This is a genomic window from Exiguobacterium sibiricum 7-3 (genome assembly GCF_000620865.1).
Taxonomy (GTDB): Bacteria; Bacillota; Bacilli; order Exiguobacteriales; family Exiguobacteriaceae; genus Exiguobacterium_A; species Exiguobacterium_A sibiricum_A.
Map to the genome: position 1 here is coordinate 1011697 of NZ_KK211190.1, position 57310 is coordinate 1069006.

Here is a 57310-nt window from a genome sequence, read left to right on the forward strand (position 1 = left end):
ATTGCAGAAGGTTTGAAACGTCACCAAGGATTGACAGGCGACGCAGCGAAAAAACGGACGTTAGAATTACTGACACTTGTTGGAATTCCGAACCCGGAAGCGCGTCTGAAGCAGTATCCGCACCAACTTTCAGGTGGGATGCGTCAACGGATTGTTATCGCGATTGCACTGGCTTGTAATCCTAAAGTCTTGATCGCCGATGAGCCGACGACAGCACTTGATGTTACGATTCAAGCGCAGATTCTTGAGTTGTTAAAAGACATTCAACAAAAAACAGGTACAGCCATCATCTTCATCACGCACGATCTTGGTGTCGTAGCGAACATGGCAGACCGTGTAGCGGTTATGTATGCTGGGAAGTTGATTGAAAAAGGAACGGTTGATGAAATTTTCTATGAGCCACGTCATCCTTACACATGGGGACTGCTTGGATCAATGCCACGACCGTCTGATGATCGCTCGCAAGACTTACCGGCGATTCCTGGTACGCCACCGAACTTATTACATCCACCAGTTGGTGATGCATTCGCACCACGTAATCAGTACGCAATGAAAATTGATTTCGAGAAAGAACCTCCGTTCTTCCCGATCACAGATACTCATGAAGCGGCAACTTGGTTATTACATCCACAAGCACCATATGTAGAACCACCAGTAGCCATCCGCGATCTTGCGCTGAAATATCGTCCAGATAGCACATTCGCGAAATCGCTTCTGAAAGGCGGTCTAAAGTAATGGAGAATCGTAGTAAATTACTTGAAGTAAAAAACTTGAAACAGCACTTTAATATTGGTCGTGGCCGTGTCGTTAAAGCGGTTGACGGTTTGTCATTCGATATCTACGAAGGGGAAGTTCTTGGTCTCGTTGGAGAGTCAGGTTGTGGAAAATCGACAACGGGGCGTTCCATCATCGGTTTATACGATGCGACGGACGGAGAAGTCCTTTTCAAAGGTGAAAATGTTCATGCTAAAAAATCGCGTAAAGAGAAATTGAAATTCAACCGTTCGATGCAAATGATTTTCCAAGATCCATATGCATCATTAAATCCACGGATGACAGTCGGAGATATCATCGCGGAAGGAATTGATATTCATGGTCTTGCCAAGTCGAAAGACGAGCGAAACGACCGTGTGTATGATCTTCTTGAAACGGTCGGTTTGACGAAAGAACACGCAAGCCGTTATCCGCATGAATTCTCAGGTGGACAACGTCAACGGATCGGGATTGCCCGTGCGTTAGCCGTTGAACCAGACTTCATCATTGCCGATGAGCCAATCTCTGCACTAGATGTATCGATTCAAGCACAGGTTGTCAACTTGATGAAGAAGTTGCAACGTGATCGCAGTCTGACATATCTGTTCATTGCCCACGATCTATCAATGGTCAAATATATCTCAGATCGTATCGGAGTCATGTATCAAGGTCACCTCGTAGAATTATGTGACGCGGATCGTCTTTATGAAAATCCGGTCCATGCTTATACGAAATCCTTGTTATCAGCGATTCCACTTCCGGACCCGGAGCATGAGCGGACACGTAAGCGGATCATTTATGATCGGCCGACAGGCGGAGCGGTTGGGAAATCGAATGAAGATTCGAGTATCCCGCCATTACGCGAAATCGAGCCGGGTCATTACGTCTCAATGACAGATGCAGAACTCGAAGCATATCAAGCACAACTTGTCTAATCAAACCAAACTAAAAGGCATTCCTGAATCAATTCGGGAATGCCTTTTTTTAATTTTCGGAAGCAATACGAGGAAGGTTGTTGAAGCGGTGGACAACCGAATCAAGAGCATGCAGACGCTTGATGGCTTCTTCGAATGGAATCTTCTCATAATGATGAAGACCACCCGGTTGTTCTTCGAGCGTATCTGCATCGTGCACCAATTGTTGCAACGGAGTACGGTTGATCGTACCAGGCGGTAAATAAGAATCTGTATGCAGAAGAACCGCTAAGGCGATTTCTTTTGCACGCTCTGGCTCTTCGCCAAGACGAATCAACAGTTTATGTGCCCGTTCTGCCCCTTTAATCGCATGGATATCATTCTGACGGTAGAGATCATAATTCCAGGTGCCGTCCGTATACCATTCGTAATGACCTATATCATGAAGCAAGGCAGCTTTCGTCGCCGTATCTGCATCAAGGCCACGTTGCGTGGCGAGTGTCAAAGCCTGTTCCGCTACAGAAATGGCATGATTCAAGCCGGATCGTTCTAGATATTTTTGAGCAATCGGATGCTCAATGATTGTAACGAGAGTAACTGCCATAAGAAAATAACTCCTTTCACGAGTAAGTATTTCTATACACTTTACGTGAAGTTGAAGACAATTGCAACTATTTCCTGAAGTCGAATCGACAATCTCACATAATTAATTGTCTGAAGTAGGAATAGAAATCTGGTAAACGTGGTATACTAAGTAATATAGAAGATGATAATTTAGCTTTCGTTGGTTAACTGTTCTTTTTTCGGACCGAGTGAGGTGTCGGAGTATGAAAGAACGTGATAAGAAGAAAAAGTTGAAAAAACGCCTTTTGCGGGACATTTTCGAAAAAAAATTAAAAGAGATTAAACTCCCGAAAGCAAAAGAGACGATTTCTCAACCCTTTGATCACACACCAGCTTGCTGAAGCCACCTGGTGGCTCTGGCAAGTTTTTTTACGAAAAGTTCTTTCATCTCAAAACATATTGGGTTTTATTTCAGTTGAAATCAATGTAAACTATCAAGTAATAGAATCATCAGCTGCTGTGTAATACATTTACGCAGGAGAAATGATGTGAAATCAGGGGGAGGATGTTTTTCAATGGTAACACTCTATACTTCACCAAGCTGTACTTCTTGTCGTAAAGCGCGCGCATGGCTTGAAGAACATGAAATCCCATTTGTGGAACGCAATATTTTCTCAGAACCATTATCGCTTGATGAAATTAAACAGATCCTTCGTATGACAGAAGACGGAACGGATGAAATCATTTCGACCCGTTCAAAAGTCTTTTCAAAATTAGATGTATCGGTTGAAAATCTATCATTACAACACTTGTATGATTTAATTCAAGAATATCCAGGATTGTTGCGCCGTCCGATTTTGATTGATGAAAAGCGTCTACAAGTTGGATACAATGAAGATGAAATCCGCCGATTTTTACCACGTAAAGTTCGTACTTTCCAATTATTAGAAGCACAGCGCCTTGTCAACGAATAATATACACCGAGCACGCTGCTTTCTGAGCAGTGTGCTTTTTGTTACCGCCTAAAAAGGTTAAAATAGAGATAACAAAGGAATATACCTTATATGTTTAATGATTCTTTTGAATCTATGTGAAGTGCTCGTTCGTATACTAGATAAGAGCGAGAGGAAAGGAGTGGACATATTGAAAATCGAACGCGTCAATGACAACACCGTCAAGTTCTTCATTACGTACACGGACATCGAACGCCGCGGCTTCGCCCGAGACGAGATTTGGTACAACCGTGAGCGTGGAGAACAGCTATTCTGGCAGATGATGGATGAAGCGAATGAAAAAGAGTCCATCTCCTTCGAAGGTCCACTATGGATACAAGTACAGGCATTTGAAAAAGGTTTAGAAGTCACCGTTACAATCGCTAAAACAACGATTGACGGAGAGCAAGTTGACGAAGATGAGTTGGATTCGTTACTTCGTTCCGCGATGTCTGATGCGGAAGAAAAAGAAACGGAACTCAGTCAAGATGTCTTATTTGAAACAATAGATTTCGAGCATATCATTGCCCTTAGCCAATATGCAGAAGCACCGATCTTCGAAGAAGTAAAGACCGCGCTTTATCAAAAAGATGGACTCTACCTGTTGCATCTTCATTTCAAAGATGAGACTGAAGTGGAAGAGCAGGAAAATGTGATGAGCCTGATTGCAGAGTACTTGAACTTTAGTGAACAGACGATTCATCCTGTAGCTGAGTACGGAAAAATAATCGTGCCTGACAACGTCTTTACGTTTATCCGGAAACAGTTTCCGAATTAACTGATGTATCGAACGATATAACCGAAAAGGACTGCTCCAATTTGTTTGGAAGCAGTCCTTTGTTGTGTAGAAGAATCAAGTGAGGGTGTACCCGCCATCGACGACCAATGTTTGTCCGTTGATGTAGCTCGCTTTATCGGATAATAAAAAGCAGACGACTTCTGCAATTTCAGACGGTTGAGCTGCTTCACCACGTAAATGATGTTTCATCGCTAAATCAAACTTATCTTTTCCGCCATATAAAGAATGACTCAACTTCGTATCGACAGGACCGGGACAAATAGCATTAAAACGATATTTTCCGTGAAACCGAGCGGCATATGTTTTCGTAAGCGTAAGAAGAGCACTTTTGGAAGATGCATACGGCAAGAGCATGGCAGGGAATTTGATATGACCGACGATCGCACTATTATTGACGATGGAAGCACCCCGGCTCAGCCGTTTGACAGCATGTTGAATGATCTGTTCCGGTGCATGATAATTGACTTGAAAGACTTCGGCTTGTTGTTCAGTCACACGCTCTGGTGCAACCGGCTTTCCAAAGGTTCCGGCATTGTTAAAGATGCCATCAAGTGTTGGGAATCGTTCTTTTGTGTCTTCGAAAAACCGATCAATATCTGAAGGCGCAGACAAGTCGACCGCAAAGAAGTGGATTCGTCCTTCACCGCGACTTTCCAAGTCTTTACCACGCTCCTCATTTCGTCCAAGCGCGAGGACGGTATGTCCTTCTTTTGCTAATTGTAAGGCGGTAGCTTCACCAATTCCACTTGTTGCACCAGTCACTAGATACGTTTTCATTTTGAATCGTCCCTTCTACATAAAAGTGTGTCATTCATAACAAATTACAGGAGGGGATACCATGTTGCGGCGTGTCCAATTACTTATGACGCTACTATTGACAGTCAGTCTGATCGGGTTTCTTTCTTATTACTGGAGTGTGTACATGGTAGGATGGCTCTCCCTCGTCATCATTCTCGTCGTACTGAGTGTATTCGTCATCATCTTGCTTGAGAACCGGAACCCTGAGCGAACGCTTGTCTGGGCGCTCGTCATGATGGCACTCCCGGTCGTCGGTGTTTTCGTGTATTTCACCTTTGGTCAAAATTATAGACGAAAAAGAATGTTTCGTCTGAAAGCAATGCTCGATGAAGAGTCTTACATTAAATATCGTACCCAGTTTGATCATGGGATACACAATCGGGTGTTCCAACATGAACGTTACACGAAAGTTGTTAAACTTATCGATTCTATCAGCCGCTTGCCGATTTCGTATAATAGCCATACGAAAGTATTGACGAATGGACAGCAGAAATTTCCTTTGTTGTTAGCTGAGATCCGTCAAGCAGAACACCATATTCATTTGGAGTACTATATCGTCCGGGATGACGGACTTGCGCTTGAATTGCAGGAAGCTTTGATTGAGCGTGCAGAAGCCGGGGTAGAGGTTCGTTTTTTGTATGATGCCGTCGGCTGTTTCTCAACGGACAAAGCCTACTTCAAAAAAATGGAGGCGGTCGGAATCGAAGTGCGTCCATTTTTCCCTGTCGTTCTGCCTTTCATCTCGAGTAAATCCAATTACCGCAATCATCGGAAAATCGTTGTCATTGACGGTACAGTTGCTTTCACGGGTGGAATCAATATTGGAGACGAGTATATGGGAAAAGATAAGATGTTTGGATTTTGGCGAGATACCCATCTGCTGGTCAGAGGAGAAGCAGTTTCGGAGTTGCAACTGATTTTCCTTCAGGACTGGTACTATATGACGGGAGAAAGGTTGTTTACACCGTATTACATGAAACCGCTTGAAGTCATGGAGGAGGCGACAGGGGGCGTCCAAATCATTGCGAGCGGACCGGATGAACCCCATGAAACAATGAAGTCTTTATACTTTGGTTTAATCACGGAAGCCCGCAGTTCGGTTTATATCGCTTCTCCTTATTTAATTCCGGACGAAGACTTGATGACAGCTTTGAAGACCGCAGCCATGTCTGGTATTGATGTCCGAATCCTCTTGCCGAGTTTCCCGGACCATAAAGTTGTTTTTTATGCCAGTCGCTCTTATTTTGACGACTTATTATTAGCAGGTGTAAAGATTTACGAATACAACAAAGGATTCATGCACTCAAAAGTCATTGTAGTCGATGATGCGATTGCGACAATCGGGACAGCGAATATGGACTTAAGAAGTTTCCATTTGAACTTTGAAGTAAATGCCTTTTTATACGGTACAAATTCCGTCCATGAATTGACACGTGATTTTTATGAAGATTTTTCAAATTCTTCACAGGTTGAACGCAGTGTATTTATTCAAAGGAGTTTTAGTCAACGTTTGATTGAATCAATTTCGCGGTTATTTTCACCGTTGCTCTAGTGAGGAGGGGGTAAGATGTTTGAGGCGATGGATGAGCAAGGAAATCGAATCAACAGTCAGCTTGAGACCTTACAATCGTTAGCAGGCAAAATACTGTACTGTCCGTATTGCCAAACACGCCTTCGGATCCGACAAGGAAAAAAACGGCTTCATTTTGTTCACATGACGGCATGTACCGGTGAATCGTCAGAACATCAATTTTGGAAAAAGCGACTTGCTACCTATTTTGAAAATCTGCGATTCAAGGTTGAAATTGAGGCTGTACGGGGACGAAGACGATTTGATCTTTTAATATGGCCCGGAGAAATCGGGATTGAGATTCAGCGCTCGAAAATGAGCGCTGAAGAATGGCGACGGAGATGGTCGATCGATCAACAAGGTGGATACCAAGTGCGGTGGATTGGGTTTCATGAGTCGAACGGTCGGTTTCTTAAGCTCGATGGCTGGATGAAGCCGGCATTTATGAAGAATGGTTATATTGATTTAGTCGAGCAGGAACAAATCATCCGCTACATGCATCCACTTCCGTTCGCACAACGTTTTGTAATCTGTCAACGCGTGTCCTTGTCAGTGGAACAATTTCTTTTCCCACGTCCGGTACCGCGACAATTCCTCGAACGACCATGGACGAAACTGATAAAACACTATCGGCTTCGTCCTTTCTTTTCTTCGTTGCCGCATCGTTATGTACGCTTTCCTCTTTATCAGTCCAATCTTTGCGTCTCTACACTTCCATCCTGGTGTTTTTTGCCCTTATCCCCGTTACTGTCCGTACCTGTCCATCCTTTTGAAATTCAAATAGCAGTTTACCTTCGTTTAAAAGGAAATTACTCCGTTCCTGATCTCCTTTCAATCCTCATAGAATGTTTGACACAGTCGAAGATTCCATATGAGCTATCTGATTTATATGTTCTGATTGAAGAATGGATGGCGATGATCAATTTTCTTCACTACCACCTGTCTGAACTTTTTCAAAACCGTCCTGTTGATTTACCGACTCGCTTGGAAGAAGATCAAAAGTTAGCAGGAGCGCTTCGTTTGTTTGTCGAAAGGGAAACAGGTATAAATGAAGTAAAGGAGTGATTCAAATGGCAGAAGTATTAACACGAAAAGACGTTAAGAACGAAGAGACGTGGAATTTAGAATCTATTTATGAAACGAACGAAAAATGGGAAGAAGAATTTGAGTCAGTGAAAGCAATGCTTCCACTACTTGTCGAGTATAAAGGGCGTCTTGCACAGTCGGATGCAACTTTATTTGAAGGACTTCAACTTCGTGACGAAATCTCAAGACGGCTGCATAAGCTCTATACATATGCACATATGCGTTACGATGAGAATACAGCGGATAGTTTTTATCAGGCGATGAATGACCGTGCCCGGACGCTGGCTTCGCAAATTGGTGCGACATTAGCATTCATGACACCTGAGCTGTTAGAAGTTCCAGAAGAGACGATCGCTTCTTACTTGGATCAGAATCCAGATTTAGCGCTTTACCGTCACGCGTTTGACGAGTTGAACCGTGAACGGGAACACGTCTTGTCAGAAGCGGAAGAAGCGATTCTCGCAAAAGCGGGAGAAGTCCTCGGACAATCGGGAACGACGTTTGGCATGCTGAATAATGCGGATATGAAATTCCCTAAAATCAAAGGGGAGGACGGAGAAGAGGCAGAACTGACGCACGGACGTTTTATCACGTTCATGGAGTCAAAAGACCGTTCTGTTCGAGAGGCAGCGTTTAAAGCGATGTACGGGACGTATAGCCAGTATACGAACACATTAGCCTCCACTTTAGCCGGTTCGGTCAAAAAAGATAACTTCTATGCCGAGGTCCGGAAGTTCAAAACTGCCCGCGAATCAGCGTTACACGGAAACACGATTCCGGAACAAGTATATGACGGATTGATTGAAGCGGTTCACGAACACCTTCCGTTGTTACACCGTTATGTTGCTTTACGTAAACGGATTTTAGGCGTCGATGAACTGCATATGTATGATATGTATACACCGCTCGTCAGTGAAGTCGAAATGAAGGTAACATACGAAGAAGCCAAACAATTGATGGTAGATGGATTAGCTCCACTAGGATCTGAATATAAACATATTCTCGAAGAAGGTCTTGCGGAACGCTGGGTTGATGTCCGTGAAACACGTGGTAAGCGGAGTGGTGCCTATTCGTCAGGCGCATACGATACACAGCCGTTCATCTTGATGAACTGGCAGGATAACGTCAACAATCTGTTTACGTTAGCGCACGAGTTTGGTCACTCAGTACACAGCTACTATACACGTCAGAATCAACCATATGCCTATGGTGATTATTCGATCTTCGTTGCTGAGGTAGCGTCGACGACAAACGAAGCACTCCTAAATGATTATTTATTGAAACGTGTGACAGATAAAAACGAGAAACTGTATCTACTGAACAACCAATTGGAAACATTCCGTGGAACGTTATTCCGCCAGACGATGTTTGCAGAGTTCGAACACCAAATTCATGAAGCGGCACGTCTTGGACAAGCTCTGACACCTGAATTCTTAACTAAGACGTATTATGCCCTAAATGAAACGTATTTTGGTGAGGGTATCGTGTTAGATGAAGAAATCGGTTTAGAATGGGCACGAATTCCACACTTTTATTACAACTACTATGTCTATCAGTATGCGACAGGTATTTCTGCAGCAGCAGCACTGACTTCGCAAATCTTAGAAGAAGGGGAGCCGGCGGTCGAGCGATATATCAATAACTTCCTCAAAGCAGGATCAAGTGATTATCCAATCGAAGTCCTCAAGGCGGCCGGCGTCGATATGACGACGAAAGCTCCAGTTGAAGCAGCCCTTCGTCAATTCGAACGGGTACTCGATGAATTTGAAGCACTACTCGGAGAATGACAATTTTGTGAAAACATGAACAAAGAACTTTCGGGGAGAAGGATATTCGTTTATACTAAACATGTGAAGCGAATCACATTCCCCTGATGATTCTCTTTTCCCCCATCCAATTTTAAAAGAACGACAAAGAAGCAGCTTCCGCGATTGACGTGGAAGCTGCTTCTTTGAGTTAAGCATGGGCAGAGTCTTTTAAGTGACGCCATACTTTACCGTCACAATACGTGAGTGAAACGCATTTTTGTTGAAGCATTAACTTTTTCAATTCATGCTCAATCTGTGCTTCCGATGCATCATAGATAAATGCGATTTCAGAAGTGGTTGCTGTGTCATACCGTCTCAAGAACTGTTCGAGGGGAGGCTTTGCCTGCTTCTCGAAAGGTTGTTCTAACAACTCGTTTAGAATCGATACATAAACCAAGTATTCGTAATGGCCTTCCGCCTTGATTGCTTCCTCATCTCCAACAAAAGCAAGCGTTGGCAGAATACGTACGTCCCAATCGGTCACCAGTTCAGTCTCTTTTTCGAGCATCAATTGAATGGTATCTGATTCGATATCACGATGGAATTCTGCTAAATCAAGACCAAATTCCGTTAGTGCTTCTGCTAGGCGCATTAAAGAGGAACGCGAATAAGCGCTTTTTCCTTCGACATTATGCAACATCCGTAAACGACGCATGAATCGCATACCAAACGTTTTACCTTGCAATTCAATGGCTTTTAGAATCAGCAATGGTGACATATCACACGCAGATCGCGAAGGTGCGCAAGGAATGGTTGCAATCGTCCGGAGACGGAATAGATGACCGTATTCTAATTCTAACTTCTTGAGAACGGGAATCAACCGTAAACCATCCGTTTGTGTGACGTCTAGAAAATGATAGATTTCCAGAGGTTTCGTCGGTTGCTGAATTGATGGTTCGTCCAATGAACAATATGAGCCGTTGCATTGTTCGTGTTCCATCCGTTCACCCCTTTTCTTTTATTATCGTTACCCTATTTTAGCAACGAAAAAAAAGAAAGAGCAAAGGTTTTGCTTGTACATTTCTACACGATTAACGTGTAAGCGCTTTACGGTCCATAAAACGGACGATTTTATTTTTTGTTTCGCGAACAGGAATGTCGTTTGTTTGCAACAATTCTTCAAACGAAAGTTTACCGGTCGCATAGTCTGTCACTTCAAATTCAAGTTCATAATCCGTTGTCCCTAAATAAGTGCTTTGATCTAACACCAACAATCCACTTTCCAATTGTTTTTCGAAGCGCTCTGTTTCAAGACGACCTAAATGTTCTAGTGAAGTTGTTAGATGAAATTTTTCCAATTGTTGATTCATTTCAGCTGAGTGAATCAGACCGTATTGAAATAAATCTTCCGCCTCTTGTTCAGACAAAGATACATGTGTTTCAAGTAACCCGTCGTCTTGCGGTTCTTTCAACGTCAAAACCAAACCAGTCTTCTTTTCACGAATACGCAGGGCAGCACCGTGGCTACGCAGTTCAAACGTGGGGGTATCGAAATAGTCATTTGCTTGCCAAACAGAAGACCCGGATGTATTGTACCGTTTCATCAATTTCGTGTATTCAGATTCGTTTAACAGGTTTTTAAATTCAATTTCCATTTCTTGTCTCATTCCCGACCACACCTTTCTAGTTGAATGCTTGAAAATATGATACCATGAATGGTGTAGTGGAACGAATCGAACTAACAATTTAGACTAAAAGTGGTGACAATAACGATGACAAAAGAAAATTGGGACTTATTTCTCGCACCGTATCAAATCGCAGTGGATGAATTAAAAGTAAAATTAAAAGCCATTCGAAAACAATTTCAACAACGTGGGGAACATTCACCGATTGAATTTGTCACAGGACGTGTCAAACCTGTAAAAAGTATCTTACAGAAGGCTGAACGAAAATCGATTGATATCGAGTTATTGGAGCAGGACATGCAGGACATAGCAGGTCTTCGAATCATGTGCCAATTCGTGGATGACATCATCCATGTATTAGAACTGTTACGTTCACGGGGAGACTTTAAGATTGTAGAGGAACGCAACTATATTACACAAAAGAAGGAGAGTGGATATCGTTCGTACCATATCATCATTGCGTATCCTGTCCAAACGATTGAAGGCGAAATTCCGACACTCGTCGAGATTCAAATTCGGACACTCGCAATGAACTTTTGGGCGACGATTGAACACTCTTTGAATTATAAATACCAGGGGAATATTCCGGAAGAGACGCGGGAACGCTTGCGACGTGCGGCTGAAGCAGCGTTTCTGCTGGATGCGGAGATGAGTCAACTGAAAGTCGAGATACAAGATGCTCAAGTCGTTTTACATGAACGAGAGGCGACCGAAGCAAAGAATCGAACAAAAGAGTAGGAGGATGACGATGCGTTTTGCGGTTACGGCGCGGGGCGATGAACGTTCCCATATGCTGAAGGAACAAGTAGAACAGGCGTTGATCGAACGAGGAAGTCATCGAGACGTCGTTACTCCTGAAATCGTGATTTCAATCGGCGGGGACGGTACGATGTTGCAAGCCTTCCATTCTTATTTGGATCAGGTCGAGGAAATCACGCTGGTCGGGATTCACACCGGACACCTGGGCTTTTATGCCGACTGGAGACCGGAAGAAATGGAAGAATTGATTCAACATATCGCGGACGACAACATAGCGACCGTTGAATATCCGCTGCTTGAATTATCAATTGATTATGCAGACGGATCGACGAATAAACTATTGGCATTAAACGAATGTACGATTAAAAGCTTTAATCAGACGCTCGTCTGTGACCTGTCGATCCGCGGAGAGTATTTTGAAACGTTTCGGGGAGATGGTCTGTGTATTTCAACTCCATCCGGCTCAACAGCGTATAACAAAGCCTTGGGTGGGGCAATCGTTCATCCGGCGCTCGAAGCGATTCAGATTACGGAAATGGCTTCAATCAATAATCGCGTGTATCGGACGATTGGTTCCCCAATGTTATTGCCGAAGCACCACGATGTCGAGATTCGACCGGTCAATCCGATTGATTTTCAATTAACATACGATCATTATGCATCGATTGTGCATCAAAATGTTAAATCGATTCGCTGTCGTGTGTCTGATAAAAAAGTCAAATTCGCTCGATTCCGCTCTTTCCCGTTTTGGCAACGAGTCCGAGAATCGTTTTTAGCAGAAGAAAGAAGTTAATTAAAAGAGGTAACGTGATGGCATTTCAAATTGAACAACAAGTAACTTCCATTGAAGAAGGTTGGAGTGTCGGTCATTTTTGTACGACGCGCCTGCATATTTCCCGAAAAATGTTGGTTTCGATCAAACATCATGGGGATATTTTACGGAATGGACAACATGTCAACGTGAACGAGCCCGTTCATACAGGAGACCGGATTCACGTCCGGTTTCCTGACGAACAGCCTGCACACGATATGCATGCGACGTGCGGGGAACTCGATATCCTTTTTGAAGACGAGTGGCTGTTGATTGTCAACAAACCGCCGGGAACGGCTTCCATTCCGTCCCGACTTCATCCGGAGCGGTCATTATCCAATTTTGTCCTCGGTTATTATAAGCAACATCAAATTCCATATGCGATTCATATCGTCAATCGGTTGGACCGGGATACGAGCGGTCTGGTCGTGTTTGCGAAACATGCCCTTGCGCATCATCAGTTGAGCAAGATGCAACAGAATGGCTTGCTCGATCGCCGGTATGTGGCGTTGATTGAAGGATCAATCAAACCTCAGACGATTGATCTTCCAATCGGTCAAACCGATCATTCCTTCATGGAAAGAATGGTCCGGGAGGATGGTCAACAGGCGATCACGCATATCTTAACGAGTGAGCGGATTACTGCTTTTTCGCGTGAATTGTCTCGATTGACGATTAAACTGGAAACGGGCAGGACGCATCAAATCCGGGTCCACCTTGCAGCACTTGGTCATCCGTTAGTCGGAGATACGATGTATAAAGGGACACCATTGATTGCGAGACAAGCATTACACAGTGCGTCTGCTACGTTTCCACATCCGGGGACAGGTGAGGTGATGACGTTCGTCGCACCGTTGCCGGACGACTTAAGTCTTTCGTGAATACAAAAAGAGTGGCACCCGACTGGATGCCACTCTTTTTTGACGTTAATCTTCATCAAACATGGAGATGCGGGACTGTGAAGCGATGGCCATGATTAAGCCGAGTCCAACCAAGTTAACAATCATCGTCGACCCTCCGTAACTAATAAAGGGAAGCGGGAGACCGGTGATCGGTAAGACCCCCATCGTCATACCGATGTTTTGGAAGATCTGGAATGTGAACATGGCGACATAACCCGTCACGATATACGTTCCAAACGGATCTGCTGTTTCCAGCGCGATTTGAATCAACCGGTAGATGAATAGGAACAGGATAATTAGAACGACAGCCGCACCGATAAAGCCGTAGTGAGCTGAAATCGCAGTGAAGATAAAATCGGTGTGCAGTTCGGGAACCGATACTTGCAGTTTTCCGTACCCGACACCAAACATCTGCCCTGAACCGATAGCGTTAATCGACTGGACCAACTGATAGGAAAGATCATCCGCATATTCAAACGGCTGTAACCAGGCCATAATCCGGTTCATCGCATGCCCTGGGAAGAAGGTGGCGAGTAAATCATTCTGGAAATAAAACAGATAAAAGAATCCGACGATCGCGGCGGTCAACAAGCCGAACATAGTGAGCAACCATTTCCAGTTCAAACCGGACAGTAGCATGGCACAAGCTAAGATGACACAGAGAATCAAGCCGATTCCTAAGTCCGGTTGGATGATGATCAAAGCGAGTGGAAGCAATGTGAGAGCGACCATCTTGATTAACAGCAGAAAGTCCCGTTCATGTTGGACATACCGGGCGTTGTGTTCCGAAATGACGGCAGCCAGTGAGACAATCAAGAAAAATTTCATGAATTCAGCCGGTTGAACGGTTCCGATGACGGGGAGCTGATACCAACCGTATGCTCCTTTGATGTTTGCGACCAACGGCGTATTACGTAAAACAACGAGACCGATCAGTGAGACAATCCCTGCCCCATATAAGTACCAATGAAAACGTTTCAGTTGCTCATAATCGATGAGAATGACGACAGACAGTGCGATAAATCCGATGATATACCACTGAATCTGTTTGGCCATGAAATTGATTTCACTGATTGCCCCTTGTAAGAAAGGTTGCGCGGTATAGATTGCGATGACACTGATGACCATCAAACAACCGAGCAAAAAAAGCAACGTGTTATCATAACGTTGTGTAAATGATTTAAAACGGTTCATTCCATCCCTACTTTCTGTCTCTTTCTATATTACCGTAATTTATCAAAATCGCAATATCAAGAGCGACGGTTGACAGAAGCGTTACGTTTTTGTAACCTAGATATAGGTGTTATTACCAGGTACTAATTTAAGGGGGAACTCATAATGAATATTTATCCTTCGCTTGAGGGAAAGACGTATGTTGTAATGGGTGTCATCAATCAACGATCAATCGCATGGGGAATCGCACGTGCTCTTGATGCAGCAGGGGCAAGCCTTGCATTTACGTACGTCGGAGAGCGCTTCAAGGCACCACTCGAAAAGTTAGGTCAAGAACTTTCACGACCGGCTACTTACTATACATGTGATGTCACGAGTGATGATGAAATCACACAAGTATTTGAAACAATTCATGCCGACCATGGACAAATTTCAGGAATCGCTCACTCGATTGCCTTTGCCGATAAAGAAGCATTACGTGGTGAATTCTCAGGTGTGACACGTGAACAATTTGCACAAGCACTTGATATCTCGGCATACAGTTTGACAGCTGTCGTTAAAGCAGCAAAAGATTTCTTCACGGAAGATGCATCTGTCATTACATTGACGTATCTTGGTGGCGAAAAGATGGTCCCGAACTATAACGTGATGGGCGTCGCGAAAGCCGCACTCGATGCAAGTGTCCGCTACTTAGCAGCAGAATACGGAAAACAGGGCGTTCGCGTCAATGCGATTTCAGCTGGTCCGGTTCGGACAGTATCTGCAAAAGGTGTCGGTGATTTCAATTCGATTCTCGAAAGTATCGAAGAGCGTGCTCCACTTCACCGTAATGTCACAACAGAACAAATCGGTCAAAGTGGATTATTCCTCTTGTCTCAGATGTCGAGTGGTGTAACGGGTGAGATTCTGCACGTCGACAGCGGTTTCCATATCTTATAATAAGATTTTCTGTTCGTTCCGAACTAAATTGTACAGTCAAAACCAGGGGGAACCTTGGTTTTTTTGTTTTTCTTAAAGAGATTTTGGGAATAACAGAATAACGAGCTGAAGTTTAGGGAGGGATATTCTATGTACCAGGTAGATTTCACGGTAGTCCAATATGTGAATCGGCAAGTAAGAGTCGACTTGGAACGAAAAACAGAACCGGTCGCGCGCATTAATCCGATTAAACGTGTAGAGCCACATCATGCCGAGTTAGAAGAACAAGCAAATGCTTATGGGATTTTGCCAGAACTAAAACTTCCCGGTCGCAAGTTCGACCGGGAAGTTTGATGTTATTGACCTGTAAATCGGAACGTTTCGTACACACTCCATGAACCGTTTTCCAGTTCATAAAGCAGAGCCATCTTGGTGACATCTTCTTGGAAACGGATATCTTCCATTTTCAATCGTTCGAGAACGTCGAATAATTCGACATCGGATAAATCCTGACCGATTGTGATGTGAGGTAAGAAATCATACTTGGGTGTGTGACTAAGATCACCCGTGTGCAGGGCTTGATGTAATTGTTCCAATTCATCCGTCGGCATGACTTTTAAAAATAAGACATTATTCGTCGGATGGAAAGAACGAGCCCCTTGGACATGAAGTGAAACTGGTTTTGTTTGTTCTGCTACTTTATTGAGAGCAGCTACGATGGAATCAAGTTCAGCATCATCGACACTGATCCGTTCTCGCATCGTAATGTGTGGTGTGATTAACGCATACTTGGAATCGTACCGTTTTCGGTATGAATTCGCAAAATCCTGAATCCGTTTCGATGGAAACAAAACTACCCCGATGTTCATCGAAAATCCCCTACTTTCCCCTGAAATGATAACGCTTTACAGGATAATCATGACGGATTATCGGTGTGATGTCAAAGAAGTTTGAGGGGAGAGTAGTAATCCGTGTATACTTGTGAAGAACTTTGTCAGAGAGGTGGATTTTGTCATGAAAGAAAAAGCACATTCTAAAGAAGTAAAACAAGCAGCAATCGATAAGCTGCATGAACGGGGCGTCACGATTCACGCAATTGCTGAAATCGTGTATCAAATGCAAGCACCATACACGATCGAACTTACGCTTGAAACATGTGTCAGCTCCGTGGAACGTGTTCTCGAAAAACGGGAGTTGCAACACGCGATTCTCGTTGGGGCCGAACTCGATATTTTAGCCGAAAAAGGGCTGTTGTCTGAACCGCTTTTATCCATCATTCGTAGTGATGAAGGATTGTTCGGCGTCGACGAAACGATTGCGATTGGAGCCGTCAATACGTATGGTTCGATTGCCGTAACGACATTTGGTTATTTGGATAAAGCCAAGATAGGGATTATCAAAGAACTGGATACAAAGGTCGATGACGGACGAGTCAACACCTTTATGGATGATATCGTAGCGGCAATTGCTGCCAATGCGTCCGGGCGTCTTGCACACCGATTACGTGATAAGGAAGATTACTCGGCAGAAGAACTTGAGCAACGGAAAGGGACGTATTGATGACATTAAATCGAAAAGCTTTAGCCGTTTCAGGAATCGCGTTCATCATTTTTTTGGGAATCGCCATATCCATCCGATTAACGGGCTATTTTTTATTTGACGCTCAATTGTCCAATCGCATGTCGAAACAAGTACCGGCTGATTATGTCAGTTGGTTCACACAATTAGGATCGGGAGTAGGGGCTGTGACGGTGACGGTTCTGTTAACCGCAATCAGTTATTACCTTTGGCGAGATCGAGTGGGGAGCATATGGTATCTGTCGTGTTTTTTGGCAGTGGCTGCTCTCAACCAAGTCGCTAAAGTGATTTTTGTCCGGGACCGTCCTTCACTTAATGAATTGGTTGGCGGAGTCGGCTACAGTTTTCCGAGCGGTCATTCTTCAATGGCTTTTGCAGTGTACGGTGGATTTTTGATTCTGAGCTGGCGATTTTTAAACCGGGCCGGAAAAATTATTTTGGGTATTTTTCTTAGTCTGTTGATTGTAGCAATGGGTTCGTCACGTATTATCTTGAACGTGCATTACTTCTCGGATGTTGTCGGTGGTTTTTGTTTCGCTGCCTTCATCTTGTGTCTGTCTTATGCCTTCATTTCACCGCGACGTAAGCAAAAGGAGACCGGTCATGTTATTAATTGATATTGATCACAGTTTACTTTTTGATGAAACGACGATGGAGATGATTGCGGTTCCTACCTTGTTAGTAGAGCGGGTAGGAGAAGAAAAGCGGTTCATGACGATGCGGACGCATTTGCGATTAAAACGTCTCGTTGAAAAGAATGGTTTGATTCCATTCACGAGTCGTACGATTGAGGAATTCCGACATTTGGAGCTGTTTCAAATCGATGCGAAGCCGAAATGGTCTATTCTTGAGAACGGCAAGATTTTGCTGAAGGACGGAAAACCAGATAAACGTTATGCAAACTGGTTACGACAATATGAAGAAGAACCTTCCCTGGAAACGGTGCTCCGTTATTTAGAGGAAGTGGAGCAGTTTAATTGGACGGTTTACCCGGCGGAAGCATGGGAAAAACGAATCAACTGTCCGCATCAGGCGATTTTGCGCCAAGAAGATGAAGCGACGATGCTTGACGATGTCTTTAAACAAATGAATGATTCACAGCATGGATAACACCTACCCGAATGGGGACACTTGATAAAAGGTCCCGTTCGGTTTTTTTGTTCTGTCCGATTGTTGTATTCACTTCTAAAAAAAGATGATTCCGATACGAGATCGGAATCATCTTAAGGCCGCCTGAAAAGCGGAAGTGTTTTAATGGAGCTGCCTCCAGTCGAGAGTCATCGATTGATCGTCAAATCATCGAACCAGTACACACCAACCGTTTCCGAACCGGCATGCGTCAGAATGGATGGTCCGAATTGTGTAATCTCGATTGAAATCTGCGGCAACTTGATTTGCAACAAATCGCGTAATTGTTCGGCAGAAGATTGCGTAAGTGTATGACCAATGTAAAGCGTCCGATTGTATAAACCAAATTGTTCGATTTTAGAAGCAATCTCGGATGACATTTCGTGAAAAGCTTTTTTAATGGAACGTACTTTTTTAAACGGAACAAGTTTACCGACCTCGTTAAACTTAACGATTGGTTTGATGTTCAGCATGTTGGCCAGTAAAAATTGACTGCTAGAAACACGTCCACTTCGGCGCATCGTCTCCATGTTGCCGATAATCAGATAGAAATGAGAATGATGCTTGAACTGTTCCAAGGTCTGCATGACTTCTTCCGGCTGCTTACCGGCTTGCGCCATTTCGATTGAAAGACGCAACATGTTTTGTTGATTCGCGGCGCCGGTATAAGAGTCGATTGCATATAATTTAAAGCCGACAGCATCTGCCGCGGCGACAGAGCTGGCATAAGTCCCACTCAAACCGCTTGTGATGTGAACGGCATAGGCATAATCATAGCCCTCTGCCTGTAAACGTTCGTAAAGTTCAACTAGTTCACCAAAAGAAGGTTGTGAGGTCGTCGGGATGACAGAAGAATTTTCACGCATTTTTTTATCCAGTTGTTCAATCGACAAATCAGCATATTCCCGGTAAGGCTCCCCGTTGATGATGATGACTGTTGGTACGACATGGACTCCGAGTTTTTCAGCTTCCCCGGGCGGGAAAAAAGCCATACTATCGGTAATCCAAGCAATCTTATCCATTAAAGCGACGCCTCCAGTAGAATTTCATTTTTTTTATCATACCATAGCGATGAAAGCGGAATCACCAGCCAATCTGTTTTTCAGCAATAGAATCAAAAGAATCGTGTCTAATTGATGAACTGACGAAAAACAGTGGGAAATGACGACGGATGATTCTAATTGCTCTAAAAAAGTATGGCAATCCATCTGGTTCATACGGCAGCTTTTTAATAACTATACAGATTTTAAACTATGCGTATCCATTGTTTGAAAATAAAAAGCCCACGTACCGGTTAGAAGAACTCTAACGGTTACGTGAGCAGAACATTGCAGCATTGATAAAGTAAAGGAGTGAGTGGTTTTAGCTAGACGCCATGAAACGGCTCTTTTTTTGTCGTCTTAATTTATGGAGGAGCCAAGCGTGAACGACTTCGCACGATTGACGAGGGAGGGTCAGTTCCACGAGCGGTTCTTGTTGCTGACCACGGATGATAAATAATCCTGTTTCTTCATCAATAGGTGAGATAGTCATTGAGCTCGCTTCATTCAGAGATACTTTCAGTTCGCCTGTCGTCGCATCCTTCAATTTCAGGATGTTTCCATTCGTTGCAAACTTGGTGAATGAACCGATACCGTTCACTTTTAACTGATCCATGCTAAATTCCTCCTTCGGTTGATACAAACTTAATTAAATCATCAAGAAAAGTAGTTCCAACTTCTAACTTCCAAAAGGTTAACCTCATTATAACGAAGTCTGGACCAGATACCAGTCTTAATTTATGTGAAAATTCAAATGATTCAGTAATGATATTGTCATATAGAGGATTAAGCAAAAAATGAGCAAAAATTGCCGATTGAAAAATATGAAAAAACTATCCTGTCATCAAGTACTAAATGTGCTTGGGATCACCGTAACTCCAAACTCCAATTTTTTTTGCGGTGAACCAGTTCGCCGCGCAAGACGATCGATTCCTTTTTGGTCTCGAGGTCTTCTTTTAATACATGCATGTCTTCATATCGACCGGCGATATAAACTGGAATGGTCGTCTGACGTGTGAACATCGATTGCCGTGTATGCGTGAAATCAATCAAGATTCCTTCTTGCAGCAATTGCCGAAGATTAATGATGATTTCAGCTGTAAGTGGTGAGGCAGTCGGGATGCGGAGTTCTCGACGGATTTTTTGTTGCATCAATGTGGACAGGACTTGTTCGATACTTGACCAATCTTTTAAATAAGCCGTTGCTTGTGTCCCGTTGTGCTCACTGAAATAGGCCCATTCATTGTCGACGGCAGTCATGAACGGACTGGGCATTCCACGTTTCATATGCATTAAAAATAACAGCTCTGCGATTTCAACATCTGTCAGGATATCGAGAGAATGAGAAGAACGGATGTCGATGGCATTTAGCGGAAAACGCTCTACATCACTCGATTGAACGAATTGTTCTACTTCATGGGACTCGACATAATGAAAGGCGGTCCGAGAAGAATGTTTGACAGATTTAAAAGCGGCTCCAGAAACGAGTAGAGGACTCTTTGAATCAATGGATGTGATAAAGTCTCCAAAAGTGACGCCGGACATCGTCAAACGATTGTTTTCGGCATCTTCATATAGATAGAGCAGGGAATTGGACATAAACAAGCGACTTCCTTTCGTGGTCAGGACATGAATAATTTCAATAGTAGCAAAACTTCTAATAAGCGAAAAGGGTATTTCCCTCTGAAAACGGGCATAATATAAAAAAGAGGTGATTGGGCATGTGGGGGTTAAGAAAACCATTCCCGGAACTAAAAACAGAACGGTTCATCTTGAGAGAATTGGAAAACAAAGATGCACGAGATCTATTTAAGATCCTATCGGATGATGAGGTCATGTATTATTACGGCTCTGATCCGCTGGTCACGGTGTATGAAGCAAAAAATGTCATCAGTTACTTTAAAGAACAATTCACCCAAGGAAAAGCGATTCGATGGGCGATTGCCGATCAACAAACGAATCAACTGATTGGAACGATCGGATTTCATAATTGGTTGACCCAGTATCACCGGGCGGAAATCGGATTTGAAGTCAGCCAAGACTATTGGCAACAGGGAGTGGCCTCGGAAGCGGCACGTGCAGTCTTGACACACGGATTTGAAGACTTTGCTTTACACCGGATCAGTGCTCTTGTTGCACCTGAAAACATCGCGTCCAATGCACTGGTTCAGAAACTTGGTTTTCAAGCAGAAGGATTACTTGAAGATTATGCTTACAGTCATGGACGATTTATGGATTTAACGATCTACCGAATGCTTGCATCGGAATGGAAAGGATGACTAGTCAAATGTCGAAACAACCACTTGTGTTACTACATGGATTTGCCGGAGGAACGGATTATTTTAATCGAGTCGAAGCGAAACTACGTTTATCTTTTGATGTGCTTGTGCTCGCCCTTCCTGGTCACGAAGGACAGTCAGTCGGTCCTGAGACGATCGAGGACTTTGCCTCCTGGGTGATGGAAGATTTGGAACGAAGAGGAATCGAACGGCCCATTCTGATTGGCCACTCGTTTGGCGGTTATATCGTCTCGTCGATTGTCGAGACGCATTCGGAAAAAATCAGTGGATTTGGTCTTGTTTACTCAACGGCTAAAGCAGATACGGACGAAGCCAAACAAAAAAGAAATCAAAATATCAGCCGGGTCCAGGAAATCGGTGTTCGGGAATTTGTTGACGGATTAGTTCCCGGATTATTCGCTGAAGGCACCGATGCGATGATTGTCTCTGAAGCGAAGGAAATTGGTTACATGATGACTGTCGAAGGGGCGATACGGGCGCTGACTGCGATGCGTGACCGTAGAGATTTGACAGCGGTCTTAAGTCAAACAGATGTTCCGGGAGTGATTATCCACGGAACGAAGGATCCATTAATTTCAGAAGCAAGTGCTTTTGCGCCTCAAAACGAACGGATTATGAAACGTTCAACGGACAGCAGTCATATGGGAATGCTTGAGACACCGGATGCATTTTGTGAGATTTTAGAAGAAGTGTTCTCAGAGGAAAAATCTTGAGAGCAGTCTGTCTGATCAGCGTTCACCACATGGTGGGCGCTTTCTTGCTTCTTTTGCATCGATAGTCGAAAAATGCACAAAAGCGTATGCGTTGCATTTTTCATGGAATTTCTGAATGATAAAATGGGAGGGATAAAGATGAAGATTATAGCAATTGAACCAACACCAAGTCCAAATAATATGAAAGTCATCGTTGATGAAACGTTTTCGGAGAAAGGACAAACGTTTGAACATGCATTCGGTGCACCGGATCATGTTGCAAAATTACTAGAGATTCCAGGCATTAAGTCGGTTTATCAAGTCAGTGATTTTTTAGCCGTTGAACGGTTTCCGAAATATGATTGGCGTACGTTAGTCATCGAGATTCGCCGGTCATTTGGCGAAGTGCTCAGCGATGTCGAACAACATGAGACGGATGAGGCATTTGAGCCTGTTCATCTGTTCATTCAATTCATTTTAGGTGTACCAATGCAACTAAAAGGAGTCAAAGGATTAGAAGAAAAACGTCACGGATTACCTGACCGGTTCCGGGAAGCCGCGTTATTCGTCCAACCCTATGTTAAAAATGTCATCAGTGATCGCCGATGGGTCGAGCAAGCACCACGTTATGGGGATTTAGATGAAAGTTTGGCAGAAGTGGCTCAAGAAATCGAAGTCGCGTATCCAACAGAGCGGATTGATCGCTTAAAAACCATCGCTTCTGGGGAAGAAGTCACATTTGACGGACAAGCGTTAACTTCGTCAGATTGGAAACAGCGTTTCGCAGCTCTTGATGAATTACCGATTGAATTGAAATGGATTCCGGCATACGCGAAAATGCTTCAAGATGAAAAGATGCAAATCAGAAGACAGGCCGTAGTCAAACTCGGAATGTTCGAAGAAAACCGATTGGAACTGTTGGATTATATAACAAATGCGTTACACGATCCGTCAAGCAGTGTCCGGCGAACGGCTGGAGATACGATTTCCGACTGGGCCTTGCCAGAGGCGGAAGTAATGATGATTGAAGCGTTAACGGATAAAAATAAACTGGTCCGTTGGCGGGCTGCCCGCTTTTTATTTGATGTCGGAACGGAACAATCGATTCCACGTTTAAAGGAAGCAGTGCAGGATAAGGAATATGAAGTCGCACTTCAAGCGGAACTTGCATTGGCGCGGATCGAAAGTGGGGAAGAAGCACTAGGTACGGTTTGGCAACAAATGAATCGAATGTCAGGTGAAAGTTCATAAGAACCTCAAAATAACAGTGTGTAAAGAACCATTCGACAAAATAACAACTAAGTTGTCTAGGTATATTTTCCCTTCTAACTAAGGTATATGGGAAAATATGAATATTATCTTGTAATGATTTTGAAATGATTTTGAAATGTGTTGATAAAACGCCATTTTAAAGGTGTATGAACCAACTATTTTGACATTCCAATAAATGGTTGTATTTTTTGGTATAAAGTTTTGACACGAAATGTCGAACGAGAATTTTCCGATGTTTTTCCTGTTTTGATAAAGTGAAATCACAATAACTGATTCGATTTCAAACAGCTATTCTGGTTTGACTGACATCTGACATAACAAAGGAGATTCGGGGATATGATACTTTTTGCTGAAACAGATCTGGCGGTAGGATACAAAGAACGTACGGCTTCAGGTGTGTTCGTAACGATTGAAACAATGGATAGCCGCACAATTACGCTTGTGGCACCTGCAACGGCAACGGATGCCATTTGTGATGAATTGTTCGTGACGGGGATTGAACAATTGTTTTCTACATCAAAAATGACAGTGACCATTCCGGTTGCTTAATCGATGAATCAAAGAGGCAGGATGAGGGAGAACCTTATCCTGTCTCTTTTTTGTGCTAAAATTGACAGGAGAGAAGAGAGGGGGCGTTGTTTTGAAATGGATCATCCGGTTATCCTGTTTATGTGTACTGACCTTGATGTTGGCTGGATGTAACCAGCAGGAACAAAAGAAATCGACGACACAAGGCGATGACACGGAACAACCGATTGAAATCAAGGTGTCCGGAAAACAATTAGAACCAAACGTCGTCTTAGCTGTCGTAAAATTAAAAAATCCAAATGAACAAGCGTTGACCCTGACATTCCCGACATCCCAGCGATTCGAATTAAAAATCAAGGATGCGGATCAAAAAGTACTCTATACTTTTTCGCAAGAGCAGGTATTTACGCAAGCAATCGAACAAGAGCGGTTCAAAGGATTGGAGACAAAACGTTACGAAGTAAAAATCGAGCTTCCAGCTTCCAGTCAACCGGCTCAAGTTGAGGCGATGACCATCCGTCAGGTAAAGGGAGCCTCGGCTTCCAACAGGAAAGCTCAAAGTGAAATCTCGAATTAAACAATGATAAAAAGCTGAAGGAGTGTGACGGTTTTATGCAACAGGAGATCATTCAAGTGACTGGGGTCAAGCCAGTCATCGTCGCTGAAGAAGAAATCAAACAACGAGTTCAATTTTTAAAAGACTATCTTGTGCATACAGGAGCAAAAGGACTTGTTCTTGGTATTTCAGGAGGACAAGACTCATCATTAGCCGGTCGTCTCTGTCAATTCGCTGTCGAAGAGTTACGCAGTGAGACAAATCGAGAGTATCAGTTTTATGCTGTTCGACTACCATACGGTCAACAACAAGACGAATCAGATGCCCAGCTTGCCCTGTCATTCATCCGTCCGGATCATGCTTTACGCGTGGACATCAAGCCGGCAGTTGCTGCTTCCATGGCTTCTTTTGAACAAGCAACGGGAGACGTATTGTCCGATTTTAGTAAAGGGAATACAAAAGCACGGGAACGAATGAAGGTGCAGTATGATATAGCAGCCCACTACGGTTGTTTAGTCGTGGGAACAGATCATGCAGCTGAATTCGTAACCGGTTTTTACACGAAACACGGCGACGGAGCGTGTGATTTAACGCCGTTGACCGGACTGAATAAGCGTCAAGGAAAACAATTATTGCGCGAATTACAGGCACCTGAAGGATTGATTGAAAAGGTTCCGACAGCCGACTTAGAAGACAACCAACCGGGGTTACCAGACGAACAAGCGCTAGGCATGACATACAATGAAATTGATGATTATTTAGAAGGTAAAACGATTTCCGATGAAAGCCAGGCTAAACTGGAAGGTCAGTACAAACGGGTGGGACATAAACACCATATGCCGGTCTCACCACTGGATACTTGGTGGAAATAAACAATCTTTTGCAGGCGACAGCTAAAACAGCTGTCGTTTTTTTTGTCTGAAAATCGGGAAAAGAACCAGAACAAATCATGAAGAGAGTCGGACGGGAGGTAAGGGCATGGAATCGATAGCAGTCATCGGCGGTGGACTAGCGGGATTATCAGCCGCGGCCTTGCTTGCGAAACAAGGGAAACGTGTTCAGCTGTATGATGCAGCGATGTTAGGCGGAAGAGCGACCTCACAAATCATCAAAGGGTATACGTTTAACTACGGGGCGCATGCAGTATATGGACGGGATCATTCCGTGCTAAAGACGATCATTAAAAGTTTGAAATTAGAGATTACCTGGCTGGACTTTTCTTCGACGAAAGCAAAATATGAATTTTCCGGTCATTTAACTGCTGCTCCGGCCAATGCAATTGGTCTCTTAAAAACAGAAGTGATTGGAGGAGCGGATAAACTTCGTTTTACATGGGAAGTTGTGAAAACGGTTCTCCGTCTTGAAAAGGGAGTGCCGGAGTTGTCGATTGGTCAATGGTTGGTCCAAGAAAAAGTCGAGGAAGATGTGTCCCGCCTGATGCTTGATTTGGCCTCCAGTAATTTCTTTACGACCGAACCTGAAAACATTCCGTCAGTCGTCTATTTTGACTATTACCGTAAACTCTTTCGGACACGAAAACCGGTTTCGTATATCGCCGGCGGATGGCAAGTTCTGATCGATGAGTTGGAACGTGTCCTGCAGGAGCAGGGAGGGATGATTCATCGGAAAACCAAAATCACAGCGATTGAAGAAAAAGAACAAGGGTACCGGTTGCGTGATCGGAAAAAAACGGAATGGACTGTTGACCGGGTTGTCTTGGCGCTTCCGCCCCGTGATATGCGAAAACTCGCATTGCCTGCTTCTGTCCAATCCTTTATCGAACCTTTTGCCCAATATGAACCGGTGGAAGTTCTCGTCTACGATATCGGAATCAGTCCATATCTCAAGACACCGTTCTCATACGTTTACGATCGCACCCATCAACTGTTCGTGACTGATTTATCTCATTATGATCCGAGTATCGCACCAAAAAATGGTCAGGTCTTACAAGTCGTTGCATATCTTGCGCATCAGGAAGTCGGAAATCCAGATTATTTGGCGGAAAAAGTCAAACACATTCATCGACTTCTTGATCAACATTATCCGGAATGGCAGGAACGTTTGGTCGTTGAACGGACGATGAAGCGCGCCATCGTCCAAGAAATCAAATGGAAGATGGGACAAAGCGGATTACCTAGTTTTATGCAGGGCGAACAGGATGGGACACTCGCGTTTGTGGGAGATTGGTGTGAAGGAGAAGGCCAGTTATCCGAATTGTCCTTCTCGAGCGCGTTGAATGTAGCGATGGCATGGAAATAAAAAAAAACGCTCATTGAGCGTTTTTTTGTTTCGGATAAAAGGCAAGGATGACCAATAAGGTGAACGCAATCAGACTCATCATCGGAATCGTCAGGAAACCAAAATAATTGACCCACTTGATGAGGCAACCGTTCGTGCAGAGTGCTTCTCCGTCTGGTAAGCGCTCGAGTACGACGTGATAGGCTGCGACCGCAAACCCGAGTAACGTATATAATCGAAGAAAAAATCCATCGACCGGACGATTACGGAATAAGGATACTAGCAAATAGATGGCGGTCGTATACATGAACAGACGTTGCCACCAGCATAACGGACAAGGGATGAATCCACGAATCTCACTGAAATACAGACTGCCTAAAGTAGCGACCGTTGAGACGATCAACATAAAATGATACCGTGACATATGTACCTTCCTCTCTAACGTGTTAAACTAATGCCATCTTATATCATGAGGAGTCGAATCATACATTGCAAGTGTCGGAAATGGAAATGTTGATTACGTTATCAGAAGAATTGAACATGAGACGGGCAGCAGAACGTCTTTTTGTCTCGCAACCTGCTCTCAGCCAACGTTTGGTCGCAATCGAGCGGCGCTGGGCAACAAAGCTGTTCATTCGTTCATCACGTGGACTGAGTATCACTCCGCAAGGTGAAAAGGTTATCGGACTCGCCAAAGAAATGAACCGAAAAGAACTGGAACTGAAAAGTGAGTTAACGGCAGAAGAAGGAGCGGTTTACGGTACACTTCGGATTGCTGTCGCATCCATTATGGGGCAATATTGGCTTCCCCGTGTCCTGAAACGGTTTGTCGAACGGTATCCGCACGTCCGTGTCCAATTGGTCACAGGGTGGTCGAGTGAAATGATGCGGCATATGCTGGAAGAACATTTTCATATCGGTATCATCCGCGGAAATCCCGATTGGAAAGGCGTGAAGGAACGGCTGTTCTCCGATCCGTTGTATCTCGTGGACAGTGAACTGACGTCACTCGAGCAGCTTCGGAAGACAGAACGTCCTTTCATCCAATTCAAAAGTGACTCGACGTACTATCAAGAGATTTTAGAATGGTGGCAGGATCGCTTTTCGAGTCCACCGGCTCGAACGCTCGTCGTTGATCAGATTGAGACGTGTAAACAGATGGCGCTTCACGGGATTGGTTTTGCCATCTTACCCGAATCAACGATTCATGAAGCGAGCGAAGTGATGCAGATTCCACTCAAAACATCATCCGGAAAAATTTTAAAGCGGGACACATGGATTCTATCGACAGAGTCGATGCTTGAATTAAAACAAGTCCAAGCGTTTTGGGACATCGTCAAAGAAGAAGGAGGAAGTCAGTCAGATGGAATACGCAATTGAAATGCGCCGAGAACTTCATAAAATACCGGAGCCGGGATTTAAGGAGTTTAAAACGCAAGCTTTTATTCTTGATCAAATCCGGTCATACCCGGAAGAACGGGTAAGTTATGATACATTCGAAACAGGAGTATTTGTCCGCGTGAAAGGCTTAACCGGGAACCGGACGATTGGATATCGGGCAGACATCGACGGATTACCGATCGAAGAAGCAACGGGGTTGCCGTTTGGTTCTGAGCATCCCGGCTTCATGCACGCCTGTGGTCATGATGTTCACGCATCGATCGCCTTAGGTCTGTTACGCCGGATTGTCGAATTGCCTGTCATGGATGATGTCGTCTTCCTGTTCCAACCGGCTGAAGAAGGACCGGGTGGGGCAGAACCGATGATTAAAAGCCCGCTGTTTGAAAAGTATCGTCCGAGCGAGATGTATGGTCTGCATGTCGCGCCGGAATATCCGGTCGGGACGATTGCAAGCCGGCCAGGTGTCTTGTTTGCGAGTGCCCGGGAAGTTCATATCACGATTTATGGACAGAGCGGTCATGCGGCCTTTCCGCATTTGACGATTGATACGGTTGTTGCCCAGGCGGCATTGATCATGCAGCTTCAGACGATTGTCAGTCGTTCAATCAATCCAATGAACTGCAGTGTCATTACAATCGGAAAAGTGGAAGCGGGAATCCGGGAGAATGTCATTGCCGGTCGGGCGCTACTCGACGGAACGATGCGGGCGCTTAACGGAACAGACATGGAAAAATTAGAGCAACGTGTGCGGGATATCGTACGCGGCATCGAAGCTTCATTCGGTGTAAAAATCGATTTGCAGTTCGGGAATCGGTATTATGAAGTCGTTAACGATCAACGAGTCGTCGATAAATTTTCGTCTTTCGTCAAAATGAATGCGAATTATATTGAGTGCGATGCTGCAATGACAGGCGAAGATTTTGGCTTCATGTTAAAAGAAATTCCTGGCATGATGTTTTGGCTTGGTGTGAATAATGCAACGTCTGGATTACACCAACCGACCTTGAATCCAGATGAAGATGCCATTCCCTTCGTCATTAATTTACTCGATCATTATTTCCGCGAATACGTCTAAACAAAAGACGTGACAATCGGCCCTTTATTCATGAAAAAATGGATAAAGGGCTTTCATTTTATAGAAGAGAACAGTTTTCGAACGTTTTGTGAAATAAATCACGAGTATATGTGAACAATTTGTTACATCAAACATTTAAAACAGACACAAATGATTATGTTCTCTATGATACGGATATAAACAATATATAGAAGTACGTCTAGAAAGAGGGGGCTATACACATGTTCAATGATCCAGTCATGCTCAGTCGATTATTGACAGGGCTCACATTAGCATTCCACATCATCTTTGCGACGATTGGGGTAGGGGTTCCATTGATGGTACTCGCAGCTGAGTACATCGGAATTAAACGAAAAGATTCAGACTATATTCTTCTAGCTCGACGCTGGACGCGTGGTTATATCGTAACCGTAGCGGTAGGTGTCGTAACAGGAACAGCGATTGGGTTACAATTGTCGCTTTTATGGCCATCATTGATGCAAGTAGCTGGTCAAACAATCGCATTACCGTTATTTATGGAAACTTTCGCCTTTTTCTTTGAAGCGATTTTCCTCGGAATTTACCTGTACACATGGGATCGATTTAAAAATCCATGGTTGCATTGGTTGATCGGGATTCCAGTCGTCATTGGAGCGACATTATCTGCCTTCTTCATCACGACGGTCAACTCTTTCATGAACTCACCAGAAGGATTTAAAATCGTCAACGGGACACTCACGCAAATCGAACCGTTGAAAGCGATGTTTAATACGGCGACACCAACAAAAGCAACGCACGTCATCGTATCCGCTTACTTGACGGTTGCCTTCATCTTGGCAGCGATTGCGGCCTTCCATCTGTTACGGAAGAAAACTTTGTCGGCAGCAGAAACGGCATATCATAAAAAAGCCCTTCGCTTAACTGTCATGGCCGGATTAATCTTTGCTTTCTCAACAGCTTTAGTTGGAGACTTCTCCGGGAAATACCTGGCGAAATACCAACCGGAAAAATTAGCAGCAGCAGAATGGCATTTTGAAACGACAAGTGAAGCCGAGTTGATTTTCGGTGGAATCTTGGATGAACAGGCGGACGGCAGTTATGAAATCAAAGGTGCCGTCAAGATTCCGTATGCTTTATCCATTCTCGCAGGGGGAGCACCGGATACAGAAGTCATCGGGTTAAATGAATTCGCCAAAGAGGACCAAGCACCACTGTTTGTCCACTATTTCTTCGATATCATGGTATCGATCGGTATGTACCTGGCTGCGATTTCAGCCTTGTTCATCTTGGCATTCCGACTCAAAAAGTTGAATCCGTACAATAAGTGGTTACTGCGCGGTATTTTCATCGGTGGACCGCTCGCCATCGTTTCGATCGAAGCGGGGTGGATGTATGCGGAAATCGGACGTCAACCGTGGACGCTCTATGGTATTATGAGAACGGCTGATGCGGCTACCACTTCGACCGCTGTCGGACCGATGTTGATTTTGTTCAGTTTACTTTATCTGTTGCTCGGAACGATTTGTACAGTCGTCTTGCTCCGGATGTTTAAAAATAACCCTGTCGGCAAAGAACTCGCAGATGATCATCATACACGTGGTGAAGCGATGTTTGCGGACGACAATAAATAAGGAGGGAACGAGTTGGACATTCAAACACTTGGAATAACCGTACTTTGGACGTTCCTTTATGGATATCTCATCGTTGCCTCAATTGACTTCGGTGCCGGTTTTTACGCGTTTTATTCAAAATATACGAAACGGGATCATCTGACGAACCGTTTGATTCTCCGTTATCTTTCGCCGGTCTGGGAAGTGACGAACGTCTTCTTCGTCTTCTTCTTCGTCGGACTCGTCGGATTCTTTCCGGATACGGCTTATTATTACGGGACAGCTTTACTTGTTCCAGCCTCAATCGTCTTAGTATTAATTGCGATTCGCGGTAGCTTTTACGCATTTGCCAACTACGGCTCAAATGACAGCATGTTCTATACTTTCTTATATGGAGCAACAGGACTATTGATTCCGGCAGCAATGTCCACGACATTGACAATCAGTCAAGGTGGATTCATTCGTAAAACGAATGAGACAGTCGAATTCCTTGGGACGAAGCTGTTCACAAACTTCTATTCTTGGACGGTCGTCGCGCTTGCAATCGTATCCGTCCTCTATATCAGTGCGATGTTCCTGTTGTTCTATGCGGATAAAGCAAAGGACGAGAATGCAACACCATTGATTCGTAAATGGGCATTGTTCTGGAGTATTCCAACGATTGTTGTCTGTGCGTTAGTCTTCTTTGGTCTAAAAAATCAGGCGGCGTGGCATTATGAAAACATCTTAAACGGCAATTGGTGGTGGTTCGCAGCAAGTTTCCTCTTCTTCTGCGTCGCGGTCACACTTGTTTACCTGAAGAAAAACTACGGTATCGCCTTTATCGCTGTTATGGCTCAGTATGGCGTTGCCTGGTTCGGATACGGATATACACACCTTCCTTACATTCTTTATCCGTACATCGACATCAATAAAGCGGTCGTTAACGAAACGATGGCAACGGCACTTGTTGTCGTCTTTATCTTCGGATTGATGTTATTGATTCCTGCATTGTATTTGATCTTACGGTTGTTCCTGTTTGATAATGATTATGTCAGTGGGAAAAAAGCAAAATAAGTGAAATGTATATTTCTTAACAAATCCGGGGCTGACTCGAAAGTCAGTCCCTTTTTTTGAGCGGATTTGTCGTTCATTTCAAGGATTAAAAACTGAAAACCGCATTATAAAAGCGTTCATAGTAATTTAGAAGTGAATCGGGTACACTACTACTGAAGCAGAATTGTGAAGGAGAGTTGAACATGAATGGAGAGTTCGCAGTAATTGGTTTAGGTCGGTTCGGAGGTTCGATTGTCCGGGAACTATCAAAAAATGGATATGACGTTTTAGCGATTGATTCGGATGAAGAACGTGTCAACGAATATATGGGGATTGCGACGCATTCTGTCATTGCGGATACGACGGATGAGAACGTCTTAAAGAGCCTTGGGATTCGCAATTTTGACCATGTCATCGTTGCGATTGGTGAAAACATTCAAGCGTCGATTTTGACGACTTTAATTTTAAAAGAACTTGGTGTCCAATCGATTACCGTGAAGGCGACGAATGATTATCATGAAAAGGTATTACGAAAGATTGGGGCCGACTTCATCGTTCACCCTGAACGGGATATGGGGGTCCGGATTGCGAATGGGTTGATGAGTTCGAATATTTTAGATTATCTCGATTTGTCACAAGAATTCTCGATCGTCGAAATCAAAGTCAGTGATCGGATGGCAAATCAAACATTGATCGACCTGGACTTACGTAGTAAGTACGGTGCAAACGTCGTCGCGATCAAGCGGGGCGAAACCGTCATGATTTCATTACAAGCAGATGAATTGATTGAAAAAGGGGATTATCTTGTCGTCATTGGCGAAAATGATGACTTGGATCGTTTGGAACGCGCCATCCATAAAGTGAAAAATTAATATCTAAAAAGGCTGAGGAGTCATTCCCTCGGCCTTTTGGGTACTAAATGAGTTGGAATTCTTTCAGACCGTGTTCGATGCCGTCTTCTAGAATGTGTTTGGTGACGAAATCAGCGGCTGCTTTTGTTTCAGCAAGACCATTTCCCATCGCGATACCGGTTCCGACATAACGTAACATTTCTAAATCATTCAACGCGTCTCCGAATGCAAACGTATCTTCGCGCCGGATATTCGTCAGCTTCAGGAATTGTTTGATGCCATCCGCTTTTGATGAACCGACATTGATGACATCCATCGCATTCGGATGCCAGCGGATGAAGTCGAAGGCTTGGTAATTTTGAGTGTACTCGGCTTCTTCTTCAGCGGTACAATAGACAAGCGTTTGGAAGACGTCATGTGTCGTAAACGCCTGATCATTAAAGACCGGCAATGGAATATCCAGTTCACCAAGTGATTCTTGGACTAACTGATCTGATGGCTTGGTTGAAAAGCCTTGTGTTTCACCTAAATAGACAAGTGTATGACCATTTTTATGTGCTCGAGCGGTCAAATGCTTGAGATCTGCAATCGGTTGCGGACGTCTGTAAATGACTTCGTTTTGATGAACGACGATTTGACCATTGTAACCAATGATCGTATCGATGTTGAGCAGTTCGCGCACACCGGATAACATCGCCGGACCACGCCCGGTCGCGATGGCTACATAAACACCATTCGCTTGTAATTGTTTAATTGCCTGTTTGGTCGACTCGGGAACAAAATGACCATCGTGAAGTAAGGTTCCATCGATATCGAAAAAGACGACTTTCTGATTTGCCATGGTTTCACCTTCTCTTTTTAATTGGCTGTTCAGCCGGATACATGTGGAATTATAGCATAGCGTTAACGTTTACGCCGACCTTGGATTAGGAATAGGATGAAAAAATAGTAGGATATCGTGTATACTAATCTAAGGACAAAAAACAATGGACTGATAAGGAGTTGCTAAACATGATTTTTAAAGTATTTTATCAACCGCTTCGTTCGGAAGCCCCGGTACGGGAACGGACAGAAGTGATGTATGTTGAGGGAGAGAACATTCGTGAAGTGCGAACAGCGATTGATCACCTCATCAAAGAGATCAATGTCGAATTCATCCGTGAGTTAAGCGGCGAATTCCTGGAATATGAAAAACTAAGCCCGGATTATAAGGTTGAAACGTTCGCATGAAGTTCGTTAAAAACCATCAAGCAGCCGTTTTCGCACTCGGTGGCTTAGGAGAAATCGGGAAGAACACGTACGTCGTTCAATTTCAAGATGAGATCATCGTCATCGACGCCGGTGTCATGTTCCCGGAAGATGAATTACTTGGGATTGATTACGTCATTCCGGATTACACGTATTTGATCAAAAACAAAGACAAGGTAAAAGGTGTCTTCATCACCCACGGTCACGAAGACCACATCGGGGGACTGCCATTTTTACTCAAACAAGTCAACTTACCAATCTATGCTGGGAAAATTGCACTTGGTCTCATTAAAGTAAAACTCGAAGAACACGGTTTATTACGGACGGCCGAGTTACATGAGATTGACGAGGATTCGATCATCAAATTCCGTAAGACGAGCATTTCGTTTTTCCGGACGACACACTCGATTCCAAACTCGTTTGGCGTCGTCGTCAAGACACCGCAAGGCAACATCGTCCATACCGGCGATTTTAAATTCGATTTCACACCAGTCGGAGAACCTGCTGATTTAACGAAAATGGCGGAACTCGGCAAGGAAGGTGTTCTCTGTCTGCTGTCTGACTCGACGAATGCCGAGATTGAAGGATTTACGATGAGTGAACGTGTCGTCGGAGATACGATTTCTAACATCTTCCGCAAAGCAGAAGGTCGGATTATCTTTGCGACATTCGCCTCGAACATCTATCGACTGCAACAAGTCGTCAATGCATCGGTCGAAGCAGGGCGTAAAATCGTTGTCTTCGGACGAAGCATGGATAAGGTCATGATGATTGGACAGGAGCTTGATTTTATCAAAGCACCAAAAGGGACAATCATCGAACCGAACGAGATGAAACGATACAAATCGAACGAACTGACAATTCTTTGTACGGGTTCACAAGGAGAGCCTATGGCAGCCCTTAGCCGGATCGCCAACGGGACACACCGTCAGATTTCAATCATTCCGGATGATTTAGTCATCTTCTCGTCTTCTCCGATTCCAGGAAACGTTGTTTCCGTTGGAAAAACAATCAATCAATTGTACAAAGCTGGTGCAGATGTCATGTATGGCAAGTTAAATGACATCCATACATCAGGTCACGGTAGTCAACAAGAACAATTGCTGATGCTCCGTCTCTTGCAACCGAAATACTTCATGCCGATTCACGGAGAGTACCGGATGTTGAAAAAACACATGTCGCTTGCAATGGACGCCGGTGTACCAGAAGAAAACTGTTTCGTCATGGATAACGGTGAAGTCTTGGCACTTGATGCCAATGCAGCCGCCATTACCGGTAAAATCCAAGCGAATGCCGTCTATGTAGATGGAAAAGGAATTGGAGATATTGGGAATATCGTCCTGCGTGACCGACGGATTCTTTCGGAAGAAGGTCTCGTCGTCGTCGTCGTGACACTTGATTCTAAAACCAATCGTCTTGTTTCAGGGCCGGATATCATTTCACGCGGATTCGTCTACATGCGTGAATCAGGTAACTTGATCAAGGATGCGGAACGCTTGTTGAAGCGTTCACTTGAGCAATCTTTGGCAAATCGAAACACCAAATGGACGGATATCAAGCAAGTCATCAATGATACATTGACACCGTACTTGACTGAAAAAACTCAACGTCACCCAATGATCATGCCGATCATCATGGAAGTATAAATAAAAAGGGCATTTCCGTATATTGGAAATGCCCTTTTTGTTGTTTCTTATTAAAGTGATGAACCATAGTCCTTGAACGGCTCTTTCGGATCGATTCGATCGTAAAACATGATGCCGTCCAAATGATCATATTCGTGTTGGCAGACGACTGCTTTTAATCCTTTTAATCTTAATTTTACAGGATTTCCGTTATGATCGATGCCAGACAGGGTAATACGCATATAGCGCGGTACATGGCCTTCGACTTCCCGGTCAACGGACAAACAACCTTCACCGCCGGCAAGATATGTTTGTTCAACGGAATGACTGACGATTTTAGGATTGTAGATCCCGAACTCGAGAATATCATCTCCGTCTTGCAGACGAATGGCAAACATCCGTTTGTTGACTCCGATTTGGGGAGCCGCCAGCCCGATTCCGCTACGTAAATCATATTTTTCAGCTAACTCGTCGTCCTGACTATTGGCAAGATACTCCATCATCAGACGCATCGTTTCTTTATCTTCCTCACTGAGGGGGAAGGTAACATCGACAGAGCGTTCGTGAAGCGAAGGAACATCTTCTCGAACGATCTCATTCATGGTAATCATGAACAACACCCCTTTCATCTAGAAAAATTATAGCATATCAAAGGAGGAATATTAATAACTAACACAGTTGTGAAATGATGAATAGTACAGAAGTAAAGCCGTTCTTTGAATGTGATGTCATTCACAAGAACATCCGCTAAAAAAAATAAAACATTTCCTTTGATTTTATGGGTGTTACAGTTTTATACTTGTAACGTAATGAACAAGACATGCTTTCGTGTCTAGTCATGTTAATACAGTTTACTCAACTGGATAGGTACACAGATATATGTTCAAGAAAAGGTCATACGGGACTTCATTTTTTGAACACTATTGGTATGTGAGCAAATCAGTCAGAGGAATATTTCGCTGAGCACAGTGAAAGGATGAGGTGAAAAGATGAACTTAAACATGTTTAAAAACGTGGAAGAAAACTTTGAAACATTCCGCATTCTGGATGAAAAAGGTGAAGTCGTCAACAAAGACGCTATGCCGGATCTTTCAGATGAAGAACTTACGGAATTAATGCGTCGTCTCGTTTACACACGTATCTGGGATCAACGTGCAATCTCACTCAACCGTCAAGGACGTCTTGGTTTCTATGCGCCAGTCGCTGGACAAGAAGCGTCAATGATCGGAACACAATTTGCTTTAGATAAAGATGACTGGATTCTTCCAGGATACCGTGATATCCCGCAAATGGTGTTCCACGGTTTCCCGCTTTACAAAGCATTTTTATTCTCACGCGGACACATTACAGGCGGTAAGATTCCTGAAGGTGTTAACGTCTTAATGCCGCAAATCATCATCGGCGCACAAATCGTGCAAGCTGCCGGTGTTGCACTCGGTCTTAAGAAAAGTGGAAAAGAACAAGTCGCAATCACGTACACAGGTGATGGCGGATCATCACAAGGTGACTTCTACGAAGGTATGAACTTTGCCGGAGCATTCAAAGCACCTGCGATCTTCGTTGTCCAAAACAACCGCTTTGCGATTTCGACACCGGTTGAAAAACAATCGATGGCGAAAACAATCGCTCAAAAAGCTGTTGCAGCGGGTATCAACGGAATTCAAGTTGACGGAATGGATGTTCTTGCCGTCTACGCAGCAACAAAACAAGCTCGTGTTGAAGCACTGAACGGTGTACCGACATTGATCGAAACACTCACATATCGTTACGGACCGCATACACTTGCTGGAGATGACCCAACACGTTACCGTACAAAAGATATGGACGATGAGTATCAAGCACAAGATCCACTCGTTCGTTTCCGTGCATTCATGGAAACAAAAGGTCTTTGGAACGAAGACAAAGAAAACGAAGTCATCGAACAAGCGAAAGCGGATGTAAAAGAAGCACTCGCTCAAGCGGATAAAGAACCAAAACAAAAAGTAACAGACTTCATCAACGTGATGGCTGAAAAGTTACCACAAAACCTGCAAGAGCAGCTTGATGAGTATACAGCAAAGGAGTCGAAATAACCCATGGCACAAATGACGATGATCCAAGCGATCACTGACGCAATGCGCGTCGAGATGAAACGCGACGAGCAAGTTCTCTTGTTCGGTGAAGACGTCGGTAAAAACGGTGGGGTATTCCGTGCGACAGAAGGTCTTCAAGACGAATTAGGCGAAGACCGCGTCTTCGATACACCACTTGCCGAGTCTGGTATTGGTGGTCTTGCAGTCGGATTCAGCTTAACTGGTTTCCGTCCAATCATGGAAATCCAATTCTTCGGTTTCGTATTCGAAGTATTTGATTCTGTAGCAGCACAACTCGCACGTTTACGTTACCGTTCAGGCGGCACGTACAGTGCACCTGTAACAATCCGTTCACCATTCGGTGGCGGTGTTAAAACACCTGAGCTTCATGCAGATAACCTGGAAGGATTAATGGCTCAGTCACCAGGACTTAAAGTCGTCATCCCTTCAACTCCGTATGATGCAAAAGGTCTTTTGATTGCATCAATCCGTGATAACGACCCAGTCGTTTTCCTTGAGCACATGAAACTGTACCGTTCATTCCGCGGTGAAGTGCCAGAGGGCGACTACACGATCGAACTCGGAAAAGCAGACATCAAACGTGAAGGTACTGACGTTACAATCGTAACGTACGGTGCAATGGTTCACGCATCATTGAAAGCTGCTGAAGAGCTTGAAAAGGAAAACATCAGCGTTGAAATCATCGACTTGATGACAATCAGCCCGATTGACATCGATACAATCGTTGAATCAGTTAAGAAAACGAACCGTGTTGTCGTTGTTCAAGAAGCTCAAAAACAAGCAGGTGTGGCTGCAATGGTCGCAACTGAAATCCAAGAGCGCGCAATTCTTGACCTCGAAGCACCAATTCTTCGTGTCACGGCACCTGACACAATCTTCCCATTCGCACAAGGTGAAGATGCGTGGCTTCCGGACCACAAAGATATCGTTGAAAAAGTGAAAACTGTTTACAATTTCTAAGAGTGAACCGGAAAAAGAGGAGAGAGGTAATTCTCTCCTTGCTTCCGTTTTAAAGATAACAATTGACCAGAAGAGTGAAATAAAAGGAGGCCAATTCAAATGGGTTTATTTGAATTCAAATTACCGGATATCGGTGAGGGTATTCACGAAGGTGAAATCGTAAAGTGGTTCGTTAAAGCAGGCGACACAGTCAAAGAGGATGACATTCTTCTTGAAGTACAAAACGATAAAGCAGTCGTTGAAATTCCATCACCAGTTGATGGCACAGTCAAAGAAGTAAAAGTCGACGAGGGTGTCGTAGCCGTCGTTGGTGACGTATTGATCACGTTTGATGTGGAAGGCGAAGGTTCAGCTCCTTCTGAAGAAGAAGCACCAGAGCAACCTAAAGCAGCAGACAATGCGAAAGACGTCCAAGACACAGACAAAAAAGTCGAAGACAAACCAAACGAAGTTCAAATCCATAAATCAGAACGCGTCATCGCAATGCCTTCAGTGCGTAAATATGCACGTGAAAAAGGTGTCGATATCCGTGAAGTTCAAGGTTCTGGTGACAACGGTCGCGTTGTCAAAGAAGACATTGATGCATTTGCAAACGGTGGACAAGCTTCAACTGCACCAGCAGCAGAAGAAAAAGCACCGGCAGCACAAGCTTCAGCATCTAAGTCTGAAGTGAAACCGTATGTTGCAGCTCAACCTGAGCTTGAAACACGCGAGAAGATCAAAGGAATCCGTAAAGCGATTTCGAAAGCAATGGTCAACTCGAAACATACAGCACCACACGTTACATTGATGGATGAAGTCGATGTTACGAATCTTGTTGCACTCCGTAAAAACTTCAAAGAAGTTGCGGCAGCACAAGGTACGAAATTAACGTATCTTCCATTCGTTGTGAAAGCATTGACAGCAGCGGCTAAGAAATACCCTGCAATCAACGCATCAATTGACGATGTGAACGAAGAAGTCGTTTACAAAAACTACTTCAACATCGGTATCGCAGCAGACACAGACAACGGTCTTGTTGTACCTGTCGTCAAAGATGCAGACCGTAAATCAATCTTCGGATTAGCAGATAACATTAATGATCTTGCTGGTAAAGCACGTGACGGTAAACTTTCTGGTGACGAAATGAAAGGCGGATCGATCACAATCACGAACATCGGTTCTGCTGGCGGACAATGGTTCACACCTGTCATCAACCACCCAGAAGTTGCAATCCTCGGTATTGGTCGTATCGCTGAAAAAGCGGTCGTCAAAAACGGCGAAATCGTTGCAGCACCAGTACTTGCTCTTTCATTCAGCTTCGACCACCGTCTCATCGATGGTGCTACAGCACAAAACGCGCTTAACTTGGTTAAACGTTTGTTAAATGACCCACAACTTCTCATTATGGAGGGATAAGCAATGGTAGTAGGTGAATTCGCACAAGAAACAGATTTACTCGTAATCGGGGCTGGCCCTGGTGGTTACGTCGCTGCAATCCGCGGTGCGCAACTCGGACTTAAAGTAACAGTCGTCGAGCGTGAAAACGTCGGTGGTGTTTGTTTGAACGTCGGATGTATCCCATCAAAAGCCTTGATTACAGCTGGACACAACTTCCAACATGCAAAAGGTTCAGATTCAATGGGAATCACATCTGAGAATGTCGCAGTCGACTTCTCAAAAGTTCAGTCTTGGAAACAGTCTGTCGTCAACAAATTGACTGGCGGTGTTGGTGGCCTTCTTAAAGGTAACAACGTCGAGACAGTCGTTGGGGAAGCTTACTTCCAATCTGAAGATACAGTTCGTATCATCAATGAAGATTCTTCTACACCTTACAAATTCAAAAAATGTATCATCGCAACTGGTTCGACTCCAATCGAACTTCCGGCTTTCAAATGGTCAAAACGCGTCCTTTCTTCAACAGGCGCATTGAACCTTCCTGAACTTCCGAAAAAACTCATCGTCATCGGCGGCGGATACATCGGAATGGAGCTCGGAACAGCGTATGCTAACTTTGATACTGAAGTTGTCATCTTAGAAGGAACAAAAGATATCCTTTCTGGATTCGAGCCGGCAATGACGCAAGTCGTCAAGAAAAAGCTCAAACAAAAAGGCAACATCACGATTCACAACGAAGCACTTGCACAAAGTGTTGAAGAGACAGAAGAAGGCGTGAAAGTTACGTTTGAAGTCAAAGGTGAAACACAAACTGTCGAAGCGGACTACGTCCTCGTCACAGTTGGTCGTCGCCCGAACACATCTGATCTCGGTCTTGAAATGGCAGAAGTTAAAGTCAGCGAACGTGGACTCGTCGAAATCGACGATCAGTGCCGTACGTCGAACGAAAACATCTATGCTATCGGGGACATCGTTCCTGGACCGCCACTTGCACACAAAGCTTCATTCGAAGCAAAAATTGCTGCTGAAGCTGCTGCTGGACACCCGGCATACCTCGACTACAGCGCGATTCCTGCGGTTGTCTTCACAGACCCAGAACTCGCAACAGTCGGTTATACAGAAGCGCAAGCAAAAGAAGAAGGTCTTGATTACCTCGCTTCTAAATTCCCTTACGCTGCAAACGGACGTGCTCTTGCACTCAACGAGCCAGACGGCTTCTTGAAAATGATCACACGTAAATCAGACGGTCTCTTGATCGGTGCTCAAATCGCTGGTACAGGCGCATCTGACATGATCGCAGAGATGGGACTTGCAATCGAGTCTGGAATGACTGCTGAAGATATCGCACTCACAATCCACGCGCACCCTTCACTCGGTGAAATCGCAATGGAAACTGCTGAAGTTGCAATCGGTAGCCCAATCCACATCATTAAATAATCAAGAAAACCTTAAGCGGGGAGCCGACCGCTTAAGGTTTTTTTGTTTCGTTTAACCTTTCTTTAAAACAGGAAAAGGATAAAAAAGAAAGGGTGAGACACGATGGAATCGCAATTATCGCCACTCGAAGAACTGTATCATGTCTCAGAAACGGATAAAGTCAGGTTTATCGGTGTGACGACGGAACAAGCACGGTACGATTTTGGTGTCATCTTTACCAAACAATTTTTTGGGAAGATGCTAGTCGTCAGTCTCACGAGCGGGCGCGCTGCATTACTCGATCACGCAGATGTATTGGATTCAGAAGCCTTGCATCGATTACTTGGCATTGATGCCATCGATGCCGAGACAGTAGGGGAATTTCTAGCGACGCTGTTGCCGTACACTCCGAGTTACGAACAGGCAGACTAAAAGACCGCAACTGCTTTTTAGCAGTTACGGTCTTTTGTTTAGGCACGATATTTAACGAATCGCATTCGATTGTTGAATGACTTTGATCGTCTCGAGTGTGTGATCTTCCAGTCCTTGAACAGGAAGACCGGCTTCGATGTTTTCTTTGATATACGCTAAGTTGTCAGTCGTAATCATTTCACCCGGAATAAAGATTGGGATACCGGGTGGATAGACCATCATGAACTCTGCCGAGATCCGTCCAACAGCATCAGCAAGTGGAATCGTTTCTGTTTCTTCATAAAACGCATCCCGCGGACTGAGAGCGAGTGCTGGAATGTCAGGCAAAACGATGGAGTGGGATGCTGTTTTAGATCCCGTATCCCGATGACGTTCTACGAGAGCAGCCATTCCTGCAAGCAAGGCATCAATCGTCTCTTCCGAATCACCAGAAGTGATGATCAACAAGATGTTGTTTAAGTCTGACAGTTCGACTTCAATCCGGTGTTCTTCCCGTAAAAATTCTTCGACGAGATGGCCGGAAATGCCAAGTCCTTTAACGGAAATCAACACTTTTGTCGGATCGAAGGCAAATGTCGCACTAGAATGCAAATCCGATTCACCAAACACGGCGAGATAAGGCAATTTCGCGAGTCCCATCCGCATCCGTGTCGCAAGTTCGAGCGCACGACGGTTCATTGCTTCTCCGTTAATCGCCAGATGGCGGCGGGCGCAGTCGAGTGATGCCAATAATAGATAGGAAGTGGAGGTCGTCGTCAACATCGACAGGACGGCCTGGACTTTATCCGGTGAGACGAGTCCGCGACGGACATTCAAGACGGAGCTACCGGTCAGCGATCCTCCTAATTTATGAACACTTGTCGCAGCGAGATCTGCACCTGCCTGCATCGCAGACAGCGGCATATCATCGTGGAACGCAATATGAACGCCGTGTGCTTCGTCGACTAGTACAGGGATACCTTTACCATGGGCAAGCGTAACGATGCTCTCTAAGTCACCTGCGACGCCAAAGTATGTCGGGTTGATAACCAGGACGGCTTTTGTGTCCGGGTGAAGACTGAGAGCACGCTCGACGGCACTTGGCGTAATACCATGAGCGATGCCAAACATTTCATCAAACTCGGGGTGAATGAAAATCGGGTGCGCTCCAGAAAGAACGATAGCCGACATGACCGATTTATGAACGTTCCGGGGAACTAAAATTTTATCGTCCGGACCGACGACGCTCATGATCATTGCCATGATGGCGGTCGAGGTTCCCTGAACGGAGAAAAATGTTTCGTCTGCATGGAAGGCTTGAGCTGCTAATTGATGAGCATCCTTGATGATTCCTTTTGGATGATGTAAATCATCGAGCGGCGCGATATTGATTAAATCGATATCGAGCGCATTTTGACCGATGAATGATCGAAAAGCAGGATCCATTCCTTGGCCATTTTTATGACCGGGAATATGAAATTGAATTGGTTGACGTTTCGCGTGCGCAAGCAGCGCATCGAATAAAGGTGTATCGAGCTGTGTTAAGCTTTTTGTTTGCACCAGATTTCCCCCCTTAAAACCGAATAAAAAACAATCAAACAAGCTAACTATAACAAGTTTTCATGAGGTTGCAACTGTTTTATGTTCGATTTCGTTGTAAAATAGGAAGCGTCAAGAAAGGAAGTGTCACAATGGCGGTCAATTATCCGATTAATCCGGACTGGTCTACGGACGAAATCGTTACAGTCATCCAATTTTTTAATATTGTTGAAGAGGCTTACGAAAAAGGGGTCGATCGTACTGTCTTTTTAAATGCCTATCAAGCGTTTAAAACCATCGTCAATTCAAAATCGGAAGAAAAACAGCTTGATCAGTTTTACTTTGAAGAAACAGGATGTTCGAGCTACCGTGCTGTACAACAAGCGAGAAAACAAACAGATGCCTTGTTGCGTTTGAAAAAGTAACGAAATCCGCATCGTCAACCAGCCCCTTTTCTGACAGTTCAGAAGAGGGGCTGGTTGTTTAGAAAAAACAAAAACTGGTTATATACTACATACAAGACGATATCGTACAACTGTAAAATTTAAAAATAGATACTTTACATCTAAGTTGAATCGTACTATTATGGATTCAATCCACTAATTAGTCGCAATTGTCTGATAACTAAGTTTTTTATCCCGCGAAGGAGTGTGGTTACTGTGAAACAAGTGATCGAAGCATACAAAAGAAAAGATGCAGAAAAACGCATTCCTGTATTGCGCCTTGAGATCGATTATGAACTTGCGACATTACATGATGCAATCGTAGCAAGTGATACGGAAGCGATGGGTGCCAGTAAGGAACGTCTTGAAAAATACCGCCAAGAGATGGTTCGTCTTGAAGCGTAAACAAGATGATATCTTTTAAAATAGAATAAACGATAATAAAATAATCCCAAAATCAACCAGCGAAATTTTTGTTGGTTGATTTTTTTTGTTATCATGAGAATGTAGGACGGTCTGAAAGAGACGGAAAGGGTGAGTCGGATGCAAGGGATTGAGTTACATGCGATCGATCTAATCAAGCGGGCGGGCAAGTATATTCGTCAAAAGATGGATCAAGCGTATCATATAGAAGAAAAAACAAATAAAAGTGATCTCGTCACAGAAATTGACCAACATGTCGAAGATTTATTGATTCAAGGAATTCTGGATCGATATCCTGATCATCATGTGTATGGAGAGGAAGGACGAATCGTTCGTCCGGATACATTAGAAGGAACGGTCTGGTTCGTCGATCCGATTGACGGGACGATGAACTTCATCCGTCAAAAACGCTTATTCGCGATCTCGATTGCCATTATGGTAGAAGGGGAACTGCGTTACGGGTTCGTCTATGATGTGATGGCCGATGAACTGTTTCATGCCATCAAAGGACAAGGGGCTTACGAAAACGGTATTCGACTCGCACCCATCAAGGAGAGACCGGTCAAAGAAGCCATTATTTGCATGAATGCGACATGGGTGACAGCGAACCGGCGAATCGATTCTAATCTACTCGCGCCACTTGTCCGTGATGCGGTCGGTGTTCGGGCTGTCGGTGCTGCTTCGCTGGAACTTGCCTGGGTCGCGGCGGGACGTGTCGACGGTTACATCACGATGCGGAATATGCCGTGGGATTATACAGGTGGACAAGTATTGATCGAGGAACTCGGCGGACGTGTCGGGACGATCGAGGGGACAGAGATGACGTATCTTGAACAAACGAGTGTACTGGCAGGAAGCCGTCAATTCGTTGAAGACGTGTTGACATACGTGCAAAAATAAAACGCCCGTAGAGGGCGTTTAGGCTTGTTTACGTAAACGAGCTTTCAAGACGAAGCCAACTCCCATCGTCCCGATGGTCAAAAGAAGTGAGACGACAATCATGAGTACGTTTTGTTCCGCAATAAAAATACCGATGGCTGCCATCGAACCAACTGCGATGATGGCTAACAATAAAAAAAGAATCCGCATTTGTCATTCCCCCCTCACGATACATGAACTCGTCTTTAGTTTAGCGTGAATCAGGGACAATGAAAAGGCTTTCGCTGTCATCTTCAATCGAAGTGATTGCCAACTACTAGTCAACCTGTGCTATACTCTTAAAGTTGACCGAAAGTATTAATGGATTATTTAAATGAACAGAAAGAGGTACACACCTATGACAACAGTAGTAAGAAACGATTTACGCAACGTCGCGATCATCGCCCACGTTGACCATGGTAAAACGACACTCGTCGATGAGCTTTTAAAACAATCTGGAACATTCCGTGCGAATGAACTAGTCGAAGAACGCGCAATGGACTCAAATGATATCGAGCGTGAGCGCGGAATCACGATCCTTGCTAAAAATACGGCAATTGATTACAAAAATACACGCATCAACATCGTTGATACACCAGGTCACGCCGATTTCGGTGGTGAAGTAGAACGTATCATGCGTATGGTTGACGGCGTTATCCTCGTTGTTGATGCTCGTGAAGGCTGTATGCCACAAACACGTTTCGTATTGAAAAAAGCACTTGAACAAGGTCTTCAACCAATCGTCGTCGTCAATAAAATTGACAAGCCGATGGTTCGTCCACTCGAAGTTGTTGACGAAGTCGTCGACCTCTTGATTGATCTTGGAGCAGATGAAGATCAACTCGAATTCCCAGTCGTTTATGCATCGGCAGTCAACGGCTCAAGTTCATTTGACCCTGAACTTGAAAATCAAGAAGATACAATTACAAACGTTCTTGACTTGATTCTTGAACATACTCCGGCTCCTGTTGACAACAGCATGGATCCATTACAATTCCAAGTTACGATGCTTGACTATGATAACTATCTTGGTCGTATCGGAGTAGGACGCGTTTTCCGTGGAGAAATCAAAGTTGGAGACAGCGTTTCGCTTTCTAAACTTGATGGATCAATCAAAAACTTCCGTGTTACGAAATTATTCGGATACTTTGGTCTGAAACGTGTTGAAATCGAAGCTGCAAAAGCTGGAGATTTGATCGCAATCGCAGGTATGGAAGACATCAACGTCGGTGAAACGGTTTGCCCGACTTCACACGTCGATCCACTCCCATTACTTCGTATTGATGAGCCGACTCTTCAAATGACGTTCATCGTCAACAACTCGCCATTCGCTGGTCGTGAAGGTGACCTCGTCACTTCGCGTAAAATCGAAGAGCGTCTTGAAAAAGAGCTTGAAACAGACGTTTCACTCCGTATCGAAAACACAGATTCACCGGACCGCTGGATCGTATCTGGCCGTGGTGAGCTTCACCTCGGAATTTTGATTGAAAACATGCGTCGTGAAGGATACGAAATTCAAGTATCTAAACCGCAGGTAATCATCAAAGTTGAAGACGGCGTCAAAGTTGAGCCGTTTGAGCGCGTTGTCATTGATACACCTGAAGAATATACAGGTGGCGTCATGGAATCGATCGGTCTCCGTAAAGGTGAACTGACGAACATGCAAACAATGGATAACGGACAAACAAAAATGGAATTCATCGTTCCTTCACGTGGATTGATCGGATACCGGAATGAATTCTTATCTGCAACACGCGGATACGGCATCATGAACCATACATTCGAAGAATACCGTCCGTTCATCAACGCGGATATCGGTGGACGCCGCAGTGGTGTTATGGTCTCAATCGAAGCTGGTAAAGCGACTGCATATGCGATTTCTGCACTTGAAGACCGCGGAACGATCTTCATCGAGCCAGGCCTTGAAGTTTACGAAGGAATGATCATCGGTGAATGTAACCGTGACGTCGATCTCGCTGTTAACGTTGTTAAAGCGAAGCAATTGACGAACATGCGTGCATCTGCGAAAGATACAACAAACGTTCTTAAACGTCCACGTGTCTTCTCGCTCGAAGAATCATTAACATTCTTGAATGAAGATGAGTACTGTGAGATTACACCGCAATCAGTTCGTCTTCGTAAACAAGTATTGAACAAAAACGAACGTGAAAAACAAGACAAGCGTCGTCGTCTTGGTAAAGACTGAGCTCTTAACACGTAAGGGGGACTGGCAATGACTGCACAACCTGCCGTTGCTTCTGATTTCTCAAAATTTGATATTCCCGCCGTTGCGAAGTTGCTTGGTGTGGGAAGTGACCCGAATAACTTGAGTGCCGGCTTCAATGCACTGATGATTACGGTCGTCATCTTGACGTTAATCGTTTTTAAATTAGGTTTTGCGAAAGAGTTAGCCTGGTGGAAATCGCTGATTGTCTATTTGTTGCTTGCGGTGTTCTCTGCCGCTTTAACACTTGTCTTTTGGACATGGCCGATTCCTGAAGTATTGCTTGCGATGGTCGTCATTCTCGGAATTTACCGATTCCGGATGTGGATGGTCAAACGTGAGCGAGAACGAACCGCTTCTTGATCGTAAATCAACTAAAAAAAGTTCCGTTTCCTTTTGGAGACGGGACTTTTTTTGTGTGAAATGAAGTGAAATGCGTTCCGTGTTCGATTTCAGGAATAGTTTACGGCAGGTTCGGGAAAAAAATAGCAAGAGGTGATAGATATGATCAACCGAAAATGGGGCATTCCATGTGGTCTTGCTGTTATTTTAGCCGGATGTTCAGAAACGACGACCGAAGATTCGTCGAAATCGGTTCCGAAAACATCGGAGTCGGTCAAAAGCAATATCATTTTCGAAAATTTAAGGATTCCGTGGAATATTGAAAAAAACCAACAGATATTTTATATTACCGAACGGGAAGGGACGATTGTAAAAGGGACTGAAGGCAAGTACAGCCGGATGGATCTCGAATTGAACGAACAGGTCGTTGCGGAAGGGGAAGGCGGACTCCTCGGTATGGCGCTCGATCCAGACTTCAAAGAGAATCAAACCGCGTATGTCTATCATACGTATGAGAAGGATGGCGCACTTTGGAATCGAGTCATTGAGATTAAGGAAGAGAAGGAATCATGGAAAGAGCAACGGGTATTGCTTGATGCGATTCCAGGAGCATCGATTCATAACGGCGGCCGAATCGAAATCGGACCGGATGGATTATTATATGTCACGGTCGGAGACGCGGCAGTCCCCGAGAACGCTCAAAAACTCTCTTCTTTATCCGGGAAGATTCTTCGTATGAACCTTGACGGTAGCCCAGCGAAAGAGAATTTAAAAGAATACGTCTATAGTTATGGTCACCGGAATCCACAAGGATTAGTCTTTGTCGACCAAACGTTGTACGCAACGGAACACGGACAGAGCGGACATGATGAAATCAACCGGATTGAACAAAAAAACTACGGTTGGCCATTGATTGAAGGGACAGAAAAGCAGCAAGGATTAGTAACCCCTTGGTATGAAGTGGGTGAAAATTCAGTTGCGCCGAGCGGAGTAGCCGAACAAAACGGGAAACTGTATTTCGGGACACTGGTTGGTCAGAGTCTCCAGTCAATTGAAACGTCGACCTCTAAAGTAGAGCTACTCGTGACGGATCGGGGACGTATTCGAGACGTGATGGCGGACGGAAAACGACTGTATTACGTGACGAACAATACGGATGGACGAGGCAATCCTTCGGACAAAGACGATGTTCTTGTTCGTCTCGAACCGTAAAAAAACTACTTTGATCGTCAAAGTAGTTTTACCATCTTTTTTTAGTTGTCGCCCAGGTCGGATACAGGTTGAATTTTCCTGTTTCTTGCCTCTCAACGGTCCGCTTTGTGACACGTTCATGACATTCATCGCATATGTAGACGCGTACCGGTTTATTTCGCAGTCTTTTTGCTGTGAAGGACCAGTCGTCGATGGTTTCTCGTTTATCGCAGATGGTGCATTTGACACGCATGGGAGGTCCCCCTTTTTTTCTTAGTATATCATATTTAAGAATTGTTCAACTTGAAAAAGGGATGCGAATATCGGATATCGAATAGTAATAAAATAAGGAATAGAGGGGGTGGTACCATGGCAAATAAAGTGGAACATCGTCTGAGTGAACAGCAGATGAAGGCATTAACAGATTTACCGCTCGTGTTTTTAATCACACATGATCAGAGCAAAAGCTGGCCGATTACACATGCCATCAGTTGGGTGTATGCAAAAGACGAAACAACAATTCGCTTTGCGATTGAAGCAGATTCATTACTTGTCAAAACGTTAGCTGACCATCCTGTTTTTACACTTATTTTCTTTGCTGATCAGTCGACGTACAGTTTAACATGTACGGATGTCGCAGCCTGGGAAACGACAGCACGCTTACCGTTAAAGGTAGCGCTCTATGAAGGACAGATAAAAGAGGTCCGCGATATCTTATTCTACGGAGCCGCTGTGTCGGACCGGCCGCGTGTGCATAAAACGTATGATGAAGCAGCCGCGCTGCAACTTGATCAACAAATTCAAGACATTTTAAAAGGATAACATTCATCAAAACTCGACTCTAAAGGAGCGAACGATGGAATGAAAAAAATATATGTGCTCGATACCAATGTCATGCTACATGATCCATTGTCTCTGTTTCAATTTCAAGAGCACGATGTCGTGATTCCGGCCATAGTCTTAGAAGAACTGGACGGAAAAAAACGAAATATGGATGAAGTCGGTCGAAATGCCCGGGAAACGGCACGGATTTTGGATCAATTGCGGGAAACCGGACACCTCCATGCCGGTGTTCCACTCGGGAACGGCGGAATTCTTCGGGTCGATATCGGAGATTCCATCAGTGAAGTTTCACCATTCACACATGAATCAAACGACAACAAGATTCTCGAACTGGCCTGGTCAATTCACCGGGAACAAAAAGAACAGCAAAGTGGACGAGATGTCATCCTGGTCTCAAAAGATATCTTAGTCCGGGTCAAAGCGGACGCTTATGGATTAGTTGCGGAAGATTACTTGACGGATCATATTGCCGATCTGACCGGACTATATACGGGTTTTGTTGAACTGATCGTCGATCAAGAATACATCGATGCGTTTTATCAAGATAAACGATTATCGGTCGATGTTCTTCCGGAAAAAGTGCATCCGAATCAATTCGTCATTTTAAAGAGTAATGTGTCGAAAGCTTCTGCGATTGCCGTCGTCGATCAGGAATTGCCGATCATCCGATCGTTATCACTCGATATCGATCAAGTCTGGGGCGTCGTTCCGCGGAACGTCCAACAGCGGATGGCATTTGAACTGTTGCTTCGAGATGATGTGCCGCTTGTCACACTCGTCGGGAAAGCGGGAACCGGAAAAACTTTACTGGCACTCGCAGCGGGGCTGTTACAAGTCGAAGACGAACACCGGTATAAAAAATTAGTAGTTGCTCGTCCGGTCGTACCGATGGGGAATGATATCGGATACTTACCGGGAGAGATGGAAGAAAAACTCCGCCCTTGGATGCAACCGATCTATGATAACTTGGAACATTTATTCAATACGAGTTCCGGTGATGAACTAGGAAACATTTTGGCGGGGATGAAATCGATTCAACTGGAAGCTCTGACCTATATCAGAGGACGGAGTATGCCGGGGCAATTCATCATCATCGATGAGGCGCAGAATCTGACAAAACATGAAGTGAAAACGATTTTGACCCGTGTTGGTGAAAATTCGAAAATTGTTTTAGTCGGTGACCCGCAGCAAATCGATCATCCGTACCTGGATGAATATTCAAACGGATTGTCTTATGCAGTCGAGCGGTTGAAAGGTGAAAAGATGACGGGGCATGTCAAACTCGTCAAAGGTGAGCGGTCAAACCTGGCTCGATTGGCAGCGGATTTACTCTGAGCAAACCCAACAAAAAAGCCGTTTCTGTTTCCTTCATGTTAAGAAGGAACAGAAACGGCTTTTTCATCATTTTTTGATTATACTACAGTGATACGGGTCACAGAGCGGACGATTTGATCACGGTAAAGCAGATGGACAGGACCATCGCTTAACACTTTTCCGTCTTTTGAAAACTGTAAGTACAGTTCCGGTAACGTACTCAAAGCGATTTCAACCGTTTCCGTTCCTTCGAACCGTAAGGCGGCTGCACCTTCGAGCGGCTCGGCATTTTGGATGAAAGGCGCAAGCGACATGGCGAATGTTCCACGCAAGGCGGCGTCTTTTTCTTCGCGTGTCATCGGTTTGTTGTGATCAGTCCGACTGCCTTCCGTAATTCCTTTATCCCAAGCAGCCCCCATCTTGGCATAATAGGCTTCTTGTGCGTTATCACCGACTTCTTTCCCAATGTGGTCGACTTCAATCTTCCGTTCATCAAAGATCCAAACCGTCGGGTCGATCGTGAGTGGGTAGCGGACGTTACCTGTAATCGGAAAAATCATCATTATTCCCCCTAAATGTATGAGTCGTGCAAATCCATTATACCGAAACGTTGAATTGTTGGCGAAAGTAAGGTAAAGTTTAGCTATAACAGGAACGCGTCATTTGATGAGGAGGGATTGGATTGTCAACTGAAATCGGGACAGTTCATCGCCAGCGCGCTCTTGAGCTACTAGAAGCGGATGCCCACAAAATCCGCCGGTTGATCGAGGTCCAGCTTGCGAATTTAACGATGCCACAATGTCCTCTGTATGAGGAAGTATTGGATACACAAATGTTCGGATTGTCACGCCAAATTGATTTTGCCGTTCGTCTCGAACTGATTGATGCGAGTGAAGGAAAACAATTACTCGACTCACTAGAACAGCAATTATCTGATTTACATGATGCGGAGACGTGCTGATTTTCTACTCAAACGTGAAATGCGGCGTTTGGGTATTTTTTTTTAGAACTAGGAATTAGAAAAAGGACGTGTACATAATGCAATCGAAGTTTAAGGAAAAACGTGCGTTTTTTGATTATCGCCTCTTCTTCACGATGCTCATCTTGATGGCAATCAGTACGGTGATGGTTTACAGCGCCAGTGTCTGGAACGGTGGCGATTACGCAAACACCTCATTTTTTGAGAAACAATTGATGTTTGATGTGATGGCGATTGCTGTCTTCTTATTTGTCGCCCATCTGAATCATGAGATTTTCCGAGGACCATTGGTACGGTTGGCTTTATATGTCATCACGTTCGGTATGTTGACGGCAACGCTGTTTGCTACACCGTTGAACGGGGCGCGTGCCTGGTTGAATTTCGGGATTTTCTTGATTCAGCCGATCGAGCTGTGTAAATTTGTTCTCGTCATCGGTCTTGCCAACTATTTTGATCAAAAGCATAAAGGACAGATGAATGGTGTGATTGGAATCGTCCACCACTTCATTCATCGTCAAATCGCACCGGATTCATCCGGCAAGCGGATTTTGCTCAGTTTCACGGACTGGATTTTGATTCCAATGCTCGTGTTACTCGCCCCTTATGCCATGATTATCCGGATGCAACCGGATGATGGCGGGTTATTCATTTTACTTTTGATTACGGCGATGATTTGGTTTGCAGTCGGGTTGCCACCCGGTTACATCGCTGTAGGGTTTGTCGGTGTCGGGTTAGTAGGCGTATATGCCTGGAACAATTTTTCCGCCAACCAGATGGAACGAATCAATGCCATCTTCAATCCCTTCCTGGACGCGGAAGGAAAAGGGTATCAATTGATTAATTCGGTCATCTCGATTGCCCACGGAGGATTTTTTGGAGTTGGTTTAGGAAATAGTTTTCAAAAGTATGGTTATCTGCCGGAACCGGAGACCGACTATATCATGTCGATTATCTCGGAAGAACTCGGATTCGTCGGAGTCCTGATTGTGCTGGGGCTGTTATTCTTTTTAATGTGGCAAGGTGCGCTCATTGCCCGGCAATCGGCTTCAATCTACTCGAGCATGGTGGCATTCGGCATTTCGTCCATCATCTTTATTCAAACCGGTATCAATATCGGAGCGATGTCCGGTCTGTTTCCGGGGACCGGTGTGACGTTACCGTTCATCAGTTACGGCGGGTCTTCGCTTCTCGTCATGAGTACGATGCTTGGTGTCGTGGCAAATATTTCGATGCAAAACAAGCACCGGATAGCGTATCATAAAGAAGTACAGGAAGCACGAAAGATGAGTGCTACGAGTTCATTACCTAAAGGGGGAGCATCAGTTGACTAAAATCAAAAAGATTCTTGTAGCCAACCGCGGAGAAATCGCGATTCGCGTATTCCGTGCGGCAACCGAACTTGGGATTCGGACAGTCGCTATTTATTCACGAGAAGATAAGGGATCGCTTCACCGATATAAAGCAGATGAAGCATACCGAATTGGCGAGGGGAAAAAGCCGATTGAAGCGTATCTTGATATCGAAGGAATCATCGAGACTGCGAAAAAAGCAGAATGTGATGCGATCCATCCCGGGTACGGTTTTTTATCAGAAAATATTGAACTCGCTACACGATGCCGCGAAGAAGGCATTATTTTCATCGGTCCTCGAGAAGAACATCTCTATAGTTTTGGCGATAAAGTCCGTGCGCGGACGACTGCCATCGAAGCCGGATTACCTGTTATCCCGGGTACGGATGGTCCGATTACATCAATTGATGAAGCGTATGCTTTTGCTGAAAAAGCCGGCTATCCATTGATGGTCAAAGCTTCTTTAGGCGGCGGCGGACGCGGTATGCGTGTCGTCCGGACCGAAGAAGAATTACCGGACATGATTGAACGGGCAAAATCGGAAGCCTTAAAAGCATTCGGCTCAGACGAAATCTACGTTGAGAAATTGATTGAACGTCCAAAACATATCGAAGTTCAAATCATTGGAGATGCCCATGGCAACATCGTTCATTTGTTCGAACGTGATTGCTCAGTGCAACGCCGTCACCAAAAAGTCGTCGAAGTTGCTCCGTGTGTCACGTTATCAGATGAGGGACGCCAAAAGATTTGTGATGCAGCTGTCACATTGATGAAGCACGTCGGCTATGAGAATGCTGGAACGGTTGAATTTTTAGTGACACAAGACGAGTCGTTCTATTTCATCGAAGTTAATCCGCGTGTTCAGGTCGAACATACGATTACGGAAATGATTACCGGAATCGATATCGTCCAGACACAAATCCGAGTCGCAGAAGGGGAATCACTACATAGTAAATTAGTGGGTATTCCTGCACAAGAAGAGATTCAAATGTTAGGTTTCGCCATTCAAAGCCGGATTACATCAGAAGATCCGGAAAACGGCTTCTTGCCGGATACGGGCAAAATCAAGGCTTACCGTTCACCAGGTGGTTTTGGCGTTCGTCTCGACGGTGGAAACGCGTATGTCGGAGCTGAGATTTCGCCTTATTACGATTCTTTACTCGTTAAGATTTCGACACATGGCTTAACCTATGATCAAGCCGTTGCGAAAATGAGCCGTAACCTAAGTGAGTTCCGAATTCGAGGAATTAAAACCAATATTCCATTCTTAAGTAATGTGTTGAAACATCATGCGTTCATCAGTGGAGATTACAATACGTCATTTATCGATGATACAAAAGAATTGTTCATCTTCCCGAAACGACAAGACCGTGGAACGAAGTTGCTGACGTATATTGGAGAAGTGTCTGTCAACGGCTTCCCTGGAATCGGAAAGATCGAAAAACCGATTGCCCGGGACGTCCGGATTCCGAAAGACTTGCCTGCTGACTATCAAGCAGGAGCAAAAGCGATTCTTGATGCGGAAGGACCACTTGGTGTCATCAACTGGTTAAAAGCACAAGAGCGTGTTCAATTGACGGATACGACATTCCGGGATGCCCACCAATCCTTACTTGCGACGCGGATGCGGACGAAGGATTTAATCGCCATCGCGGAAGCGGAAGCCAAACTGCTACCGGAACTCTTCTCAGTGGAAGCTTGGGGTGGAGCAACATTTGATGTGGCATACCGGTTCCTGTCAGAAGATCCGTGGGTACGTTTGATGCAGTTGCGCGAAAAGATGCCGAACGTCTTGATTCAGATGTTGTTACGCGGAGCCAATGCGGTTGGTTATAAAAACTATCCGGACAATGTCATTCATGCCTTCGTCAAAGAAGCAGCGCAAGCCGGTGTCGATGTGTTCCGTATTTTCGACAGCTTGAACAATCCGGAATCGATTCAGTTGGCCATCGATGCCGTCTTGCCAACTGGGAAAATCGCAGAAGCGGCAGTTTGTTATACAGGCGACTTGTTCGATGCGAATCGTCCGAAGTATCATCTTCCGTATTACGTCAAACTGGCGAAGCAGCTTGAAGCCAGTGGTGCTCATATCATCGCTATTAAAGACATGGCGGGACTATTAAAACCGGAAGCTGCTTACGCTTTGGTTTCGGCATTAAAAGATGCCGTCGATTTGCCGATTCATCTGCATACGCATGATGCAAGCGGAAACGGAATTTACACATATGCCCGGGCTGTCGATGCCGGTGTCGATATCGTGGATGTCGCAGCTTCAAGCATGGCGGGTCTGACGAGTCAGCCTGCCGGAGGAAGCTTGATTCATGCACTGAGCGGTCATAAACGTCAGCCGCTCGTGTCTGTCCAAAAATTCGAACAAGTATCGGACTATTGGCAGGATGTACGCCACCTCTATCAAGCGTTTGAACTTGATATGTTAGCACCGAATCCGACCGTCTATGATCACGAGATGCCGGGCGGTCAGTATTCAAATCTTCAACAACAAGCCAAAGCTGTCGGACTCGCGGATCGTTGGTCTGAAGTCAAAACGATGTATGCCCGTGTCAACATGCTGTTCGGCGATATCGTTAAAGTTACGCCATCTTCAAAAGTCGTCGGTGATATGGCCTTGTTCATGGTTCAGCATCATTTGACAGAACAAGATGTATTAGAACGTGCCAGCAATCTCGACTTCCCGGATTCTGTCGTCGAATTGATGAAAGGGGAGCTCGGTACGCCACCAGACGGTTTCCCGAAACAAGTTCAAGCGGCAATCCTCAAAGGCGTCGAGCCATTGACGGAGCGTCCTGGGAAAATGATGGAGCCACTCAATTTTGACGCCATCAAGCATGAACTGTTCGAGAAACTGGAACGTCCGGTGACGGAGTTCGATGCCTTAGCGTATGCTTTGTATCCGAAGGTATTCCTGGATTACAGTTCGTACGTCGCACGATATGGTGATATTTCGGTTCTCGATACGAGCACGTTCTTCCACGGCATGCGTCTCGGGGAAACGATTGAGGTTGAAATCGAGCGCGGAAAAACGTTGTACTTGAAGTTGATTCAAATTGGTCAACCAAACGATCATGGTGTCCGTGTCATCTACTACGAGATGAACGGTGTGCCGCGTGAAGTCGAAGTAAAAGATATCAGCATTAAGGAAAGTTCATCGAGCCGTCCGAAAGCCGATCGTTCGAATCCGAAACAGATTGGGGCTTCCATGCCGGGTAGCGTCTTGAAAGTCCTGGTTGAACCTGGAACGCGGGTTCGCAAGGGAGAGCAGTTGCTTGTAACGGAAGCGATGAAAATGGAGACGACGATTCAAGCACCTGAAGACGGTGAGATTAAATCGGTCCATGTCAAAGAAGGCGAAGCCATCGCGAGTCAAGATTTATTGATTGAATTTATTTAACACACAAAACGTAAATAGCATAAACACAGTATGACGAAAACAGGCAAAACGCATGGCGGATTGTCTGTTTTTCGTTCATCGTTATTTTAGGGGGGAACGAATATGAATATCATCTGCTGGATTCGAAGTGATTTTCGGCTCGAGGACAATCGTATGCTGGCACAAGCGGTTGACTATCTAGAAAAGGATGAACAGGCAAACGTCGAGTTCGTTTTTTGGGTGAACCCGGACTATATTGGAGAGTATGACGCGAGGCAACAATATTTCTTCCAGGCACTCGAACATTTCGCAAAAAACTGTAAAACACACGGGATGCCGATCCGATTCATCGAAGGACAGGAAAAAGATTTTCTCGAGGCGACAGATATGGCGGATGTCTTGTTGTTTAACGCTGAATATGTAGAACCGTTTAAGAGTCGTGATGATGGGATCATGAAAAAGCGGGGTGACA

The 57310-nt window shown here is 44.6% G+C and carries 63 protein-coding genes (2 of these 63 running past the window's edge); 47 read left to right on the plus strand and 16 right to left on the minus strand.

Translation table 11 applies throughout. The annotated features are described in order from the left end of the window. A protein-coding gene (locus tag P402_RS0106000) for an ABC transporter ATP-binding protein (protein WP_026827862.1) crosses the window boundary here: on the plus strand, positions 1-735 show its 3' portion. 339 nt of this gene lie to the left of the window's left edge; only the last 735 of its 1074 coding nucleotides appear in the window; its start codon lies off the left edge, out of view; its stop codon occupies positions 733-735. Next, on the plus strand, positions 735-1688 hold the full coding sequence (locus P402_RS0106005) for an ABC transporter ATP-binding protein (protein ID WP_026827863.1): 954 nt from the start codon (positions 735-737) through the stop codon (positions 1686-1688). Before P402_RS0106000 ends, P402_RS0106005 begins: the two co-directional genes overlap by 1 nt. A 49-nt stretch (positions 1689-1737) precedes the next feature. On the opposite strand, the gene P402_RS0106010 is transcribed toward P402_RS0106005, so the two are convergent. Further along, positions 1738-2271 (minus strand): HD domain-containing protein, encoded by a 534-nt coding sequence (locus P402_RS0106010; protein WP_026827864.1) that lies wholly within the window; start codon positions 2269-2271, stop codon positions 1738-1740. A 223-nt stretch (positions 2272-2494) separates the two neighbouring features. Here P402_RS0106010 and P402_RS17045 point away from each other — a divergent pair, with 223 nt between their 5' ends. From P402_RS17045 to mecA, 3 genes are all read left to right on the plus strand, one after another. Then, positions 2495-2632, plus strand: a complete 138-nt coding sequence (locus P402_RS17045; RefSeq protein ID WP_012370921.1) for a hypothetical protein — start codon at positions 2495-2497, stop codon at positions 2630-2632. Between the two features lie 174 nt (positions 2633-2806). After that, the gene (spxA, locus tag P402_RS0106020) at positions 2807-3205 is read left to right on the plus strand and encodes a transcriptional regulator SpxA (RefSeq protein WP_012370920.1); all 399 of its coding nucleotides are present in this window, start codon (positions 2807-2809) and stop codon (positions 3203-3205) included. Positions 3206-3374: 169 nt separating this feature from the next. Further along, positions 3375-4001 carry an adaptor protein MecA gene (gene mecA / locus P402_RS0106025; RefSeq protein ID WP_026827865.1) on the plus strand — a complete coding sequence of 209 codons (627 nt, stop codon included), beginning with the start codon at positions 3375-3377 and terminating at the stop codon, positions 3999-4001. Positions 4002-4076: 75 nt separating this feature from the next. Here the strand turns inward: mecA and P402_RS0106030 are convergent, their stop codons facing one another. Further along, positions 4077-4799, minus strand: coding sequence for an SDR family NAD(P)-dependent oxidoreductase (locus P402_RS0106030; RefSeq protein WP_026827866.1), 723 nt, complete (start codon positions 4797-4799; stop codon positions 4077-4079). Between the two features lie 61 nt (positions 4800-4860). On the opposite strand from P402_RS0106030, the gene cls reads away from it, so the two are divergent. From cls to pepF, 3 genes are read left to right on the plus strand one after another with little or no spacing between them, the layout of a single operon-like run. Continuing rightward, positions 4861-6372 carry a cardiolipin synthase gene (gene cls, locus P402_RS0106035; RefSeq protein WP_026827867.1) on the plus strand — a complete coding sequence of 504 codons (1512 nt, stop codon included), beginning with the start codon at positions 4861-4863 and terminating at the stop codon, positions 6370-6372. Between the two features lie 15 nt (positions 6373-6387). Continuing rightward, entirely contained in the window at positions 6388-7455 is a 1068-nt protein-coding gene (locus P402_RS0106040; protein ID WP_026827868.1) for a competence protein CoiA family protein, read from the plus strand. Positions 7456-7460: 5 nt separating this feature from the next. Then, positions 7461-9263: an oligoendopeptidase F gene (gene pepF, locus P402_RS0106045; RefSeq protein WP_026827869.1), complete on the plus strand. Its 1803-nt coding sequence runs from the start codon at positions 7461-7463 to the stop codon at positions 9261-9263. A 169-nt stretch (positions 9264-9432) separates the two neighbouring features. Here the strand turns inward: pepF and P402_RS0106050 are convergent, their stop codons facing one another. Together P402_RS0106050 and P402_RS0106055 are read right to left on the minus strand one after the other, a co-directional pair. Then, positions 9433-10224, minus strand: coding sequence for a DsbA family protein (locus tag P402_RS0106050; protein ID WP_026827870.1), 792 nt, complete (start codon positions 10222-10224; stop codon positions 9433-9435). Between the two features lie 91 nt (positions 10225-10315). Continuing rightward, positions 10316-10891 carry a CYTH domain-containing protein gene (locus tag P402_RS0106055; protein ID WP_026827871.1) on the minus strand — a complete coding sequence of 192 codons (576 nt, stop codon included), beginning with the start codon at positions 10889-10891 and terminating at the stop codon, positions 10316-10318. A gap of 105 nt (positions 10892-10996) precedes the next feature. On the opposite strand from P402_RS0106055, the gene P402_RS0106060 reads away from it, so the two are divergent. From P402_RS0106060 to P402_RS0106070, 3 genes are read left to right on the plus strand one after another with little or no spacing between them, the layout of a single operon-like run. Beyond that, the gene (locus P402_RS0106060; RefSeq protein ID WP_034769792.1) at positions 10997-11647 is read left to right on the plus strand and encodes a GTP pyrophosphokinase; all 651 of its coding nucleotides are present in this window, start codon (positions 10997-10999) and stop codon (positions 11645-11647) included. A gap of 10 nt (positions 11648-11657) precedes the next feature. Continuing rightward, positions 11658-12461, plus strand: coding sequence for an NAD kinase (locus tag P402_RS0106065; RefSeq protein WP_026827873.1), 804 nt, complete (start codon positions 11658-11660; stop codon positions 12459-12461). A gap of 17 nt (positions 12462-12478) precedes the next feature. Further along, entirely contained in the window at positions 12479-13360 is an 882-nt protein-coding gene (locus P402_RS0106070) for an RluA family pseudouridine synthase (protein WP_026827874.1), read from the plus strand. A gap of 45 nt (positions 13361-13405) precedes the next feature. On the opposite strand, the gene P402_RS0106075 is transcribed toward P402_RS0106070, so the two are convergent. Continuing rightward, positions 13406-14575, minus strand: coding sequence for an FtsW/RodA/SpoVE family cell cycle protein (locus P402_RS0106075; RefSeq protein ID WP_026827875.1), 1170 nt, complete (start codon positions 14573-14575; stop codon positions 13406-13408). A gap of 144 nt (positions 14576-14719) precedes the next feature. Between P402_RS0106075 and fabI the strand changes: the two genes are divergently transcribed. Next, on the plus strand, positions 14720-15493 hold the full coding sequence (gene fabI / locus P402_RS0106080; protein WP_026827876.1) for an enoyl-ACP reductase FabI: 774 nt from the start codon (positions 14720-14722) through the stop codon (positions 15491-15493). 129 nt (positions 15494-15622) lie between these two features. After that, entirely contained in the window at positions 15623-15826 is a 204-nt protein-coding gene (locus P402_RS0106085) for a hypothetical protein (RefSeq protein ID WP_026827877.1), read from the plus strand. Between the two features lie 2 nt (positions 15827-15828). Here P402_RS0106085 and P402_RS0106090 read toward each other — a convergent pair whose 3' ends face one another. After that, positions 15829-16341 carry a YjcG family protein gene (locus P402_RS0106090; protein WP_026827878.1) on the minus strand — a complete coding sequence of 171 codons (513 nt, stop codon included), beginning with the start codon at positions 16339-16341 and terminating at the stop codon, positions 15829-15831. A 145-nt stretch (positions 16342-16486) separates the two neighbouring features. Between P402_RS0106090 and P402_RS0106095 the strand changes: the two genes are divergently transcribed. The 3 genes from P402_RS0106095 to P402_RS0106105 are packed head-to-tail and all read left to right on the plus strand — an operon-like array spanning position 16487 to position 18160. After that, the gene (locus P402_RS0106095; protein ID WP_026827879.1) at positions 16487-17032 is read left to right on the plus strand and encodes a phosphatidylglycerophosphatase A family protein; all 546 of its coding nucleotides are present in this window, start codon (positions 16487-16489) and stop codon (positions 17030-17032) included. After that, positions 17032-17667 carry a phosphatase PAP2 family protein gene (locus P402_RS16710; protein ID WP_051525126.1) on the plus strand — a complete coding sequence of 212 codons (636 nt, stop codon included), beginning with the start codon at positions 17032-17034 and terminating at the stop codon, positions 17665-17667. Before P402_RS0106095 ends, P402_RS16710 begins: the two co-directional genes overlap by 1 nt. Continuing rightward, positions 17654-18160 (plus strand): hypothetical protein, encoded by a 507-nt coding sequence (locus P402_RS0106105; protein ID WP_026827880.1) that lies wholly within the window; start codon positions 17654-17656, stop codon positions 18158-18160. The genes P402_RS16710 and P402_RS0106105 overlap by 14 nt, the downstream gene beginning before the upstream one ends. 167 nt (positions 18161-18327) lie before the next feature. On the opposite strand, the gene P402_RS0106110 is transcribed toward P402_RS0106105, so the two are convergent. From P402_RS0106110 to P402_RS0106120, 3 genes are all read right to left on the minus strand, one after another. Further along, positions 18328-19200 (minus strand): DegV family protein, encoded by an 873-nt coding sequence (locus tag P402_RS0106110; protein ID WP_026827881.1) that lies wholly within the window; start codon positions 19198-19200, stop codon positions 18328-18330. Between the two features lie 340 nt (positions 19201-19540). Further along, complete coding sequence (locus tag P402_RS0106115) at positions 19541-19834, minus strand: hypothetical protein (RefSeq protein ID WP_012370900.1); 294 nt, start codon at positions 19832-19834, stop codon at positions 19541-19543. 251 nt (positions 19835-20085) lie between these two features. Beyond that, the gene (locus P402_RS0106120) at positions 20086-20817 is read right to left on the minus strand and encodes a hypothetical protein (protein ID WP_026827882.1); all 732 of its coding nucleotides are present in this window, start codon (positions 20815-20817) and stop codon (positions 20086-20088) included. Positions 20818-20939: 122 nt separating this feature from the next. On the opposite strand from P402_RS0106120, the gene P402_RS0106125 reads away from it, so the two are divergent. From P402_RS0106125 to P402_RS0106155, 7 genes are all read left to right on the plus strand, one after another. Then, positions 20940-21497, plus strand: a complete 558-nt coding sequence (locus P402_RS0106125; RefSeq protein ID WP_012370898.1) for a GNAT family N-acetyltransferase — start codon at positions 20940-20942, stop codon at positions 21495-21497. Between the two features lie 8 nt (positions 21498-21505). Continuing rightward, complete coding sequence (locus tag P402_RS0106130; protein ID WP_026827883.1) at positions 21506-22231, plus strand: alpha/beta fold hydrolase; 726 nt, start codon at positions 21506-21508, stop codon at positions 22229-22231. 138 nt (positions 22232-22369) lie between these two features. Then, complete coding sequence (locus tag P402_RS0106135; protein ID WP_026827884.1) at positions 22370-23461, plus strand: virulence factor; 1092 nt, start codon at positions 22370-22372, stop codon at positions 23459-23461. Positions 23462-23818: 357 nt separating this feature from the next. Then, positions 23819-24031 carry a hypothetical protein gene (locus tag P402_RS0106140; protein WP_026827885.1) on the plus strand — a complete coding sequence of 71 codons (213 nt, stop codon included), beginning with the start codon at positions 23819-23821 and terminating at the stop codon, positions 24029-24031. Between the two features lie 91 nt (positions 24032-24122). Continuing rightward, the gene (locus P402_RS0106145; RefSeq protein WP_026827886.1) at positions 24123-24587 is read left to right on the plus strand and encodes a BsuPI-related putative proteinase inhibitor; all 465 of its coding nucleotides are present in this window, start codon (positions 24123-24125) and stop codon (positions 24585-24587) included. A 35-nt stretch (positions 24588-24622) separates the two neighbouring features. Further along, positions 24623-25438, plus strand: a complete 816-nt coding sequence (gene nadE / locus P402_RS0106150; RefSeq protein WP_026827887.1) for an ammonia-dependent NAD(+) synthetase — start codon at positions 24623-24625, stop codon at positions 25436-25438. Positions 25439-25544: 106 nt separating this feature from the next. After that, positions 25545-26825 carry an FAD-dependent oxidoreductase gene (locus P402_RS0106155; protein WP_026827888.1) on the plus strand — a complete coding sequence of 427 codons (1281 nt, stop codon included), beginning with the start codon at positions 25545-25547 and terminating at the stop codon, positions 26823-26825. Positions 26826-26835: 10 nt separating this feature from the next. Here P402_RS0106155 and P402_RS0106160 read toward each other — a convergent pair whose 3' ends face one another. Beyond that, entirely contained in the window at positions 26836-27228 is a 393-nt protein-coding gene (locus tag P402_RS0106160; protein WP_026827889.1) for a disulfide bond formation protein B, read from the minus strand. A 65-nt stretch (positions 27229-27293) separates the two neighbouring features. On the opposite strand from P402_RS0106160, the gene P402_RS0106165 reads away from it, so the two are divergent. The 5 genes from P402_RS0106165 (at position 27294) to P402_RS0106185 (ending at position 32776) form a co-directional block, all read left to right on the plus strand. Beyond that, complete coding sequence (locus P402_RS0106165; protein WP_012370890.1) at positions 27294-28184, plus strand: LysR family transcriptional regulator; 891 nt, start codon at positions 27294-27296, stop codon at positions 28182-28184. Next, positions 28168-29280, plus strand: a complete 1113-nt coding sequence (locus tag P402_RS0106170; protein WP_026827890.1) for an N-acetyldiaminopimelate deacetylase — start codon at positions 28168-28170, stop codon at positions 29278-29280. Before P402_RS0106165 ends, P402_RS0106170 begins: the two co-directional genes overlap by 17 nt. 221 nt (positions 29281-29501) lie before the next feature. Further along, positions 29502-30890 carry a cytochrome ubiquinol oxidase subunit I gene (locus P402_RS0106175; RefSeq protein WP_026827891.1) on the plus strand — a complete coding sequence of 463 codons (1389 nt, stop codon included), beginning with the start codon at positions 29502-29504 and terminating at the stop codon, positions 30888-30890. A 12-nt stretch (positions 30891-30902) separates the two neighbouring features. Continuing rightward, positions 30903-31925, plus strand: a complete 1023-nt coding sequence (locus P402_RS0106180) for a cytochrome d ubiquinol oxidase subunit II (RefSeq protein ID WP_012370887.1) — start codon at positions 30903-30905, stop codon at positions 31923-31925. A gap of 182 nt (positions 31926-32107) precedes the next feature. Beyond that, complete coding sequence (locus P402_RS0106185) at positions 32108-32776, plus strand: potassium channel family protein (protein WP_026827892.1); 669 nt, start codon at positions 32108-32110, stop codon at positions 32774-32776. A gap of 43 nt (positions 32777-32819) precedes the next feature. Here the strand turns inward: P402_RS0106185 and P402_RS0106190 are convergent, their stop codons facing one another. Continuing rightward, positions 32820-33596, minus strand: coding sequence for a Cof-type HAD-IIB family hydrolase (locus tag P402_RS0106190; RefSeq protein WP_026827893.1), 777 nt, complete (start codon positions 33594-33596; stop codon positions 32820-32822). Positions 33597-33766: 170 nt separating this feature from the next. Between P402_RS0106190 and P402_RS0106195 the strand changes: the two genes are divergently transcribed. Both P402_RS0106195 and rnjA read left to right on the plus strand, forming a co-directional pair. After that, on the plus strand, positions 33767-33985 hold the full coding sequence (locus tag P402_RS0106195; protein WP_012370884.1) for a DNA-dependent RNA polymerase subunit epsilon: 219 nt from the start codon (positions 33767-33769) through the stop codon (positions 33983-33985). Beyond that, positions 33982-35649, plus strand: coding sequence for a ribonuclease J1 (gene rnjA, locus P402_RS0106200; RefSeq protein WP_012370883.1), 1668 nt, complete (start codon positions 33982-33984; stop codon positions 35647-35649). Before P402_RS0106195 ends, rnjA begins: the two co-directional genes overlap by 4 nt. A 50-nt stretch (positions 35650-35699) precedes the next feature. On the opposite strand, the gene def is transcribed toward rnjA, so the two are convergent. Continuing rightward, positions 35700-36239: a peptide deformylase gene (gene def / locus P402_RS0106205; protein ID WP_026827894.1), complete on the minus strand. Its 540-nt coding sequence runs from the start codon at positions 36237-36239 to the stop codon at positions 35700-35702. A 378-nt stretch (positions 36240-36617) separates the two neighbouring features. Here def and pdhA point away from each other — a divergent pair, with 378 nt between their 5' ends. The 5 genes from pdhA to P402_RS0106230 all read left to right on the plus strand — a co-directional run bounded on the left by pdhA (position 36618) and on the right by P402_RS0106230 (position 41906). Then, positions 36618-37700 carry a pyruvate dehydrogenase (acetyl-transferring) E1 component subunit alpha gene (pdhA, locus tag P402_RS0106210; protein WP_026827895.1) on the plus strand — a complete coding sequence of 361 codons (1083 nt, stop codon included), beginning with the start codon at positions 36618-36620 and terminating at the stop codon, positions 37698-37700. 3 nt (positions 37701-37703) lie between these two features. After that, positions 37704-38681 carry an alpha-ketoacid dehydrogenase subunit beta gene (locus P402_RS0106215; protein WP_026827896.1) on the plus strand — a complete coding sequence of 326 codons (978 nt, stop codon included), beginning with the start codon at positions 37704-37706 and terminating at the stop codon, positions 38679-38681. Positions 38682-38780: 99 nt separating this feature from the next. Beyond that, the gene (locus P402_RS0106220; RefSeq protein ID WP_026827897.1) at positions 38781-40079 is read left to right on the plus strand and encodes a dihydrolipoamide acetyltransferase family protein; all 1299 of its coding nucleotides are present in this window, start codon (positions 38781-38783) and stop codon (positions 40077-40079) included. A 3-nt stretch (positions 40080-40082) separates the two neighbouring features. Further along, positions 40083-41495, plus strand: a complete 1413-nt coding sequence (lpdA, locus tag P402_RS0106225; protein ID WP_026827898.1) for a dihydrolipoyl dehydrogenase — start codon at positions 40083-40085, stop codon at positions 41493-41495. 102 nt (positions 41496-41597) lie between these two features. After that, positions 41598-41906, plus strand: a complete 309-nt coding sequence (locus P402_RS0106230; RefSeq protein WP_026827899.1) for a DUF3055 domain-containing protein — start codon at positions 41598-41600, stop codon at positions 41904-41906. A 51-nt stretch (positions 41907-41957) separates the two neighbouring features. Here P402_RS0106230 and P402_RS0106235 read toward each other — a convergent pair whose 3' ends face one another. Next, entirely contained in the window at positions 41958-43445 is a 1488-nt protein-coding gene (locus P402_RS0106235; RefSeq protein WP_026827900.1) for an aminotransferase class I/II-fold pyridoxal phosphate-dependent enzyme, read from the minus strand. Between the two features lie 131 nt (positions 43446-43576). Here P402_RS0106235 and P402_RS0106240 point away from each other — a divergent pair, with 131 nt between their 5' ends. From P402_RS0106240 to P402_RS0106250, 3 genes are all read left to right on the plus strand, one after another. Continuing rightward, the gene (locus P402_RS0106240) at positions 43577-43849 is read left to right on the plus strand and encodes a UPF0223 family protein (protein ID WP_026827901.1); all 273 of its coding nucleotides are present in this window, start codon (positions 43577-43579) and stop codon (positions 43847-43849) included. Between the two features lie 234 nt (positions 43850-44083). Continuing rightward, a complete protein-coding gene (locus P402_RS0106245) occupies positions 44084-44272 on the plus strand; it encodes a hypothetical protein (protein ID WP_012370874.1) in 189 nt (62 codons plus the stop codon). Positions 44273-44410: 138 nt separating this feature from the next. Continuing rightward, complete coding sequence (locus P402_RS0106250) at positions 44411-45190, plus strand: inositol monophosphatase family protein (RefSeq protein WP_026827902.1); 780 nt, start codon at positions 44411-44413, stop codon at positions 45188-45190. 18 nt (positions 45191-45208) lie between these two features. On the opposite strand, the gene P402_RS16990 is transcribed toward P402_RS0106250, so the two are convergent. After that, entirely contained in the window at positions 45209-45379 is a 171-nt protein-coding gene (locus tag P402_RS16990) for a DUF5325 family protein (protein ID WP_012370872.1), read from the minus strand. 187 nt (positions 45380-45566) lie between these two features. On the opposite strand from P402_RS16990, the gene typA reads away from it, so the two are divergent. The 3 genes from typA (at position 45567) to P402_RS0106270 (ending at position 48986) form a co-directional block, all read left to right on the plus strand. Then, positions 45567-47414, plus strand: coding sequence for a translational GTPase TypA (typA, locus tag P402_RS0106260; protein ID WP_014970803.1), 1848 nt, complete (start codon positions 45567-45569; stop codon positions 47412-47414). Between the two features lie 27 nt (positions 47415-47441). Further along, positions 47442-47795 (plus strand): YlaH-like family protein, encoded by a 354-nt coding sequence (locus tag P402_RS0106265; RefSeq protein ID WP_012370870.1) that lies wholly within the window; start codon positions 47442-47444, stop codon positions 47793-47795. Between the two features lie 141 nt (positions 47796-47936). Continuing rightward, positions 47937-48986, plus strand: a complete 1050-nt coding sequence (locus tag P402_RS0106270; protein ID WP_026827903.1) for a PQQ-dependent sugar dehydrogenase — start codon at positions 47937-47939, stop codon at positions 48984-48986. A gap of 28 nt (positions 48987-49014) precedes the next feature. Here the strand turns inward: P402_RS0106270 and P402_RS0106275 are convergent, their stop codons facing one another. Further along, entirely contained in the window at positions 49015-49218 is a 204-nt protein-coding gene (locus P402_RS0106275) for a YlaI family protein (protein WP_026827904.1), read from the minus strand. A gap of 116 nt (positions 49219-49334) precedes the next feature. On the opposite strand from P402_RS0106275, the gene P402_RS0106280 reads away from it, so the two are divergent. Together P402_RS0106280 and P402_RS0106285 are read left to right on the plus strand one after the other, a co-directional pair. Then, the gene (locus P402_RS0106280) at positions 49335-49787 is read left to right on the plus strand and encodes a hypothetical protein (protein ID WP_026827905.1); all 453 of its coding nucleotides are present in this window, start codon (positions 49335-49337) and stop codon (positions 49785-49787) included. Positions 49788-49826: 39 nt separating this feature from the next. Beyond that, positions 49827-51143 carry a PhoH family protein gene (locus P402_RS0106285; RefSeq protein WP_026827906.1) on the plus strand — a complete coding sequence of 439 codons (1317 nt, stop codon included), beginning with the start codon at positions 49827-49829 and terminating at the stop codon, positions 51141-51143. 77 nt (positions 51144-51220) lie between these two features. Here the strand turns inward: P402_RS0106285 and P402_RS0106290 are convergent, their stop codons facing one another. Continuing rightward, positions 51221-51682: a hypothetical protein gene (locus tag P402_RS0106290; RefSeq protein ID WP_026827907.1), complete on the minus strand. Its 462-nt coding sequence runs from the start codon at positions 51680-51682 to the stop codon at positions 51221-51223. A gap of 122 nt (positions 51683-51804) precedes the next feature. On the opposite strand from P402_RS0106290, the gene P402_RS0106295 reads away from it, so the two are divergent. From P402_RS0106295 to P402_RS0106310, 4 genes are all read left to right on the plus strand, one after another. Beyond that, positions 51805-52083 carry a YlaN family protein gene (locus P402_RS0106295; protein WP_014970798.1) on the plus strand — a complete coding sequence of 93 codons (279 nt, stop codon included), beginning with the start codon at positions 51805-51807 and terminating at the stop codon, positions 52081-52083. 77 nt (positions 52084-52160) lie between these two features. Beyond that, a complete protein-coding gene (locus P402_RS0106300; RefSeq protein ID WP_026827908.1) occupies positions 52161-53432 on the plus strand; it encodes an FtsW/RodA/SpoVE family cell cycle protein in 1272 nt (423 codons plus the stop codon). Beyond that, the gene (locus tag P402_RS0106305) at positions 53425-56859 is read left to right on the plus strand and encodes a pyruvate carboxylase (protein WP_026827909.1); all 3435 of its coding nucleotides are present in this window, start codon (positions 53425-53427) and stop codon (positions 56857-56859) included. The genes P402_RS0106300 and P402_RS0106305 overlap by 8 nt, the downstream gene beginning before the upstream one ends. A gap of 102 nt (positions 56860-56961) precedes the next feature. Next, positions 56962-57310: the beginning of a cryptochrome/photolyase family protein gene (locus P402_RS0106310; protein ID WP_026827910.1), read on the plus strand. Its footprint extends 1007 nt past the window's final position; the window shows 349 of its 1356 coding nt (coding positions 1-349); it begins with the start codon at positions 56962-56964; its stop codon lies beyond the right edge, outside the window.

Bases quoted from the DNA above. Each gene is read 5' to 3' on its own strand.
- P402_RS0106095 (WP_026827879.1), top strand. From the start codon at position 16,487: ATGAAAGAAAAAGCACATTCTAAAGAAGTAAAACAAGCAGCAATCGAT.
- P402_RS0106030 (WP_026827866.1), bottom strand. From the start codon at position 4,799: ATGAAAACGTATCTAGTGACTGGTGCAACAAGTGGAATTGGTGAAGCT.
- spxA (WP_012370920.1), top strand. From the start codon at position 2,807: ATGGTAACACTCTATACTTCACCAAGCTGTACTTCTTGTCGTAAAGCG.
- P402_RS0106270 (WP_026827903.1), top strand. From the start codon at position 47,937: ATGATCAACCGAAAATGGGGCATTCCATGTGGTCTTGCTGTTATTTTA.
- pepF (WP_026827869.1), top strand. From the start codon at position 7,461: ATGGCAGAAGTATTAACACGAAAAGACGTTAAGAACGAAGAGACGTGG.
- nadE (WP_026827887.1), top strand. From the start codon at position 24,623: ATGCAACAGGAGATCATTCAAGTGACTGGGGTCAAGCCAGTCATCGTC.
- P402_RS0106110 (WP_026827881.1), bottom strand. From the start codon at position 19,200: ATGGATAAGATTGCTTGGATTACCGATAGTATGGCTTTTTTCCCGCCC.
- P402_RS0106170 (WP_026827890.1), top strand. From the start codon at position 28,168: ATGGAATACGCAATTGAAATGCGCCGAGAACTTCATAAAATACCGGAG.
- P402_RS0106265 (WP_012370870.1), top strand. From the start codon at position 47,442: ATGACTGCACAACCTGCCGTTGCTTCTGATTTCTCAAAATTTGATATT.
- P402_RS0106290 (WP_026827907.1), bottom strand. From the start codon at position 51,682: ATGATTTTTCCGATTACAGGTAACGTCCGCTACCCACTCACGATCGAC.
- P402_RS0106010 (WP_026827864.1), bottom strand. From the start codon at position 2,271: ATGGCAGTTACTCTCGTTACAATCATTGAGCATCCGATTGCTCAAAAA.
- rnjA (WP_012370883.1), top strand. From the start codon at position 33,982: ATGAAGTTCGTTAAAAACCATCAAGCAGCCGTTTTCGCACTCGGTGGC.
- P402_RS0106250 (WP_026827902.1), top strand. From the start codon at position 44,411: ATGCAAGGGATTGAGTTACATGCGATCGATCTAATCAAGCGGGCGGGC.
- P402_RS0106085 (WP_026827877.1), top strand. From the start codon at position 15,623: ATGTACCAGGTAGATTTCACGGTAGTCCAATATGTGAATCGGCAAGTA.
- P402_RS16710 (WP_051525126.1), top strand. From the start codon at position 17,032: ATGACATTAAATCGAAAAGCTTTAGCCGTTTCAGGAATCGCGTTCATC.
- P402_RS0106135 (WP_026827884.1), top strand. From the start codon at position 22,370: ATGAAGATTATAGCAATTGAACCAACACCAAGTCCAAATAATATGAAA.
- cls (WP_026827867.1), top strand. From the start codon at position 4,861: ATGTTGCGGCGTGTCCAATTACTTATGACGCTACTATTGACAGTCAGT.
- P402_RS0106050 (WP_026827870.1), bottom strand. From the start codon at position 10,224: ATGGAACACGAACAATGCAACGGCTCATATTGTTCATTGGACGAACCA.
- P402_RS0106300 (WP_026827908.1), top strand. From the start codon at position 52,161: ATGCAATCGAAGTTTAAGGAAAAACGTGCGTTTTTTGATTATCGCCTC.
- P402_RS0106005 (WP_026827863.1), top strand. From the start codon at position 735: ATGGAGAATCGTAGTAAATTACTTGAAGTAAAAAACTTGAAACAGCAC.
- P402_RS0106285 (WP_026827906.1), top strand. From the start codon at position 49,827: ATGAAAAAAATATATGTGCTCGATACCAATGTCATGCTACATGATCCA.
- P402_RS0106090 (WP_026827878.1), bottom strand. From the start codon at position 16,341: ATGAACATCGGGGTAGTTTTGTTTCCATCGAAACGGATTCAGGATTTT.
- P402_RS0106275 (WP_026827904.1), bottom strand. From the start codon at position 49,218: ATGCGTGTCAAATGCACCATCTGCGATAAACGAGAAACCATCGACGAC.
- P402_RS0106185 (WP_026827892.1), top strand. From the start codon at position 32,108: ATGAATGGAGAGTTCGCAGTAATTGGTTTAGGTCGGTTCGGAGGTTCG.
- typA (WP_014970803.1), top strand. From the start codon at position 45,567: ATGACAACAGTAGTAAGAAACGATTTACGCAACGTCGCGATCATCGCC.
- lpdA (WP_026827898.1), top strand. From the start codon at position 40,083: ATGGTAGTAGGTGAATTCGCACAAGAAACAGATTTACTCGTAATCGGG.
- P402_RS0106175 (WP_026827891.1), top strand. From the start codon at position 29,502: ATGTTCAATGATCCAGTCATGCTCAGTCGATTATTGACAGGGCTCACA.
- P402_RS0106195 (WP_012370884.1), top strand. From the start codon at position 33,767: ATGATTTTTAAAGTATTTTATCAACCGCTTCGTTCGGAAGCCCCGGTA.
- def (WP_026827894.1), bottom strand. From the start codon at position 36,239: ATGATTACCATGAATGAGATCGTTCGAGAAGATGTTCCTTCGCTTCAC.
- P402_RS17045 (WP_012370921.1), top strand. From the start codon at position 2,495: ATGAAAGAACGTGATAAGAAGAAAAAGTTGAAAAAACGCCTTTTGCGG.
- P402_RS0106065 (WP_026827873.1), top strand. From the start codon at position 11,658: ATGCGTTTTGCGGTTACGGCGCGGGGCGATGAACGTTCCCATATGCTG.
- fabI (WP_026827876.1), top strand. From the start codon at position 14,720: ATGAATATTTATCCTTCGCTTGAGGGAAAGACGTATGTTGTAATGGGT.
- P402_RS0106120 (WP_026827882.1), bottom strand. From the start codon at position 20,817: ATGTCCAATTCCCTGCTCTATCTATATGAAGATGCCGAAAACAATCGT.
- P402_RS0106060 (WP_034769792.1), top strand. From the start codon at position 10,997: ATGACAAAAGAAAATTGGGACTTATTTCTCGCACCGTATCAAATCGCA.
- P402_RS0106230 (WP_026827899.1), top strand. From the start codon at position 41,598: ATGGAATCGCAATTATCGCCACTCGAAGAACTGTATCATGTCTCAGAA.
- P402_RS0106040 (WP_026827868.1), top strand. From the start codon at position 6,388: ATGTTTGAGGCGATGGATGAGCAAGGAAATCGAATCAACAGTCAGCTT.
- P402_RS0106215 (WP_026827896.1), top strand. From the start codon at position 37,704: ATGGCACAAATGACGATGATCCAAGCGATCACTGACGCAATGCGCGTC.
- P402_RS0106190 (WP_026827893.1), bottom strand. From the start codon at position 33,596: ATGGCAAATCAGAAAGTCGTCTTTTTCGATATCGATGGAACCTTACTT.
- P402_RS0106125 (WP_012370898.1), top strand. From the start codon at position 20,940: ATGTGGGGGTTAAGAAAACCATTCCCGGAACTAAAAACAGAACGGTTC.
- P402_RS0106155 (WP_026827888.1), top strand. From the start codon at position 25,545: ATGGAATCGATAGCAGTCATCGGCGGTGGACTAGCGGGATTATCAGCC.
- P402_RS0106115 (WP_012370900.1), bottom strand. From the start codon at position 19,834: ATGGATCAGTTAAAAGTGAACGGTATCGGTTCATTCACCAAGTTTGCA.
- P402_RS0106160 (WP_026827889.1), bottom strand. From the start codon at position 27,228: ATGTCACGGTATCATTTTATGTTGATCGTCTCAACGGTCGCTACTTTA.
- P402_RS0106240 (WP_026827901.1), top strand. From the start codon at position 43,577: ATGGCGGTCAATTATCCGATTAATCCGGACTGGTCTACGGACGAAATC.
- P402_RS0106280 (WP_026827905.1), top strand. From the start codon at position 49,335: ATGGCAAATAAAGTGGAACATCGTCTGAGTGAACAGCAGATGAAGGCA.
- P402_RS16990 (WP_012370872.1), bottom strand. From the start codon at position 45,379: ATGCGGATTCTTTTTTTATTGTTAGCCATCATCGCAGTTGGTTCGATG.
- P402_RS0106055 (WP_026827871.1), bottom strand. From the start codon at position 10,891: ATGAGACAAGAAATGGAAATTGAATTTAAAAACCTGTTAAACGAATCT.
- P402_RS0106105 (WP_026827880.1), top strand. From the start codon at position 17,654: ATGTTATTAATTGATATTGATCACAGTTTACTTTTTGATGAAACGACG.
- P402_RS0106070 (WP_026827874.1), top strand. From the start codon at position 12,479: ATGGCATTTCAAATTGAACAACAAGTAACTTCCATTGAAGAAGGTTGG.
- P402_RS0106075 (WP_026827875.1), bottom strand. From the start codon at position 14,575: ATGAACCGTTTTAAATCATTTACACAACGTTATGATAACACGTTGCTT.
- pdhA (WP_026827895.1), top strand. From the start codon at position 36,618: ATGAACTTAAACATGTTTAAAAACGTGGAAGAAAACTTTGAAACATTC.
- P402_RS0106220 (WP_026827897.1), top strand. From the start codon at position 38,781: ATGGGTTTATTTGAATTCAAATTACCGGATATCGGTGAGGGTATTCAC.
- P402_RS0106140 (WP_026827885.1), top strand. From the start codon at position 23,819: ATGATACTTTTTGCTGAAACAGATCTGGCGGTAGGATACAAAGAACGT.
- P402_RS0106130 (WP_026827883.1), top strand. From the start codon at position 21,506: ATGTCGAAACAACCACTTGTGTTACTACATGGATTTGCCGGAGGAACG.